Genomic DNA, 55,659 nt, shown 5'->3' with positions numbered 1-55,659 from the left:
CGTTGTGCCGGAGTGTGTTGGAGTGCGACACCTGAGTCGGCGTGCGACACCTGAGTCGGAGTGCGACACGTAAGACGGCTCCTGGGCTCCCTGGGGGGAAGGCCTCCTAGAACCCCTGAGCCCCGTACACCCTCCCGGGCTCGGCCGCCTCCGCCAGCAGTTTCCGCGCCGCCTCCCCCGCCTCCGCCGGAGCCCACCGCTCGCCCTTGTCCACCCCCGGGCCCGGGCGCCAGCCCTCCATCACCGTGATGCGGCCGCCCTCCGCCTCGAAGACCCGTCCGGTCACGCCGGCGCTCGCGGCGGAGCCGAGCCAGACGACCAGAGGGGAGACGTTCTCCGGTGCCATCGTGTCGAAGCCGGAGTCGGGTGCTGTCATGGTGTCGGCGAAGGTGCGTTCCGTCATGCGGGTCCGGGCGGCGGGGGCGATCGCGTTGACCTGGACGCCGTAGCGGCGCAGTTCGGCCGCCGCGACCAGGGTGAGGGCGACGATCCCGGCCTTGGCGGCGCTGTAGTTGCCCTGTCCGACCGAGCCCAGCAGGCCGGCGCCGCTGCTGGTGTTGACGATCCGCGCCTCGGGCCGGCGGCCCGCCTTGGTCTCGGACCGCCAGTGTGCGGCGGCGTGCCGCAGGGGAAGGAAGTGGCCCTTGAGATGGACGCGTACGACGGCGTCGAAGTCGTCCTCGTCGAGGTTGACCAGCATCCGGTCGCGCAGGAAGCCCGCGTTGTTGACGAGCGTGTCGAGCCGGCCGTACGCCTCCAGGGCCGTCCGGACGAGGGAGGCGGCGCCCTCGGCCGTGGCGATGTCGCCGCCGTGCGGCACCGCCTCGCCGCCCGCCGCGCGGATCTCCTCGGCGACGCGGCCGGCCGGGCTGTCGGGACCGGGCGTCCCGTCGGCGGCTTTGGGTGTGCCGTCGAGGCCGACGCCGAGGTCGTTGACGACGAGCCGCGCGCCCTCGGCGGCGAAGGCGAGGGCGTGGGCGCGGCCGAGGCCCCGGCCCGCGCCCGTGACGACGACGACCCGGCCGTCGCAGATTCCGCTCATCTCGGGTCTCCTTCCATGTCAGGTCTCCTTGTCGCCGTCGAGGCGTCAAGGAACGTTCGCCGTCGAGGCGTCAAGGAACGCGGGGCGCTCCCCGCCCCCGTGGACGAGCAGACTCGCCCCGCTGATGTAGGCGGCGGCGTCCGAGGCGAGGAAGACCGCGGCCCGGCCGACGTCGGACGGCTCGGCGAGACGGCCGAGCGGGACGGTGCGGGCGACGGCGGCGACGCCGTCCTGGTCGCCGTAATGGAGGTGGGACAGTTCGGTGCGGACCATGCCGACGACGAGGGTGTTGACCCGGATGTCGGGCGCCCACTCCACGGCCATCGAGCGGGCGAGGTTCTCCAGACCCGCCTTGGCGGCGCCGTAGGCGGCGGTGCCCGGTGAGGGGCGGCCTCCGCTGACGCTGCCGATCATGACGATCGAGCCCCTGGCCCGCCGGAGGTGCTCGTACGCGGCGAGGGACACGGTCAGCGGGGCCAGGAGGTTGAGCTCCACCACGCGCGCGTGCCGGTCGGCGCCGGCGTGGGTGAGCGGGCGGTGGGGGCTGCCGCCCGCGTTGTTGACGAGGACGTCGAGCCGGGGCAGCTCGCCGCACAGGCGCCGGACGGCCTCGGCGTCCCGGACGTCCAGCGGCCTGAACTCCGTCCCGGGCACCGGAACTTCCGGCGGGCGGCGGGCGCAGACCACGACCTCGGCGCCCGCCCGTACGAAGGCACGCGCGATGCCGGCACCGACGCCCCGGGTCCCGCCCGTGACGACCGCGACCTTCCCGTCCAGCTCCATTCGCTGCTACCTTCCACCTAACAAACGTTTGGTGGAAAGGTAGCTGATGCGGCCATGGGTGTCTCCACCTCGTGCGTGGAAAAGGGCATAGCCGTCGTCACGGTCGGCTTCCCGCCGGTGAACGCCCTGCCGGTGGCCGGCTGGTCCGCCCTGGCCGACGCGGTGCGCGCGGCCGGGCGCGACCCGGAGGTCCGGTGCGTGGTGCTGACGGCCGAGGGGCGCGGATTCAACGCGGGCGTGGACATCAAGGAGATACAGAAGGACGGGAACAGTGCGCTGATCGGCGCCAACCACGCCTGCGCGGAGGCCTTCGCCGCGGTGTACGACTGCGCGGTGCCGGTCGTGGCGGCGGTGCACGGCTTCTGCCTGGGCGGCGGTATCGGGCTGGTGGGCAACGCGGACGTGATCGTGGCGAGCGAGGACGCCGTCTTCGGGCTGCCCGAGCTGGACCGGGGCGCCCTGGGCGCGGCCACCCATCTGGCCCGGCTGGTCCCGCAGCATCTGATGCGCGCCCTGTACTACACCTCGCGCACGGCGACCGCGGCCGAGCTGCACGCGCACGGCTCGGTGTGGCGGGTCGTACCGCGCGGCGAACTGCGCGCCGCCGCACTGACTCTGGCCCGCGAGATCGCCGCCAAGGACGGGCGGCTGCTGCGCCTGGCCAAGGCCGCCATCAACGGCATCGATCCGGTCGACGTGCGCCGCAGCTACCGCTTCGAGCAGGGCTTCACCTTCGAGGCGGGCCTGAGCGGGGTGGCCGACCGGGTGCGCGCCGGCTTCGGGAAGGAGGGCGCGTAGGTGAGCGACAAGACGATGACGGCCGACGAGGCCGTGTCCCGCCTGTCCAGCGGCATGACCCTCGGCATCGGCGGCTGGGGCTCGCGCCGCAAGCCGATGGCCCTGGTGCGAGCACTGCTCAGGTCGGACGTCACCGATCTCACCGTCGTCTCGTACGGCGGCCCGGACGTGGGCATGCTGGCCGCCGCCGGGCGGATCCGGAGACTGGTCACGGCGTTCGTCACCCTCGACTCGATCCCCCTGGAGCCGCACTACCGCGCGGCCCGCGAGCGGGGCGCCTTCGCGCTGACGGAGATCGACGAGGCGATGTTCATGTGGGGTCTGCACGCGGCGGCGAACCGGCTGCCGTTCCTGCCGGTGCGGGCCGGGATCGGCTCGGACGTGATGCGGGTCAACCCCGGTCTGCGGACGGTCACTTCACCGTACGAGGACGGGGAGACGTTCGTGGCGGTGCCCGCCCTGCGGCTCGACGCGGCCCTGGTGCACGTGAACCGCGCCGACCGGCTGGGCAACGGGCAGTACCTGGGCCCGGACCCCTACTTCGACGACCTGTTCTGCGAGGCGGCGGACACGGCGTACGTCAGCTGTGAACGGATCGTCGACACGGCCGAGCTGACGAAGGCGGCCGCCCCCCAGACCCTGCTGGTCAAGCGGCACACGGTGACCGGCGTCGTGGAGGCCCCGGGCGGCGCGCACTTCACGTCCTGCGCGCCCGACTACGGCCGGGACGAGGCCTTCCAGAAGACGTACGCGAGGACACCCTGGCCCCAGTTCGCGGCCCGGTTCCTCGCCGGGGACGAGCGGGCGTACCGGTCGGCCGTCGGGGAGGGGACATGACGGGGGCCACCCGCGCCGAGTACTGCGTGATCGCGTGCGCCGAGGCCTGGCGGGGCGACGGCGAGGTGCTCGCGAGCCCCATGGGGCTGATCCCCTCCATCGGCGCCCGGCTCGCCCGGCTCACCTTCGCGCCGGACCTGCTCCTGACCGACGGCGAGGCACTGCTGGTCCGCCCGGACGGGACGACGGAGGGCTGGCTGCCGTACCGGCAGCATCTGGCCCTGGTCACCGGCGGCCGGCGGCACGTGATGATGGGCGCGAGCCAGATCGACCGGTTCGGCAACCAGAACATCTCGTGCATCGGCGACTGGGAGCGGCCGAGGCGGCAGTTGCTCGGAGTGCGCGGCGCGCCGGTCAACACCCTGAACAATCCGACCAGTTACTGGATCCCGAGGCACTCCCGGCGGGTCTTCGTCGAGCGGGTCGACATGGTCTGCGGCGTCGGCTACGACCACGCGGCCGACGCGCGTCACCACCGCATCCCGCGGGTCGTCTCCGACCTGGGTGTCTTCGACTTCGCCACCGCCGACCACTCGATGCGGCCGGCCTCGCTGCACCCGGGTGTCACGAGGGAGCAGGTCAGGGAGGCGACGGGCTTCGAGCTGGCCGTCCCGGACGAGGTGCCGCCGACCCGCGAGCCGACCGCCGAGGAGCTCCGGCTGATCCGTGAGGTCCTCGACCCGGCCGGCACCCGTACCAGGGAGGTCGCCTCGTGATGGAGACGGCGCTGACCCGGCTGACCGGGGTCCGTCATCCGGTCGTGCAGACCGGGATGGGCTGGGTGGCGGGCCCGCGTCTGGTCTCCGCCACGGCGAACGCGGGCGCTCTCGGCATCCTGGCCTCGGCGACGATGACGCTCGGCCAGTTGCGCGCTGCCGTCCGGGAGGTGCGGTCCCGTACCGACGCGCCGTTCGGTGTGAACCTGCGCGCCGACGCGGCGGACGCCGGCGACCGTGTGCGGATCCTGATCGAGGAGGGCGTCCGGGTCGCCTCGTTCGCCCTGGCCCCGTCCCGGGAGCTGATCGGTGAGCTCAAGGAGGCCGGGGTGGTCGTCATGCCGACCGTGGGGGCGCGGCGGCACGCCGAGAAGGTCGCCGGCTGGGGCGCGGACGCGGTGCTCGTGCAGGGCGCGGAGGGCGGCGGGCACACCGGCGAGGTGGCCACGACGGTGCTGTTGCCGCAGGTGGTCGACGCCGTGGACATACCGGTCGTGGCGGCGGGCGGGTTCTTCGACGGGCGTGGGCTGGTCGCGGCGCTGGCCTATGGGGCGGCGGGCGTCGCCATGGGTACGCGGTTCCTGCTCACCTCGGACTCGACCGTGCCGGAGGCGGTGAAGGCGCGGTACCTGGCGGCGACGGTGCGGGACGTGACGGTCACCAGGGCGGTGGACGGGCTTCCGCACCGCATGCTGCGGACGGAACTGGTCGAGGCGCTGGAGCGCTCCGGCCGGGTGAGGGGTGCCCTCCAGGCGGTCCGCAGGGCGGCGGGCTACCGGAGGCTGTCCGGCACGAGTTGGCGCCGGATGCTCCAGGACGGCCTCGCCCTCAGGCACGGCAAGGACCTGACCTGGAGCCAGGTCCTGCTCGCCGCGAACACGCCAATGCTGCTCAAGGCTTCCATGGTGGACGGCCGTACGGATCTGGGGGTGATGGCGTCCGGGCAGGTCGCCGGGGTGATCGACGACCTGCCGTCGTGCGCGGAGCTGGTGGAGCGGATCATGAAGGAGGCCGAGGACACCCGTCGGCGTCTCACAGCCTCTCGATGATCGTCACATTGGCCTGTCCGCCACCCTCGCACATGGTCTGGAGGCCGAACCGGCCTCCGGTGCGCTCCAGTTCGTGCAGCAGGGTCGTCATCAGCTTCACGCCGGTCGCGCCGAGCGGATGGCCCAGGGCGATGGCACCGCCGTTGACGTTGACCTTCTCCGGGTCCGCGCCCGTCTCCTTCAGCCAGGCCAGGACGACCGGGGCGAAGGCCTCGTTGATCTCGACGAGGTCGATGTCGCCGATGGTCATGCCGGTCTTCTTCAGGGCGTGGGCGGTGGCCGGGATGGGTGCGGTGAGCATGCGGATCGGGTCCTCGCCGCGCACCGAGAGATGGTGCACCCGCGCGCGGGGGGTGAGCCCGTGTTCGCGCACGGCCCGCTCGGAGGCCAGCAGCATCGCCGCCGCCCCGTCGGAGACCTGCGAGGAACAGGCGGCGGTGATCGTGCCGCCGTCGATGACCGGCTTGAGTCCGGCCATCTTCTCCAGGGAGGTGTCCCGGCGCGGGCCCTCGTCGGCGGTGACGTCCCCGTACGGCACGGTCTCGCGGTCGAAGCGGCCCTCGTCGATCGCCCGCACCGCCCGCTGATGGGACCGCAGGGCGAAATCCTCCTGGTCCCGCCTGCTGATCCCCCACTTCGCGGCGATCATCTCGGCGCCCGCGAACTGGTTGACGGGCTTGTCCCCGTACCGGGCCCGCCAGCCCGCGCTGCCCGCGAACGGGCCCTGGGTCAGCCCGAGCGGCTCGGCGGCCTGCCGGGTGGCGAAGGCGATGGGGATCATCGACATGTTCTGCACGCCGCCGGCGACCACCAGGTCCTGGGTGCCGGACAGCACGGCCTGCGCGGCGAAGTGCACGGCCTGCTGCGAGGAACCGCACTGCCGGTCGACGGTCACGCCCGGCACCTCCTCGGGCAGCCCGGCCGCCAGCCAGCAGGTCCGCGCGATGTCACCGGCCTGCGGCCCCACGGCGTCCAGACAGCCGAGGACGACGTCCTCCACGGCGGCCGGATCCACGCCTGAGCGGCTCATCAGCTCCTTCAGCACATGGGCGCCGAGGTCGGCCGGATGGACCGCGCTCAGCCCTCCCCCGCGCCGCCCGACGGGCGTGCGGACCGCTTCGACGATGTAGGCCTCGGCCATGGCAACTCCCTCACAGATAAGGGCTATTCGCGTACGGCGATCCCGTCCAGCACCATCGACAGGTACTGCCGGGCGATCTCGTCCGGGCTGTGCTGGCCGCCCGGCCGGTACCAGGACGCGGCCACCCACACCGTGTCGCGTACGAACCGGTAGGTGAGCCGGACGTCGAGGTCGGCCCGGAAGGCCCGCTCGGCGACGCCGCGCTCCAGCGTGGACAGCCACGCCTTCTCGAATCTGCGCTGCGACTCGGCGAGGAACGCGAACCGCTCCTGCGCCACGAGCTGCTTGCTCTCCTTCTGGTAGATCGCGACGGCCGCGCGATGCCGGTCGATCTCCCGGAACGACTCGGTGACCAGGGCCTGAAGCGTCTCGCGCGGGCCCAGTCCGGCACCCAGCACGGCGTCGTAGCCGTCCCAGAGCTCGTCGAGGAAGGTGCGCAGGATCTCCTCCAGCATCGACTCCTTGGAGTCGAAGTGGTAGTAGAGGCTGCCCGCGAGCATCCCCGCGTGGTCCGCGATCTTGCGGACGGTGGTGGCGTTGTAGCCCTGCTCGGCGAAGACCTCGGCGGCGGTGCCGAGGAGTTCGCCGCGGCGGTCGCGAGCGGCGGCGGCCGCGGGGGGCTCTGTGTCGGTCACCTGGGGCGTCTTCTTCGTAGGGGGCACTGGTCCATTGTCGTCCTAGGGGTGCCGGCTGCTGACGGAGACCACTTCCCCGGTCATGTACGAGGAGTAGCCGGAGGCCAGGAACACGATCACGTTGGCCACCTCCCAGGGCTCGGCGTACCGCCCGTAGGCCTCGCGTGAGGTCAGTTCGGCGAGCAGCTCGGGCGTGGTCACCTTCACCAGGTGCGGGTGCAGGGCGAGGCTGGGCGCGACGGCGTTGACCCGCACCCCGTACGCGGCCGCCTCGACCGCCACACACCGGGTCAGTGCCATCACCCCGGCCTTCGCGGCGGCGTAGTGGGCTTGCCCGGCCTGGGCGCGCCAGCCGACGACGGAGGCGTTGTTGACGATCACGCCGCCGCTGCTGCTGCCCCGCATGTGCCGGAGCGCGGCCCGCACGCACCGGAACGTGCCGTTCAGTGTCACGTCCAGGACGCGGGACCACTGTTCGTCGGTCATGTCGACGAGATCCGCGGTGCCGCCGAGACCGGCGTTGTTGACCACGACGTCGAGGCGACCGTGTTCCCTTACGGCCGTGTCGAAGAGGGCGCGCACCTGTGTCTCGTCGGTGACGTCGCAGGGCGCCGCGGCGACCGACGCCGCGCCGAACTCCCCGGCCAGCTCCGCCTCGTGCTCCTTGAGCCGCCGTACGTGCGCGTCGCTGATCAGGACGCGTGCGCCCTCCTCCAGGAAGCGACGCGCGGTGGCCCCGCCGATCCCCGCGCCGGCCGCGGCGGTGATGACGGCGGTCCGCCCCTCCAGCACGCCGTGCCCGGGCACGTACGACGGACTCTCGACGTCTGTCATGGGCTCACGCTAACCTACCAAACACTTGTTAGGGAAGGAGGGCGGTCATGGATCTCGCGTTCTCGCCGGCGGACGAGGAGTTCCGCACCGAGGTGCGTCAGTGGCTGCGCGCGCGTGTGCCGCGCGAGCCCCTGCCCTCCCTGGAGACGGCGGAGGGCTTCGAAGCCCACCGCGCCTGGGAGGCGGAGCTGGCCGCCGGCCGCTGGTCGGTGGTCGACTGGCCGTCGCGGTACGGCGGACGGGACGCGGGGCTCCTGCGGTGGCTGCTCTTCGAGGAGGAGTACTGGGCGGCGGGCGCCCCGGGACGCGTCGGGCAGAACGGCATCCATCTGCTCGCCCCCACCCTCTTCGCTCACGGCACCGAGGAGCAGCGGGCCCGGGTGCTGCCCCCGATGGCCTGCGGGAAGGTGATCTGGGCGCAGGCCTGGTCGGAACCCGAGGCCGGTTCGGACCTGGCGTCCCTGCGGGCGAGGGCCGTGCGCACGGCCGGCGGCTGGCTCCTGAGCGGCCAGAAGACCTGGTCCTCGCGTGCCGCGTTCGCCGACCGCGCGTTCGGCCTGTTCCGCAGCGACCCGGACAGCGCGAAGCCCCACCAGGGCCTGACGTACCTCATGTTCGACCTGCGGGCACCCGGCGTCACGGTCCGCCCGATCGCCCGCCTCGACGGCAAGCCGGCGTTCGCGGAGCTGTTCCTGGACGAGGTCTTCGTACCCGACGAGGACGTGATCGGCGAGCCCGGCCAGGGCTGGCGGATCGCGATGGCGACGGCCGGTGACGAACGCGGGCTGATGCTCCGCTCCCCCGGCCGTTTCCTCGCGGCCGCACGCAGGCTGGAGGAGCTGTGGCGGGAGCGGGGCAGCCCGGTGTCCGAGCGGGACCGGGTGGCCGACGCCCTGATCGGCGCCCGCGCCTACCAGCTCTTCACGTACGCGGCGGCCTCCCGCTTCCTGGACGGCGAAACCGTCGGCCCGGAGTCGAGCCTGAACAAGGTCTTCTGGTCCGAACTGGACATCGCGCTGCACGAGACGGCCCTCGACCTCCTCGGCCCGGAGGGCGAGCCGGCGGACACCGACTGGGCGGAGCGGTACGTCTTCGCGCTCGCCGGCCCGATCTACGCGGGCACGAACGAGATCCAGCGCGACATCATCGCCGAGCGTCTGCTCGGCCTGCCGAGGGGACGCCGCTGATGCGTTTCCTTCTCGACGCCGAGCAGCGCGCCTTCGCCGCCTCGCTGGACGCCCTGCTGACGGCGGCGGACACTCCGGCGGTGGTGCGGGACTGGAGCCGGGGCGACCATGCGAGCGGGCGGGCGCTGTGGTCCCGTGTCGCGGAGACGGGCGTGCTCGCGCTGGCGGTTCCGGAGACGTACGACGGCGGACTGGGGCCGCGTCCGGTGGAACTGGCCGTCGCCTTCGTCGAGCTGGGCCGCCACGCGGTGCCGGGTCCGCTGGTCGAGACGGTGACGGCGGCGGTGCTCCTCAGCGGTGCGGACCCGGGCACCGCCAAGCGGCTGCTGCCGGCGCTGGCGTCGGGCGGGACGATGGCGACGGTGGCGCCCGAGGGGGCGTTCGCCCTGGACGGCGATGTCGCCTCCCTCCGTCTCGCCCTCTCCCCCGACGGCATCCGCCTCTCCCCCGGTCACGGACCCGTCCGCCCCTGCCTCGACCCCGCCCGTCGCCTCACCCCCCTCGCTCCCGGCGGCGAACTCCTCGACGCCCCCACCGGACAGGCCCTCACCTGGGCCCGTCTCGCCACGGCCGCGCAAGCCCTCGGGGTGGGCCTCGCGCTTCTCGACAGAACCGTCGGATACGTCAGGCAGCGCACCCAGTTCGGCGTCCCCGTCGGATCGTTCCAGGCGGTCAAGCACCGGCTGGCCGACGCGAAGATCGCCCTGGAGTTCGCGCGCCCCCTGGTCTTCGGTGCCGCCCTGTCCCTGCGGCCGGCCGAGGTCGCCGCCGCCAAGGCCGCCGCGTGCGAGGCGGCGTACACCACCGCCCGCACCGCGCTGCAACTGCACGGCGCGATCGGCTACACGGCGGAGTACGGCCTGTCGCTGTGGCTGACCAAGGCCCGGGCCCTGCGCACCGCCTGGGGCGATCCCCACGCGTGCCGGGCCCTGGTCGTCAGTGCGGCTGGTGATCGCCGCTGGTGATCTCCCGGTACTCCTCCACGGTCGGCTTCTCGATCCGCGCGTCCGGCCCGAACATCGCCCTCGCGAGCCGCGCACGCAGCCGCTCGGACCGCCTGACCTTGCGGTGCACGCCCCCCGCGTCGACCTCGGGCCCCGTCGCGTACGGCGGGCGCTGCTCGTGCTGGGTGAGGGTGTACAGCTCCGCCCGCGAGAGGGGCTCGTGCACCTCGGTGTACTCGCCGTTCGGGAGCCGCTTGATCGTGCCGGTCTCCCTGCCGTGCAGCACCTTGGCGCGGTCGCGGCGCTGGAGGCCCATGCAGATCTTCTTGGTGACGATGAAGGCGACGACCGGCAGCACGAAGGCGCCGATCCGCACGAACCAGGTGATCACGTTGATGGACAGATGCAGATGGGTCGCCACGATGTCGTTGCCGCCGCCGATCAGCAGCACCGCGTACAGGGTCAGCCAGGCCACGCCCAGGCCGGTGCGCACGGGCGCGTTGCGCGGCCGGTCCAGGATGTGGTGCTCGCGTTTGTCACCGGTGATCCACGCCTCGATGAAGGGATAGACGCCGATGGCGAGCATGACCAGCGGGAAGAGCGCGAACGGGATGAACACGCCGAGCACCAGCGTGTGTCCCCACAGGTTGATCTCCCATCCCGGCATCACCCGGATCAGCCCCTCCGAGAACCCGAGGTACCAGTCGGGCTGGGCGCCCGTGGTGACCAGGTCGGGGCGGTAGGGGCCGAAAGCCCACACGGGGTTGATCTGGGCGATCGCGCCCATGACGGTCAGGACACCGAAGACGAGGAAGAAGAAACCGCCCGCCTTGGCCATGTAGACCGGCAGGAAGGGCATCCCGACGACCGACCGCTCCTTGCGTCCGGGCCCCGGGAACTGGGTGTGCTTGTGGTAGAAGACCAGGATCAGATGGACGGTCACCAGGCCCAGCATGATCCCGGGCAGCAGCAGCACATGGACCGGGTAGAGGCGCGAGATGATGTCGTCGCCCGGGAACTCCCCGCCGAAGAGGAAGAACGCCACGTACGTCCCGACGATCGGGATCGACAGGATCGCGCCGTGCGCGAAGCGCAGGCCGGTGCCGGACAGCAGGTCGTCCGGGAGGGAGTAGCCGGTCAGACCGGTGATGATGCCGAGCATCAGCAGGGTCCAGCCGAACACCCAGTTGAGCTCGCGCGGCTTGCGGAAGGCGCCCGTGAAGAACACCCGCATCATGTGCACCATCATGCCGGTGATGAAGACCAGGGCCGCCCAGTGGTGGATCTGCCGTATCAGCAGCCCGCCGCGCACGTCGAAGCTGATGTCCAGGGTGGACTCGAACGCCCTGCTCATGAGCACGCCGTTGAGCTCGGTGTAGGACCCCTGGTAGACGACCTCCTGCATGCTCGGCTCGAAGAACAGGGTGAGGTAGACGCCGGTGAGGATCAGGACGATGAAGCTGTAGAGGGTGACCTCACCCAGCATGAAGGACCAGTGGTCCGGGAAGACCTTGCGCATGTTGGCCTTGGCCAGCGCGTAGAGGCCGAGACGTCCGTCCGCCCAGTCGGCGAGCTGCTCGCCCTTGCCGGCGGGAGGTCTCCTGCGGGCGGAAGCCGTTCCGTACATCCGTCGTGCGCCGTCGTCGTGCACCTGCCGTCCGCCGTCGCCGTACACCCGTCGTGCGCCGTCGTCGCCCATACGTCGTCGCCTCCCCGTCGGATCCTTCCCAGCGTGGCACGGCAGCGCGGTCGTGCAAATGGGGCGTATGGGCGGATAGGCCAAGAGGCGGTTTCGGTTGGGCCGAGGGGGCGAGCAGACGGCTCAGCGGCTGCCGGGGTCCCGCACGATTCCCTGGGCCCTGGCGGCCACCAGCCACTTCGGGAACTCGCCCACCAGCCGGTCGTACAGCTCGCCGTCCGGCACCTTCCGCGGCTCCTCACCCGCGTGGAAGAACCCGGCGTTGTCGACGACCCGCTTGCCCGGCACGGGCAGCTCGTCGAGCCTGCGCAGGAAGTCGAACTGCTTGCTGTCCGGGTCACCGAAGCCGATGAACTGCCAGAACAACGGCAGCCTCGCCGCCTTGCACAGGTACCGCTCCGCGGCGAGCTTGTTGATGGGACCGCCGTCGGTCTGGAAGACCACGAGGGCCGGCTGGGTCGTCCCGCTGTCGAGGTAGTGGTCGATGACGGCGTCCATGGCCAGGTGGTAGCTCGTCTTCCCCATGTGCCCGAGCCCGGCCACGATCCGGTCGATCCGCCCCTGGTGGCCGGCCAGGGCGATCTCGGTCTCGGCGTCGACATCCGTGGAGAAGAACACCACCGGCACGGTGCCGTCGTCGTCGAGATGCGCCGACAGTCCGAGCACCCGGTCGGCCAGCGCCTGCACGCTGCCGTCCTTGTAGTACGGCCTCATCGAGCCGGAGTAGTCGACCACGAGGTAGACCGCGGCCCGCAGCCCGTCCAGGCCGTGCTTCGTGAGGGAGACCCCGGCGCTCTTGTAGAGGCTCACCAGCGCGGGAGCGGTCTCCTGGACCTTGCTCAGACTGATCGCGACCATGGCCCCACCCTCTCACTCTTCGCCGACCACTCCGTCGCTCAGTTCCAGCACCCTGTCGGCCAGGCCGAGCAGTTGGGGGTCGTGGGTGGCGACGAGGGCCGTGACGCCCTCGCTGCGCACCACGGCCCGCAGCAGCTCCATCACCGCCAGGCCGGTGGCGGCGTCGAGCTGGCCGGTCGGCTCGTCGGCGAGCAGCAGGGCCGGCCGGTTGGCCAGGGCCCGGGCGATCGCGACCCGCTGCTGCTGTCCGCCGGACAGCTCGGCGGGCCGCTGCGTCTCGTGGCCGGCGAGGCCCACCAGGGCCAGGAGCAGCGCCACCCGCTCCTCGCGTTCCCGCGGCTCGGCCCGGCGCAGGCGCAGCGGCACGCCCACGTTCTCGGCGGCGGTGAGGATGGGGATGAGCCCGAAGGACTGGAAGACGAAGCCGATCCGGTCGCGGCGCAGTTCCAGCAGCTCGCTCCCGGTCAGCGCCGACAGGTCCGTGCCGTCCACGACGACACGGCCGCGCTGCGGGGAGTCGAGGCCGCCGATCATGTGGAGCAGCGTCGTCTTGCCGGAGCCGGAACGGCCCTTGAGGGCGACCAGTTCACCGCGCCGGACGGAGAAGGAGGCCCCGCGCAGGGCGTGCACGGTCGCGGCACCGGTGCCGTAGGAGTGGTGCAGGTCCTCCACCCTCAGCATCGGCTCGCCGGCCGCGTCGTCGGCGAGGGCGGCAGCGGACCCCGGGCTGGTGTTCTCGGTCATCACCGCATCCCATACGGAACCGGTCCGGGCGGTCAAGAGCGGAACTCCCCGCTCTCGAACACATGTGTCGCACAGGTAACTCCGTGATATGCATACCGGGTTGGGGGAACAGAGGTTCGGCCATCGGGTGGGGGAAGAGTGACCGGCTTACTGCTGCTGCGCCTGCGCGCGCATCGGCTGCTCCTCACGGCCGCCCTGCTCGCCGTCCTGCTGACCACCTCGGTGCTCGCCGCCCTGGCCGCCTTCTCCGGCTCCGTCGGGGACGCGGCGCTGCGCGGCACCCTGGGCGGCCGGGCCGCGGCCTCCGCCTCCCTCGTCGTCGAGGCGGACGTGCCCCGGGAACGGCGCGACGCGGCGCGGCGGGCCGTGGAACGCGGGGCGCGGGAGGCGTTCGGCGGGCTGCCGGTGACCGTGCGGACGCTGGAGCGCTCCGGGCCGTACGCGCTGCCCCGTTCCCTCCAGGACGCCGACGCCCGCGCCGGAGAGCCCGACCTCACGCACGTCGCCGCCCTCGACCGGTCCCGGATCAGGCTGGTCTCGGGCACACTGCCGGGCCCGGCAGCGGCGACCCGCGCCACCGCCGTACCGGTCGCCCTGCCCGAAGCGGCCGCCGACCGGCTGAAGCTGCCTCCCGGGTCGCGCCTCACGCTCACGGACCGGCTGGGCGGCGAGCCCCTCCGCGTACGGGTGACCGGTGTGTACCGGGCGGCCGACATCTCCGATCCCTACTGGCAGGCGGACGCCCTCGGCGGGCAGGGCGTGCGCACCGTCGCCTTCACCACGTACGGGCCGCTGCTGGCCGACGCGTCGGTGCTCGCCTCCGGCCGCACCTCCGAGGACAGCACCGGCTGGGTGGCGACGGCCGACTACCGGACCTTCACCACCGACGGCATCGGGGCGCTCCGCGCGGCGGCCGTACGCGCGTCCGGGGCGCTGCGCGAGGACTCGGCACTCGGCGGTGACGCGGAGGTGCGCACCGGGCTGCCCGAGGTGCTCGACCGGACCGAGCGGGCCCTGCTGGTGTCCCGGTCCACCCTGCTGGTCGTCTCCGTGCAGCTGGTGCTGCTCGCCGGGTACGCGCTGCTGCTGGTGGCCCGGCTGCTGGACACCGAGCGGGCGGGCGAGAACGAGTTGCTGCGGGCCAGGGGCGGATCGCGCGGCCGGATCGCCGGACTCGCCGCGCTGGAGGCGCTGCTGCTGGCGGTACCGGCCGCGATCTGTGCCGCGCTGCTGTCCGGGCCGCTGGCCCGGCTGCTGGCCCGGTGGTCCTCGCTCGACGGGATCGGGCTGCGGCTCGACGCCCTCCCGGCGGGCGGGGTCTGGCTGGTCGCGGGCGGCGTGGCGGCGGCGTGCGCGGCGGCGGTCGTGGCGCCCGCGCTGGCGGCGACGGCGGGCGCGCCGGTACGGCTGCGGCGCGTCCGGGCCGTCACGGCGGCCGCGCCCGTGCGCGCCGGGGCCGATGTCGGGCTGCTGCTGATCGCGGGCGTGGCGTACTGGCAGCTCGGCCGGCAGACCGAAGCGACCGGCGGCGGGGTGCTCAGCCGGGACCGGGCCGGGGAGCTGGGCATCGATCCGCTGCTGGTCGGAGCGCCCGCGCTGGCGCTGCTGGCGGGCACGGTCCTGACCCTGCGTCTGCTGCCGTTCGCGGCCCGCCTCGCGGAGCGGCGATCCGCGAGCGGGCGCGGGTTGCCGGCGGCGCTGGCGGGATGGCAGTTCAGCCGGCGCCCGCTGCGCGGTGCGGGTCCGGTGCTGCTTCTGGTCATCGCTGTGACGACCGGGATGCTGGCGATCGGGCACGGCGCGTCCTGGGACCGGTCGCAGGACGACCAGGCCGACTTCAGGACGGGCGCCTCCGTGCGGGTCCTCGACCCCAGGCCGGGCGGCCCCGGGCAGACCGGCCTCTACACCGCGCTGCCCGGGGCCCGGGACGCCGCCCCCGCGCACCGCGCCGCCCTGGGCCTCTCCGGCGACCGTGACGCGACGGTCCTCGCGCTGGACACGTCCCGCGCCGGGGACGGGATGCTGATGCGCGGCGATCTCGCCGACGAGCCCCCGGCGAAGCTGCTGCGGGCACTGGCACCGCCCGCGCGGGACGGACACCGGGCGGTGCGGCTTCCCGGCGACACCCGGCGGCTCGCCCTCGACGCGCGGATCACCGACGTGCGGGCCCGGACCGGACGCTCTCCCTCCGACCGCGCGCCCCTGCTCACGGTGGTCGTCGAGGACCGCTACGGCATCACCTACCGGCTGGGCGCCGGGAAGGTCCCGGTGGACGGCCGCGTCCACCGGGTCACCCTCGACCTGGACATGACGGCGACGGGCCGCCGCGCCGCCCCGGCCGGACCGCTGCGGCTGACCGGACTCCAGCTCGACGACGCCTCTCCCGCCGGCGGCGCCGAACAACACCGGTTCACCGTCGAACGGCTGCTCGCCACCGGCCGCGACGGCTCCGCGCGGACGGTCCCGGTGCCCTCCGGAACGCGCTGGCAGGGCGGCCGGACCGTGACGGAGAACGGCGCGGTCGTCGCCCGTACGGCCGCGAAGCCCGCCGTGTCGGGGACTGCGCCGCTGGCCGTGTCGTACGACACCGGCGCCGGCGCCGGCTCCGGCTCCGGCTCCGGCGCCGGCGAGAGCTTCGGCGCCGCGCCGGTCTACACCGTCCGCGTCGACACCGCCGGAGCCGGGGCGCCGCGGAACCTCTTGGCCGTCGCCACCCGGGACTTCCTGCGGGCGGCGGGGGCCGGTCCCGGCGACACCATCGACGTACCGCTGTCCGGGGAGCAGCTGCGGGTGCGGATCGTACGGTCCGTCGAGGAGCTGCCGACCACCGCCACCGGGTTGGACGGAGAGACCATGGCCGGCGGGGCGCTGCTGCTGGACCTGCGGGCGGTCGACGCCGTGCTGGCGCGGCGGGGCAGCGCGCCGCTCACCCCGACCGAGTGGTGGGTGAGCGCCGCCCCCGGCAAGGCCGCCGAGGTCGCCGCCGCGCTGCGGGCACGCCCCGACCTGGAACCGCGGCAGGTGCTGGTGCGGGACGAGACCGCGGCCGAGTTGCTGCGGGATCCGCTCGGCGCCGGGCCGCGCTCGGCGCTGACGGCGGTGGCCGTGGCCGCCGCGGCCCTCGCCGCCGGGGGTTTCGCGGTGAGCGCCGCCGGTGCGCGGCGGGAGCGGTCCGCGGAGTTCGCGGTGCTGCGCGCCCTGGGCACGCCCCGCCGGGATCTCGCCCGGCTCGTCGCGACGGAGCAGAGCCTGCTCATCGGCGCCGGTCTGCTCGCCGGGCTCGGTCTCGGCACCGTCCTGACCCGGGCCGTCGTCCCGCTGATCGTGCTGACCTCCGATGCCGCACGGCCGGTCCCGCCCGTCCTCGTCGAACTCCCGGTGTCCCGAGTGGCCCTGCTCCTGGCGGGGGTGGCCGCCCCGCTCCTGCTGATCACCGCCGCGTCGGCGCTGCGCCGGGCCGAGCCGGTGGCCGCGCTCCGCCATCAGGGGGAGGACTGAGATGCCGCCGAACCCGCAGGGAGCGCCCTGGGTGCGGACCCGGCTGCGGACCGCGCCCGTGTCCGCCGTCGCCTCCGGTGTGCTGGTGCTGGTCACGGCGTTCCTCGCGGCCGTCCTGCCCCGGGCCGTCGAGGCGTACGAGACGGACGGGCTGCGCGAGGCCCTCGCCACCGCCTCCCCCGAGTCCACCGTGCTGGAGCTGAAGGCTCCGCCGCCCGGTCTCGAACAGCCCGACGCGGCCCGGGCGGACGTGGTGCGGCCGGAGTCGCTCGCGGCGGTCGACGGCCGGGCGCGGGCGCTGCTGCCCGCGCCGCTGCGGGCGGACCGGGCCGAGTCGGCCTACGGGGTGCGGACCGGGAAGAGCCTGGAGGCACTGGACGCGTCGCTGCCCCGGCCGGGCGGACTGCCGCCCAGGTTCACGCTGCTCGCGCAGTCGGGAGCGGCCGGCCACGCCACCGTGCGGGAGGGCCGGCTGCCCACCGTCCGCACGCCGGTGACCGTGGGCACCAGGGTGGTGGAGGGCGCGGTGACCACCGAGACCGCCCGCGTGCTGCGTCTGCGGGCCGGCTCCACGCTCACCCTGTCCGGTTTCCTGGACGGACCGCTGACGGTACGGATCACCGGCGTCCTCGAACCCCGGCATCCGCAGCGGAGTTACTGGTCCGCGGAACCGGTCCTGCGCACCCCGGGCCTGGCCTCCACCAGTGCCCGTCCACCGCGGTACTACTGGGAGGCGGGCGTCCTGCTGGCACCCGGGGCCGCACCCGCGCTGCTCGGCGGTCAGGGCGAGCCGGAGCAGTACTGGCGGTTCGCGCCCGCGACCGGGCGGCTCACCGGGGCGGACGCCTCGGCGCTCGTCGACGCGGTCGCCTCCCTGGAAGACGGACCCGCGTTGGTGCGGATGCGCGGGGCCGCCGGTCCGACGGCGCGGCTGTCCACCGGCCTGGAGCAGGTCGTCGGCTCCTACGCCCAGACCCGTGACGTGATCACGCCCGTGGTCGCCGTCGCGGTCTTCGGGATCGCCGCGATCGCCGTCGTCGTGCTGGTCATGAGCGCCGGTGTGGCCGCCGCCCGCCGTGACGCCGAACTCGCCCTGCTGCGGGCCCGGGGCGGCTCCCTGGGCGGCATCGCCGGGCGGCTGCTGGCCGAGACCGCGGTGCCCGCGGTGCCCGCGGCGGTCTGCGGTCTGCTGCTCGCGGTGCTCGTCGTGGACGAGGCGCGGCCGCTGCCCGCCGTGTTCGGGGCGGGCGCCGTGGCGCTGCTGGCCTGTGCCGCGTTGCCGGTGCGCGCGGTCGTGGCGCATAGCAGGCCGCGGGCGCACCAGGAGCGCGACGATCTCGCCGAGGCCAGGCCCGGCGGCCGCCGCACGGTCGCCGAACTGACCCTGCTGGTGCTGGCCGTGGGCTCGGTGGTGACGCTGCGCCGACGGGGTACGGACGGAGCGGGCGATCTGCTGGTGAGCGCCGCCCCGGTGCTCGTCGGGCTGGTCGCCGCGCTGGTCCTCGTGCGGCTGTACCCGCTGCCCCTGCGGTGGGCCGCCGGCCCGGCCGGGCGGCTGCGCGGCGTGGTCGGGTTCCTGTCGCTGGCCCGCGCGGGCCGCTCACCGGCGGCGGTCGCGACGCTGCCACTGCTCGCCCTGCTGACGGCCCTGACGACGGCCGCGTTCGGGGGGTCCGTGCTGGCGGGCGTGGCGGACGCCCGGGACCGGGCCGCGCTGCTGGAGACGGGCGCGGACGCGCGGATCGCCACGACCGACGCGAAACCGCTACCGGCAGGACTGGAGCGGACGGTACGGGAAGTGGCGGGCGTACGGCAGGTCACGGCCGTGGGGTTCGCGTTCCTCTCGGAGCGCGCGTCCGACGAGACGCGGTCGGTGACCGTGGTCGGCGTGGAGCCGGAGACCTACGCGGAGCTGGCCCGGCAGATGGATCTCGGGGGGTTCCCCGCCGACCGGCTGGGGGCCGGGGGCGGGGTGCTGGACGCCGTCGCCCCCCCCGAGGTCGCCGAGCGGCTCGGGCGTGCGCCGCGCCGGATCGTGACGGACGGCGGAGCGGTCACGGTGCGGATCACCGCCGTGCGCCCTCGCACCCCGGCCGTCCCCGAGGGCGAGTTCCTGCTGGTGGACGCGGCGGGTCTGAAGGGCTCCGGCGGCCCCACGACCCTGCTGGCCTCGGGTGCCGGGCTCGACGCGAAGGCGCTGCGGGCGACCGTACGCGGCGCCGGTTCGAACCTCACCGTGACACCGCGCGCCGAGGTACGCGCGGCGCTGTCCGACTCGCCGTTGCAGGCGGGCGCCGAACGGATCTACGTCTGGGCCGTCCTCGCGGGCGCGGGCTACGCCGTGCTCGCCCTGGTGCTCGGCCTGCTGCGGTCGGCGCCGGAACGGGCCGCGCTGCTGGCCCGGCTGCGCACCCTGGGCCTGACGCCCCGCCAGGGGCGCCGGCTGCTCGGCCTGGAGGCGCTGCCCCTGGCGCTGCTCGCGGCCGGCGGTGGCATGGCCGTCGGCTGGGCCGCGGTACGGCTGCTCGCCCCCGGCGTCGACCTGGACCGGCTCGCTCTGGCCGGCGCGTCGGGCGGCACGGCACCGCAGGGTGCCGCGCTGCGGGCCGACCTGTGGTCACTGGCCCTGCCCGCCGCGGGCGCGGTGCTCCTGACCGGGGCGGTGGCCGTCGCGCAGGCCTGGTGGGCGGGGCGCCGGACACCGATCACTCACCTCAGGGCAGGAGACATGCGATGAGCGGTACGACGGAGTCGCTCGCGGAGCTGGAGCGGCGGGCGGCGCGGCACCGCGACCGGCCCGCCTACGGGCACGACGCCCTGATCGCCTGCGACCGGCTGGTGCGGATCTTCGCCAAGCGCGGTGGCCGGGACGCCGTGGAGGTGCAGGCGCTCCAGGGGCTCGATCTGCTGGTGCGGGAAGGCGAGTTGATGGCCCTGGTGGGGGCGTCCGGCAGCGGCAAGTCGACGCTGATGAACATCCTCGCCGGCCTGGACGTCCCGACCGCCGGCACGGCGAAGGTCGCGGGCCGTGATCTGCTGACGATGGACGCGAAGGCGCGGTTGCGGTACCGGCGCGAGGTGGTCGGCTTTGTCTGGCAGCAGACGGCACGCAATCTGCTGCCGTATCTGACGGCGGCGCAGAACGTCGTCCTGCCCATGCAGCTGGCGGGCGGCTCGCGAAGGAAGCAGGCCGGACGGGCGGACGACCTGCTGGCCATGCTCGGCGTCGCCGACTGCCGGGACCGGCGCCCGCAGCAGATGTCCGGGGGCCAGCAGCAGCGCGTCGCGATCGCCGTCGCCCTGGCCAACGCCCCCGCCGTGCTGCTCGCCGACGAGCCGACCGGCGAGCTGGACTCGGCGACCGGGCAGCAGGTCTTCGCGGCGTTCCGCCGGGCCAACGAGGAGCTGGGCACGACGGTCGTCATCGTCACGCACGACCAGGCGGTCGCCGGCGAGGTCCGCCGCACGGTCGCGATCCGCGACGGCCGCACCTCGACGGAGGTGCTGCGCCGCACCGAGGTCGACGAGGCGGGCCAGGAGTCCCTGGTGGCCCGGGAGTACGCCATGCTCGACCGCGCGGGACGCCTCCAGCTGCCGGCCGAGTACACGACGGCCCTGGGCATGCGGGACAGGGTGCTGCTGGAGCTGGAGGAGGACCACGTCCAGGTGTGGCCGGACGGGAGCGGGAGCGGGAACGGCTGAGGACGCCCGGGCAGCCACGAGCCCCTTCGGGAACTCGCCCACCAGCCGGTCGTACAGCTCGGCGTCCGTCGATGCCGATCGTATGCGCCCGGCGACCCGCCGATGGACGCGCGCGGACGCTGGCGTACGCTTACGCGCCCGCACCGGCGCCGCGCGCCGGTGCGGGCGGGGAGCGTGCGCCGGGCCGCTGGTGCTCCAGGCGGCCGGGACGGCGGGGTAAGTCACGGAGCTGACAGGCAGGGTGATCCCAGTGAAGCGTGCTGGTGTGGCGTTCTTCGTCGCCGTTCCCGTGGCCGCCACGGCGTTGGCCTACCTCCTCGCACCCGCGGACTCAGCCGAGCCCACGGCGAAACCCTCCGTGTCCGCCGCCCAGGCGGCCCGGGAAGAGGCCAAGCACCGGGCCGAGGTGGAGCGGGCGGAGGACGACAAGGTGATCGCCGGGCTGCCCGCGGGCCTGGCCGCCCCGGAGAAGAAGGAACTGGCGCAGCGGATCGTGGCGAGCGCCCACCAGTCGACGCTGAACTGGCGCGCCCTCTACGGCTCCATCGAGGACCTGGAGGACGGGCGGGGCTACACCGCTGGGATCGCCGGCTTCTGCACCGGCACCCACGACCTGCTCGCCCTCGTCGAGCGCTACACCGAAACCCACCCGGACAACGGCCTGGCCCGCTACCTGCCGGCCCTGCGCGAGGTCGACGGCACGGACTCCCACGAGGGCCTGGACCCCGGCTTCACCGCGGCCTGGAAGGCGGAGGCGAAGCTCCCCGCCTTCCGCAGGGCCCAGGACGAGCACCGTGACCGTTTCTCCTTCGACCCGGCGGTCCGCCTCGCCAAGCTGGACGGCCTGGGCACGCTCGGCCAGTTCGTCTACTACGACGCTCTGATCTTCCACGGCCCCGACGCCGGCCCCGAGGGCTTCTACGGCCTGCGCGAACGCGCGCTGCGCGTGGCGGACACACCGGCCGAGGGCGGTAGTGAGAAGGCGTACCTGGACGCCTTCCTCGACATCCGGCGCACCGCCATGGCCGCCGAGCGCACGGACACCAGCCGCGTCGACACCGCCCAGCGCCGTTTCCTGAACGAGGGCAACCTGCGTCTCGACACGCCGCTGGAGTGGGCCGTCTACGGGGACACGTACAAGGTGCCGTGACCCTGGCCCGCACAGGGTGTCGTGGCCGGCCGGGGAAGGCGACAGCGCCTGCCCGGTCGTCCGGTCGGGGACTGTTGGGCAGGCGCTGTCGGTGTTCCGCACGCCGTTGTGCGGGACGTCTTGTGCGGTGCGGTCAGACCATCAGCGCGCGGTCCGTGGGGCGGATCGGCGCCGGCAGTTCGCTCGCGCCCGTGAGGGCACGGTCCACGCCGCGCGCCGCCGAGCGGCCCTCCGCGATCGCCCACACGATGAGCGACTGGCCGCGGCCCGCGTCACCGGCGACGAACACACCGGGCACGTTGGTCTGGTAGTCGTCGTCGCGGGCGATGTTGCCGCGCTCGTCGAGCTCCAGGCCGAACTGCTCGACCAGGCCGTTCTCCCGGTCGGTGCCGGTGAAGCCCATGGCGAGGGTGACCAGCTGGGCGGGGATCTTGCGCTCCGTGCCCGGCTTCGGGGTCAGCCGGCCGTCGATGAACTCCACCTCGGTGAGGTGCAGCCACTGGACGTTGCCGTCCTCGTCGCCCTCGAAGTGGGTCGTCGACACCGAGTAGACGCGCTCGCCGCCCTCCTCGTGGGCCGAGGTGACCTTGTAGAGCATCGGGAAGGTCGGCCAGGGCTGGTTGACCGGGTGCCGGTCGTCGTTCGGGCGGGGCATGATCTCCAGCTGCGTGACGGAGGCCGCGCCCTGGCGGTGGGCGGTGCCGACACAGTCCGCGCCGGTGTCGCCGCCGCCGATGACCACGACATGCTTGCCCTCGGCCGAGATGGGGGGCGCCACGTAGTCGCCCTCCTGGACCTTGTTGGCCAGCGGCAGGTACTCCATGGCCTGGTAGATGCCCTTGAGCTCGCGGCCGGGCACCGACAGGTCACGGGCCGTGGTGGCGCCGACGGCCAGGACGACCGCGTCGTAGCGCTTCTTCAGGTCCGTGGCCTTCAGGTCGCGGCCGATCTCGATGCCCGTGCGGAAGCGGGTGCCCTCCGCGCGCATCTGCTCGATGCGGCGGTTGATGTGCCGCTTCTCCATCTTGAACTCGGGGATGCCGTACCGGAGGAGGCCTCCGATGCGGTCCGCGCGCTCGTAGACGGCGACCGTGTGACCGGCCCGGGTCAGCTGCTGGGCGGCGGCCAGACCGGCCGGGCCCGAGCCGACGACCGCGACGGTCTTGCCGGACAGGCGCTCCGGGATCTGCGGGGCGACGTCCCCGGTCTCCCACGCCTTGTCGATGATCGAGACCTCGACGTTCTTGATGGTGACCGGCGGCTGGTTGATGCCGAGCACACACGCCGACTCACACGGAGCGGGGCACAGCCGGCCCGTGAACTCCGGGAAGTTGTTCGTCGCGTGCAGGCGCTCCGAGGCGGCGGCCCAGTCCTCGCGGTAGGCGTAGTCGTTCCACTCGGGGATCAGGTTCCCCAGCGGGCAGCCGTTGTGGCAGAACGGGATGCCGCAGTCCATGCACCGGCTGGCCTGCTTGCTGATGATCGGCAGCAGGGAGCCGGGGACGTAGACCTCGTTCCAGTCCCTGACGCGCTCCTCGACGGGGCGGGACTTGGCGACCTCGCGCCCGTGGTTCAGGAAGCCCTTCGGGTCAGCCATTGATCGCCGCCTCCATCATCTTCTCGTGGGTCTCGGTCTCGGAGAGACCGGCTCGCTCGGCGGCGTCCTTGGCGGCGAGCACTGCCTTGTACGTGCTGGGGATGATCCTGCTGAAGCGCTCGACGGCGGTGTCCCACTCGGCCAGGAGCTTCTCGGCGACGGTCGAGCCCGTCTCCTCCTGGTGGCGGCGGACCACGTCGTGCAGCCACTGCTTGTCGGTGTCGTCCAGCGCCTCGACCGCGTCGAGGTTGCCGACGTTGACGTTGTCGGGGTCCAGGTCGATGACGTACGCGATACCGCCGGACATACCGGCCGCGAAGTTGCGGCCCGTCTCGCCGAGCACCACCGCGTGGCCACCGGTCATGTACTCGCAGCCGTGGTCGCCCACGCCCTCGGAGACGACCGTCGCACCGGAGTTGCGGACGCAGAACCGCTCGCCGACCTTGCCGCGCAGGAACATCTCGCCGCCGGTGGCGCCGTAGCCGATGGTGTTGCCGGCGATGACGCTGTACTCGGCGAGGTGGTCGGCCGCACGGTCCGGGCGGACCACGATCCGGCCGCCGGAGAGGCCCTTGCCGACGTAGTCGTTGGCGTCGCCCTCCAGGCGCAGCGTGACACCGCGCGGCACGAACGCGCCGAAGGACTGGCCCGCGGAGCCGGTGAAGGTGATGTCGATGGTGTCGTCGGGCAGGCCCGCGCCACCGAACTTCTTCGTCACCTCGTGGCCGAGCATGGTGCCGACCGTGCGGTTGATGTTGCGGATCTGCACCTGGGCGCGGACCGGCTGGGCCTCGGTGGCGTCCGAGGCGGACAGGGCGTCGGCGGCCAGCTTGATGAGCTGGTTGTCGAGCGCCTTCTCCAGGCCGTGGTCCTGCGCGATCAGCTGGTGGCGGACCGCGCCCTCGGGCAGCTCGGGCACGTGGAACAGCGGCTCCAGGTCCAGGCCCTGCGCCTTCCAGTGGTCCACCGCGCGGGTGACGTCGAGGGCCTCGGCGTGGCCGACGGCCTCCTCGATGGAGCGGAAGCCCAGCTCGGCGAGGATCTCGCGGACCTCTTCGGCGATGTACGTGAAGAAGTTCACGACGTACTCGGCCTTGCCGTTGTACCGCTCGCGCAGCACCGGGTTCTGCGTGGCGATGCCGACCGGGCAGGTGTCCAGGTGGCAGACGCGCATCATGACGCAGCCCGAGACGACGAGCGGCGCGGTCGCGAAACCGAACTCCTCGGCGCCGAGCAGCGCGGCGATGACCACGTCGCGGCCGGTCTTCAGCTGGCCGTCGGTCTGCACGACGATGCGGTCGCGCAGGCCGTTGAGCAGCAGCGTCTGCTGGGTCTCGGCGAGACCGAGCTCCCAGGGACCGCCGGCGTGCTTGAGCGAGGTGAGCGGCGAGGCGCCCGTACCGCCGTCGTGGCCGGAGATGAGGACGACGTCCGCGTGCGCCTTGGAGACACCCGCGGCGACCGTGCCGACGCCGACCTCGGAGACCAGCTTGACGTGAATCCGCGCCTGCGGGTTCGCGTTCTTCAGGTCGTGGATCAGCTGGGCCAGGTCCTCGATGGAGTAGATGTCGTGGTGCGGGGGCGGCGAGATGAGGCCGACGCCCGGCGTCGAGTGCCGCGTCTTGGCGACCCACGGGTAGACCTTGTGGCCGGGCAGCTGGCCGCCCTCGCCGGGCTTGGCGCCCTGGGCCATCTTGATCTGGATGTCGTCGGAGTTGACCAGGTACTCGGAGGTCACACCGAAGCGGCCGGAGGCGACCTGCTTGATGGACGACCGGCGGGCCGGGTCGTACAGGCGCTCCGGGTCCTCGCCGCCCTCACCGGTGTTGGACTTGCCGCCCAGCTGGTTCATGGCGATGGCGAGGGTCTCGTGCGCCTCCTGCGAGATGGAGCCGTACGACATGGCGCCCGTCGAGAACCGCTTGACGATCTCGGAGACCGGCTCGACCTCGTCGACCGGGATGGGCTTCCGGCCGGACTTGAAGCCGAACAGGCCGCGCAGCGTCATCAGCCGCTCGGACTGCTCGTTCACGCGCTCGGTGTACTTCTTGAAGATGTCGTAGCGGCCGGAGCGCGTGGAGTGCTGGAGGCGGAAGACCGTCTCCGGGTCGAACAGGTGCGGCTCGCCCTCGCGGCGCCACTGGTACTCGCCGCCTATGTCCAGCGCGCGGTGCGCCGGGGCGATGCCGGAGGCCGGGTAGGCCTTGGCGTGGCGGGCGGCGACCTCCTTGGCGACGACGTCGATGCCGACGCCGCCGATCTTGGTGGCCGTGCCGTTGAAGTACTTCCCGACGAAGGTCTCGTCGAGGCCGACGGCCTCGAAGACCTGGGCGCCGCGGTAGGAGGCGACCGTCGAGATGCCCATCTTGGACATGACCTTCAGCACGCCCTTGCCGAGGGCGTAGATGAGGTTGCGGATGGCCTTCTCGGGCTCGATGCCGGGCAGGAAGGTGCCGGCGCGGACCAGGTCCTCGACGGACTCCATCGCCAGGTACGGGTTGACCGCGGCGGCGCCGTAGCCGATGAGCAGGGCGACGTGGTGGACCTCGCGGACGTCACCGGCCTCGACCAGCAGGCCCACCTGGGTGCGCTGCTTGGTGCGGATGAGGTGGTGGTGGACGGCCGCGGTGAGCAGCAGCGACGGGATCGGCGCGTGCTCGGCGTCCGAGTGACGGTCCGACAGGACGATCAGCCGGGCGCCGTTCTCTATCGCGGCGTCGGCCTCGGCGCAGATCTCGTCGATCCGCGCGGCCAGCGCGTCACCGCCGCCGTGCACCCGGTACAGGCCGGACAGCGTCGCGGCCTTGAAGCCGGGCATGTCGCCGTCGGCGTTGATGTGGATGAGCTTGGCCAGCTCGTCGTTGTCGATGACCGGGAAGGGCAGCACGACGCTGCGGCAGGAGGCCGCGCTCGGGTCGAGCAGGTTGCCCTGCGGGCCCAGCGAGGAGCGCAGCGAGGTGACGAGCTCCTCGCGGATGGCGTCCAGCGGCGGGTTGGTGACCTGCGCGAAGAGCTGGGTGAAGTAGTCGAAGAGCAGGCGCGGGCGGTCCGACAGCGCGGCGATCGGCGAGTCGGTGCCCATCGAGCCGATGGGCTCGGCACCGGCCTTGGCCATCGGCGCGAGGATGACGCGCAGCTCCTCCTCGGTGTACCCGAAGGTCTGCTGGCGGCGGGTGACCGAGGCGTGGGTGTGGACGATGTGCTCGCGCTCGGGCAGGTCGGAGAGCTCGATCTCGCCGGCCTCCAGCCACTCCGCGTACGGCTCCTCGGCGGCGAGCTGGGCCTTGATCTCGTCGTCCTCGATGATGCGGTGCTCGGTGGTGTCGACGAGGAACATGCGGCCGGGCTGGAGGCGGCCCTTGCGGACGACCTTGGCCGGGTCGATGTCCAGGACGCCGACCTCGGACCCGAGGACGACGAGGCCGTCGTCGGTGACCCAGTAGCGGCCGGGGCGCAGGCCGTTGCGGTCGAGGACGGCGCCGACCTGCTTGCCGTCGGTGAAGGTGACACAGGCCGGGCCGTCCCAGGGCTCCATCAGGTTGGAGTGGAACTGGTAGAAGGCGCGGCGGCTCGGGTCCATGGAGTCGTGGTTCTCCCACGCCTCCGGGATCATCATCAGCACGGAGTGCGGCAGCGAACGGCCGCCGAGGTGCAGCAGCTCCAGGACCTCGTCGAAGGAGGCGGAGTCGGAGGCGTCCGGCGTGCAGATCGGGAAGATACGGTCGATCTTCTCCTGGTCGCCGAACAGGTCGGAGACGAGCTGGGACTCGCGGGCCGCCATCCAGTTGCGGTTGCCCTTGACCGTGTTGATCTCGCCGTTGTGGGCAACGAAGCGATAGGGGTGGGCCAGCGGCCAGCTCGGGAAGGTGTTGGTGGAGAACCGGGAGTGCACGAGCGCGATCGCGGAGGCGAAGCGGCGGTCGGACAGGTCCGGGAAGAAGGGCTCCAGCTGGCCGGTGGTCAGCATGCCCTTGTAGACGATCGTCCGCGCGGACAGCGACGGGAAGTAGACGCCGGCCTCACGCTCGGCGCGCTTGCGCAGCGCGAACGCCCTGCGGTCCAGGGCGACGCCCTGGGACACACCGTCGCTGACGAAGATCTGGCGGAAGACCGGCATGGTCGACCGGGCGGTGGCACCCAGCAGCTGGGGCGCGACCGGGACCTCGCGCCAGCCGAGGACGGTCAGGCCCTCGTCGGCCGCGATCGTCTCGATCTGCGAGACGGCCTCGGCGGCGGAGTCCTCCGGCAGGAAGGCGGTGCCGACGGCGTAGGCGCCGGCCTCGGGCAGTTCGAATCCGGCCACGTCACGGAAGAAGGCGTCCGGGACCTGCGACAGGATGCCGGCGCCGTCACCGGAGTCGGGCTCGGAGCCGGTGGCACCGCGGTGTTCGAGGTTGCGCAGGACGGTCAGAGCCTGCTCGACCAGGGTGTGGGACGCCTCGCCGGTGAGGGTGGCGACGAAGCCGACGCCGCAGGCGTCGTGCTCGTTGCGGGGGTCGTACATACCCTGCGCAGCAGGGCGAGCATCCATGAAGGACCAGTTCTGGCCATTCGCGGAATGCTGGGACGGCTGGCGCGGCGTACGCATCGGCTCTCCCGTCGTCGTCATGTGGCATATGCAAAGTGCCGAGGGACGACGTTGGCCCTCGCGTGATCGCAAAATTTCGTGCAGGTTACATGATGGAGCGGTTCTCGGGAACCGGGATAATCCGTTCCAACATGCGGACACCGGCGGCTGGCGGCGGGGGTACCGCACCGACGGTGGAAGCTATGAGGGGCCAGCACGGAACGACCGGGTGAGATCGATGCCCGTCGGGCCCGGGGCGGGACGGGCGCCTTCGCCCACCTCGCTGATCGCGCCCACGGGCCTCGTTGCCCGCAGCGCTTACGGCTCATGCCCGGTGATTGCGCATTCGAAACCAGCAAGTAACGGCTACTTATACGGCCCAACGCATAAGTCCGAGCCGAACTATCCTACGGCCGTCCCGAACAAGGTGCCCAGGGCGTACGTCACACCGGCCGCCGCGCCTCCCAGGAACAGCTGCCGCAGGCCGCTGTACCACCAGGTGCGTGCCGTCACCCTGGCCACCACCGCGCCGCACAGGAAGAGCCCGAGCAGCGCCAGCAGCACGGCCGGCAGAAGACTGCTCGCGCCCAGCAGATACGGCAGGACGGGGATCAGCGCACCCAGCGCGAAGGAACCGAAGCTCGACACCGCGGCCACCGTGGGTGAGGGCAGATCGCCGGGATCGATCCCCAGCTCCTCCCGGGCATGGATCTCCAGCGCCTGCTCGGGGTCCTTCGACAACTGCCGGGCGACCTCACTGGCCAGCCGCGGCTCGACCCCTCTCGCCCGGTAGAGCGCGGCGAGCTCGGCCTCCTCGTCCTGCGGGTGCTTGCGCAGCTCGCGCCGCTCCACGTCCAGCTCGGCCTCGACGAGCTCGCGCTGCGAGGCGACGGAGGTGTACTCGCCGGCGGCCATGGAGAAGGCACCGGCGGCCAGGCCCGCGAGTCCGCTCAGCACGACGGTGTGCTGGCTGACCGAGCCGCCCGCGACACCGGTCATCAGGGCCAGGTTGGAGACGAGGCCGTCCATCGCACCGAACACCGCGGGACGCAGCCAGCCGCCGTTCACGTCCCGGTGGGTGTGGTTGTCCCGGTGTGCCTCGTGCAGCGCCGCCTCGGTCTCGATGATGGCCATGAAAGATCCCCGATCCTCTCGCCGAACAAGCCACTTTGGACAAGTTCCAGATTTTTACAGCAACCAAAGTACGCCGTGAATTCCGACGCCGCCAGCAAGGAAAGGCTGGGCTAACCTGCGGTTTTACCCTTCAGCGCTCACTTGATCGTGATCTTGCACAGATGTCGACCGGGTGATGCTGTGGCCCTTGAGGCTCGGGGCGGTCGCCGGAGTGGGACACATCCCGTATGGCATCGATCGCCTGCATCCCCTCAGCCCCGGCGCCCGGTGACGCCACCGGACTCCGCGCACGGGCACGCGGCGCACTGCTGGGCCTGGCCGTCGGTGACGCGCTCGGGGCCCCGGCCGAGAACATGAAGCCATCGGAGATCCGCGCGCGGTGGGGCCGCATCACCGGCTACGTCGCCGAGCACCCCGCCGGTACGGACGACACCGAGTACGCGATCTTCTCCGGCCTCCTCCTGGCCCGGCACGGCTCGGCACTCACTCCCGCGCACGTGGAGGCGGCCTGGCACGAATGGATCGCCGACCGCGACGAGGGCCCGTTCCGGGGCGCCGGCTTCAGCGAACGCGGCACGCTGGAGAACCTCCGCCGGGGTCTGGCGGCCCCCATCTCCGCCCAGCACCGGCACGCCTGGAGCGACGGCCTGGCCATGCGCGCGGCGCCCTTCGGAGTGTTCGCGCCGGGCCGCCCGGCGGAGGCGGCCCGGCTCGTGGCGATCGACGGGTCGGTGAGCCATGACGGCGAGGGCATCTACGGCGGCCAGGCGGTGGCCGCGGGCGTGGCGGCGGCGATGGCGGGCGCCCAGCCGATCGCTGTCGTGGCCGCGGCCCTCGCGGTCGTGCCCGACGATTCCTGGACGGCCCGCTGCCTGCGCCGCGCGGTGGCGGTGGCCCACCGCGGCGAACGCGCGGTCCGCTCCGCGGTCGTCATCGGCGGATACCCCTGGACCGACCTGGCCCCCGAGGCGGTCGCCCTCGCCTTCGGCGCCTACGCGGCAGCCGACGGCGACTTCGAACAGTCCGTCCTGACGGCGGTGAACATGGGCCGCGACGCGGACACGACGGCGGCGGTCGCGGGTGCCCTGGCGGGCGCGACCCGGGGAGTCTCGGCGATTCCGCAGGCCTGGACGACCCCCATCGGCCCGGTCCGCGGCCGGTGCCTGCCGGCGATGGCGGGTTACCACGTCCTGGACGTGGCGGACCTGCTGACGCCGGCGGCAACCACCTGTGCTCTGGCAGCGGACGGGGAGAGGGAGGTACCCGCATGACCCCGCTGGCACCGGCAGCCGCCGGCGGCGAAGGCGCCCCACGGGAGACCAGGACCCCTCGGGTGACAGTTACGAGCGGTGCGCGGGTGGGAGACAAAAAGGCGGGAGAGAAAAAGGCCGAAGGCCTCCTGCTCGGACTCGCCGCGGGCGACGCCGCAGGCTGGCCCGCCGCCCGCCACAGAGCCGCCCGCATGCCCGACTGGACCCGCCGCCTCACCCGCGAACTGGACACCTTCGCCGAACACAACGCCACGACCACCCTCCCCGTCCCCATCGCCCTGAACCAGCCCCCGGAACCCCTCCGCCTGGGCCCATCGGACGACGCCGAGTGGGCCGCCTTCGCCGCGGAGGCCCTCCTCCGCGCGGGCGACGACACCGTCCTGAACGACCTCAGCCGGGAACGCCGCATCCGCGCCGCGATCGACCTCACCTGGAACGCCATCGCCTGCGAGGTGGCCGCCGCAGCGGACCGCGCCCCCGAGATCGAATCCGCCGTCCTCCCCCTGCGCGCCCGCATCTCCGTCCGCGCCGGCCTCGGCAACCTCGCCACCGGCCTGCGCCCGCCCGCCACCGGCCACGACAACCCCCACTACTTCGACGACGCCGCCTGCGTACGGGCGTGCGTCCTGGCCGTGGCCCACCCCGGCGACCCCCGCCGCGCCGCCGATCTCGCCGAGTTCGACGCCCGCTACACCCAGGACGGCGACGGCGTACACGGCGCCCGCGCCATGGCGGCGGCGCTCGCCCTCGCCCTGGCCGGCGCGAACGTCGACGCCTGCGTCACGGCCGCGCTCACCGAACTCCCCGAGGAGACGGAGATCGGCCGCAACGCCCGGCACGCACTGCACCTCGCCGCCACTGCGGACAGCGCCTTCGCCCTGGTCCCGCCCCTGGAACACCAGATCGTCGACCACGTCTACAGCTACGGCATCGCCGCCGCCGAAACGGTCCCGGTCGCCCTCGCCCTGGCCACCGCGGCCCGCGGCCGCATCGCGGAGGCGATCCCCGCCGCGGCCTGCCTGTCCCGCGTCGCGGACTCCGCCCCGGCCCTGGCGGGCGCCCTGACCGGCGCGCTGGGCGGCGGCGCCTCGATCCCCGCCTCCTGGCGGGAGACCTGCCGCACCCTCTCCGGCTGCGTCCTCCCCCGCCTCACCGGCACGGACCTCGTGGAACTCGCCGAACTCCTGGAAGCCGCACAACCGGCACGCACCGGTGGATGATGCGGCCATGAAGCCCAAACCGCAACAAATCGCCACACTGGACGAACGGATCACCGGATCCCTGGTCGGAGCCGCCGTCGGCGACGCCCTCGGCGGCCCCGTCGAGGGCTACTCGCCCGAGCAGATCCTGGAACGCCACGGCGGCCGCGTCCACGGCATCGTCGGCCCCTGGCACGGCGACGACTGGCGCACCGCCCGCCCCCTCGCCCCGTACCACAAGGGCGACGGCCACGTCACCGACGACACCTTGATGACGCACGCCCTGATCCGCGTCTACGCCCGCGTCCGTGACCACCTCGACGCCTACGCGATCGCCGACCACCTCGTCCCCGACCTGATGACCGAGCCACGCTGGATCCCGGAACTGGAGACCGAGGCACTCCCCCTGCACCGCGTCTTCCTGGCGGAGAAATGGCTGGTGACGAGGATCCACTACGGCCACGCCGACCCGCGCGAGGCCGGCACCGGCAACATCGTCAACTGCGGTGCGGCGATGTACATGTCCCCGGTCGGCCTGGTCAACGCCGCCAACCCGCGGGCGGCCTACGCCGAGGCCCTCGACATCGCGGGCGCGCACCAGTCGTCGTACGGCCGTGAGGCGGCGGGCGTCCTGGCGGCGGCGGTCGCGGCGGCGTGCGCCCCGGGAGCCACCCCGGACTCGGTCGTCTCGACCTGCCTGTCCCTGGCGAAGGACGGCACGCGCACCGCCATCGAGCGGGTCTGCGAGGAGGCCTCCCGCCACACGGACTTCGAGTCGGCACTGGGCCCCCTGCGCGAGACGGTCGCCCCCTACGACACGGTCGGCCCCGACTACCGCGCCCCTTCCCTCGGCGCCCGCCGCCCCTCCCGCCTCCACGCGATCGAGGAACTCCCCGTGGCCCTGGGCATGTTGCTCGTGGCTCAGGGCGACTACCGGCACGCGGTCCTGGGCGCCGTGAACTACGGCCGCGACTGCGACTCCATCGCCACGATGGCCGGCGCCCTGGCCGGCGCGCTCGGCTCGCCGATCCCCCAGGACTGGGCCAAGACGGTCGCGGAGGCCAGCCGCCTGGACCTCTGGGAACCCGCCGCGACCCTCACGGCCGTGACCCGCGAAATCTTCTCCCGGGACACCTCCCGCCGCCGCACCCACGAGCAGGCCTTCGCATCCCTCGGAGGCCCGGAATGCTCCGCCTGACCTGGGTCCAGCCGGAGGACCTGCTCGGCCACGAACTCCGCCAGGCAGCTCAGGACGGCCGCGAGCCGAAAGCGATCGCGGCCCGCTGGAGAGCAGCAGGCGGCCCGGACGCCCCTCTCACCACAGGCGCGTCCCCCACCCCCGCCTCCCGCTACCTCCGCCAGCTGGCAGAAGACCTCCTGGACGAACTGGCGGACCTCCCGAGCAGGTTGTCGGACGACGAGCCGACGGACCTGGAGAAGATCAGGTCGGCTTGCCCCGAGTGGCCGCCGTCGGGTTGCGCGACCCACCCGCGTCCAGCCACAAGGCAGTCGCACCTGGAATCCGCATGGCTGGGCCGAGCCGTCGGCTGCCTCCTGGGCAAACCAGTAGAGAAACTCCCCCTGGAAGCCATTCGCCAACTGGCCAACTCCACCGGCAACTGGCCCCTCACCACCTACTTCACAGCCCGAGGCGTCCCCGAAGACCTCCTCCAGAAGCACCCCTGGAACCGCCGCTCGGCGCAAACCTCCCTCGCCGAGAACATCGACGGCATGCCCGAGGACGACGACCTCAACTACCCCCTCCTCAACCTCCTCGTCCTCCAACGCCACGGCAAGTCCTTCACCACCACGGACGTGGCCCGCACCTGGCTCGACGAACTCCCCGCCGGCCGCACCTTCACCGCCGAACGCATCGCCTACCGCAACCTCCTCACCGGCCTGGAACCCCCGCACACCGCCCGCCACCGCAACCCGTTCCGCGAATGGATCGGCGCCCTGATCCGCGCCGACGTCCACGGCTGGACCAACCCCGGCGACCCGGCCGCCGCCGCGGAACAGGCCCACCGCGACGCCACCCTCACCCACACCGCCAACGGCGTCTACGCGGCGATGTTCACGGCGGCCACCATCGCGCAAGCCGCGACAGGCGAACACGACGTCCACACCTGCCTGCGCACCGGCCTCACCGTCGTCCCGCCACGCTCCCGCCTCGCCCGAGCCGTCCACCACGCCATCGGACTGGCCCGGGAACACGCCGACTTCGACACGGTCGTCGACGAACTGCACGCCACCCACGCCCCTACCCACCACTGGGTGCACGCCGTCCCCAACACCGCCCTGATCGCCGCCGCCCTCACCCACGCCGACGGCGACTTCTCCGGCTCGATCTGCCGGGCCGTGAGCGGCGGCTGGGACACCGACTCCAACGGCGCGACCGCCGGCAGCATCGCCGGCCTGCTGCTCGGAGACCCCGCGGCCCTCCCCGACCGCTGGACGGCCCCCCTGAAGAACCGCCTGTCCACCTCCATCGGCGACCTCAACGGCATCGGCTTCGACACCCTCGCCCACCTCACACACCGGGAGACCCACCGCTCATGACCGCGCCCCTCACCGGCCTCCGCGTCCTGGACCTCGCCACCCTCTTCGCCGGCCCGCTCGCCGCCACCCTGCTCGGCGACTTCGGCGCGGAGGTCGTCAAGGTCGAGCACCCGACGAAACCGGACCCGTCCCGCGGCCACGGCCCGTCGAAGGACGGCGTGGGCCTGTGGTGGAAGATGCTCGGCCGCAACAAGCGCACCATCACCCTCGACCTGTCGAAGCCCGGCGGCCGCAGCACCCTCCTGCGCCTCGCCGCCGGCGCCGACGTGATCATCGAGAACTTCCGCCCCGGCACCCTGGAGAAGTGGGACCTGGGCTGGCCGGAGCTGTCGGCCGCCAACCCCCGCCTGGTCCTGGCCCGCGTCACCGGCTTCGGCCAGTTCGGCCCCTACGCCCACCGCCCCGGCTTCGGCACCCTCGCCGAGGCGATGAGCGGCTTCGCCGCGATCACCGGCGAGCCGGACGCGCCCCCGACGCTCCCGCCGTTCGGCCTGGCCGACTCCATCGCGGGCCTGACGACGGCGTACGCGGTGATGACGGCGCTCGCCGCCCGTGACCGCACCGGCGAGGGCCAGGTCGTCGACACGGCCCTGATCGAACCGATCCTGGCCGCCCTCGGCCCCCAGCCCCTCTGGTACGACCAGCTCGGCCACGTCCAGCCCCGCACCGGCAACCGCTCCCCCAACAACGCCCCGCGCGGCGTCTACCGCACCGCGGACGGCACCTGGGTCGCCGTCTCGACGTCGGCCCAGTCGGTCGCGGAACGCGTGATGCACCTGGTGGGCCGGCCGGAACTGATCGACGAGCCGTGGTTCGCCACGGGCGCCGACCGCGCCCGCCACGCCGACGTCCTGGACGAGGCGGTCGGCTCCTGGATCGCCGCACGCACCCGCACGGACGTCCTGGCGGCCTTCGAGAAGGCCGAGGCGGCGGTGGCCCCGGTCCAGGACGTCCGCGACGTGATGGCGGACCCGCAGTACCAGGCCCTGAACACCATCACCACCGTCGACGACCCGGAGCTGGGCCCCCTGCGCATGCAGAACGTCCTCTTCCGGCTCTCCGCCACGCCCGGCGCGATCCGCTGGGCCGGCCGCCCGCACGGCGCGGACACCGACGAGGTCCTCACCGAACTGGGCCTCACCCCGGCCGACCTCACGGCGCTGCGCGCGGAGGGCGCCTTGTGACGGCGTTCCCGCTCACCTGGCTCTACGCCCCGGGCGACCGCCCGCCCGTGGTGGCCAAGGCCCTCACCTCCGGCGCCGACATCGTCGTCGTCGACCTGGAGGACGCGGTCGCCCCCGACCGGAAGGCGTACGCCCGGGCCGCCACCGCCGAGCTGCTCGCCGAGCTGCCGCCGGTCCCGGTGCACGTCCGCGTCAACGCCCTGGACAGCCCCTGGGCCGGGCAGGACCTCGCCGCCGTGGCCCCGGCTCACGGCCTCTGCGCCCTGCGGCTCCCCAAGATCACCTCGCCCGCCGAGGTCGTCCGGATCGCACAGCACGCCGTCCCCACCGGGCTGCCCCTGTACGCCCTGCTGGAGACGGCCCTCGGCGTGGAGCAGGCGTACGCCGTCGCCACGGCCCATCCGTCCCTGCGGGGCATCGCGCTCGGGGAGACGGATCTACGGGCCGACCTGGGCGTACCGGACGACGCGGGGCTCGACTGGTCCCGCTCCCGGGTGATCCTGGCCGCCCGGGCCGCGGGCCTGCCCCCGCCGGCGCAGTCGGTCCACCCGGACGTCCGCGACCTGGAAGGGCTGGCCGCCTCCTGTGCCCATGGCCGCGCCCTGGGCTTCCTGGGCCGGGCCGCGATCCACCCCCGCCAGCTCCCCGTCATCGAGCGGGCCTTCCTCCCCACGAAGGAGGAGATCGAACAAGCGGAGACGATCGTCAAGGCGGCGGCCGCGGAACCGGGCGCCCAGGCCCTCCCGGACGGCCGCTTCATCGACACGGCGGTGGTGACGGCGGCCCAGCGCACCCTGTCCCTGGCACGCCGCCGTTAGACGCATCGAGGGGCGCCCGGACAGCTCCGGGCACCCCTCGATGCAGTGCGGCTGATCGTCAGGCTTTCTTCGCCGACCCGGCCTCGTTCTCGACCCCGTCGTCGGCGTCCCCGTCCTGGCCCTCGCTGTCGGTTTGGCTCTCGCTGTCGGTCTTGCCCTCGTCGTCCGCGGCGGCTTCACCGCCGGAGGCACCAGGCTCCACCACGGCTTCCCGGCCCGGCCGCTTCTTCGACGACACCACGAGGTAGGTGACCGCGAGCACGAACACGAGCATCGCGGTCCACACGTTGAGCCGGAGACCCAGGATGTGGTGGGCGTCGTCGACACGCATGTACTCGATCCACGCCCGGCCCGCGCAGTACGCGGCGACGTACAGCGCGAACGCCCGGCCGTGTCCCAGCCGGAAGCGGCGGTCCGCCCAGATGACCAGGACCGCGACGCCGATGCACCACAGCGACTCGTACAGGAACGTCGGGTGGTACGTACCCGGCACCCGCCCGTCCGCGGAGGAGGTGATCTCCAGGGCCCAGGGCAGGTCGGTGGGCTTGCCGTACAGCTCCTGGTTGAACCAGTTGCCCCAGCGGCCGATCGCCTGGGCGAGGGCGATGCCCGGCGCGACGGCGTCGGCGTACGCCGGCATCGGGATGCCCCGGCGCCGGCAGCCGATCCAGGCGCCCAGCGCGCCCAGCGCGATCGCGCCCCAGATGCCGAGGCCGCCCTCCCAGATCTTGAAGGCGTTCACCCAGTCACGGCCCTCGCTGAAGTACAGCTCGTAATCCGTGATCACGTGGTAGAGCCGGCCGCCGACCAGGCCGAACGGCACGGCCCAGACAGCGATGTCGGCCACCGTGCCGGTCCGCCCGCCCCGGGCGATCCAGCGCTTGTTGCCGAGCCAGACGGCAACGAAGACGCCGATGATGATGCAGAACGCGTAGCCGCGCAGCGGAATGGGGCCGAGGTACAGCACCCCGCGTGACGGGCTGGGAATGAAGGCAAGTTCCATGGCAAGGTCGACGCTACCGTGCCCGACCGGGGCCGCGGCAGGCAGCCCGGCTACGGGTCCATAACGGGAGCGTGAGAAAAGCCTTTACCCCTTGTTCTGCTCCTGCACCATCTGCTTCAGCTTCGCCGGGGTCATCGTCCGGTCCTGGTAGATGTTCTCGCCGTCGAACAGCACGGTCGGCGTGCCGGAGAAGCCGCCCTTGTTGAAGGCCTGGTGGGACTTGGCGACCCAGCCGTTGTGCTTGCCGTCCTCGACGCACTTGCGGAAGGCGGGGGTGTCCAGGCCGTCGACCTTGCCGGCCAGCTCGATCAGCTTGTCGTTCCCGGCGTAGGCGTCGTCGACCTCTTGGGGCTGGTTGTCGAAGAGCACGTCGTGGTACGCGGTGAACTTCCCGGCGTCCTGGGCGCAGGCCGCGGCGTTGGCCGCGTTGCGGGAGCCGCTGCCGCCCATGTTTCCGTCGATGAGGGTGACCAGGTGGTACTCGGCCTTCAACTGGCCGGCGTTCGTCAGCTCGTGGATCACCGGCCGGTACGCCGTCTCGAAGGACTTGCAGGCCGGGCAGCGGAAGTCCTCCCAGACCGTGAGCGTGGACTTGGCGCTCTCCTTGCCGACCGGGATCGCCAGGCCGTCCTTGCCCTGTGCTCCCGAGGGGGCCACGACCGGACCCGAGGCCTCGCTGTCGTCGTCCTTGCCGGCGTTGGCCGCGACGACGCCGATCACCGCCGCGAGTCCCAGGACGGCGACGACGGCCCCGCCCACGATCAATGCGCGCCGGCGCTTCTCAGCGGACTTCTGCTTCTCACGCTCGACCGCCATCTTCTCCCGGGCGGTGCGCTTTCCCTCACGGTTCTTCTCGCTCACACCCCGGAAACGAACCGGGGAGGCGCACCGCGCCTCCCCGGCCCCAGGTCCACCCGTACGAGGGACCTGTATGACTTCCGGCTTTCCTACGCCTGTCGGCGCACGCCCTTCGCGAGGTCACCCGCGAGCGAGCGCACGGCCTCGACACCGGCCGCGTCGTCCGGGGCGTCCAGCATGGCCTTGACGAAGGCGGAGCCGACGATCACGCCGTCGGCGAAGCCGGCGACCTCGGCGGCCTGGGCGGCGTTGGAGACGCCGAGCCCGACGCAGACCGGCAGGTCCGTGCCGGTGGCCCGGGTGCGTGCCACCAGGTCCTCGGCCTGCGAGCTGACCGACGCGCGGGTGCCGGTGACGCCCATGAGGGAGGCGGCGTAGACGAAGCCGCTGCCCGCCGCGGTGATCTGCGCGAGCCGCTGGTCCTTGCTGCTGGGGGCGACGACGAAGACGGTGGCGAGGCCGTGCTTCTCGGCGTGCTCCCTCCACAGCGCCGACTCCTGCACGGGCAGGTCGGGCAGGATGCACCCGGCGCCGCCCGCCTCGGCGAGCTCGGCCGTGAACCGCTCGACGCCGTAGCGGTCGATGGGGTTCCAGTACGTCATGACGAGCACCGGCTTGCCGGTGGCCGCGTGGGCCTCGCGGACCGTGCGCATCACGTCGGCGATCTTCACACCGCCGCGCAGGGCGATGTCGTCGGCGGTCTGGATGACGGGCCCGTCGAGGACGGGGTCGCTGTGCGGCAGACCGACCTCGACGACGTCGGCGCCGCCGTCCAGGACGGCCTTGATCGCCTCGATGCCGCCGTCCACGGTCGGGAACCCGGCCGGGAGGTAGGCGATGAGGGCGGCCCGGCCCTCTGACTTCGCCGCGGCGAGGGTGTCGCTCAGCAGCTGAATGTTCCCGCTCACTTGGCGTCCCCCTCGATCTCGGCGGTGTCGGTGTCGGCGTCGGCGGCGACCTCGGCGTCGGTGTCGTAGAGGCCGAAGTAGCGGGCGGCGGTGTCCATGTCCTTGTCGCCGCGGCCGGACAGGTTGACCACGATCAGCCCGTCCTTGCCGAGCTCCCTGCCGACCTCCAGGGCGCCGGCCAGCGCGTGGGCGCTCTCGATGGCCGGGATGATGCCCTCGGTGCGGGACAGCAGGCGCAGGGCCTGCATGGCCGCGTCGTCCGTGACCGCGCGGTACTCACCGCGGCCGGAGTCCTTGAGGTAGGAGTGCTCGGGGCCGATGCCGGGGTAGTCCAGACCGGCCGAGATCGAGTACGGCTCGGTGATCTGGCCCTCGTCGTCCTGGAGGACGTAACTGCGGGAGCCGTGCAGGATGCCGGGCTCTCCGGCGGTCAGGGTCGCCGCGTGCTCGCCGGTGTCGACGCCGTGGCCTGCCGGCTCGCAGCCGATGAGGCGCACCTCCGGGTCCGGGATGAAGGCGTGGAAGAGGCCGATGGCGTTGGAGCCGCCGCCGACGCAGGCGACGGCCGCGTCGGGGAGCCGGCCCGCGCGCTCCAGGAGCTGGCGGCGGGTCTCCACGCCGATGACCCGGTGGAAGTCGCGGACCATGGCCGGGAAGGGGTGGGGACCGGCGACCGTGCCGAAGAGGTAGTGCGTGTGCTCGACGTTGGCGACCCAGTCGCGGAACGCCTCGTTGATCGCGTCCTTCAGCGTGCGGCTGCCGGACTTCACGGCGATGACCTCGGCGCCGAGCATGCGCATCCGCGCGACGTTGAGGGCCTGCCGCTGGGTGTCGATCTCGCCCATGTAGATCGTGCACTCGAGACCGAAGAGCGCGCAGGCCGTGGCCGTGGCGACGCCGTGCTGGCCTGCGCCCGTCTCGGCGATGACGCGGGTCTTGCCCATGCGCTTGGTGAGCAGGGCCTGGCCGAGGACGTTGTTGATCTTGTGGGAGCCGGTGTGGTTGAGGTCTTCCCGCTTGAGGAAGATCCGGGCGCCACCCGCTTCCGCGGCGAAACGAGGGACTTCGGTGAGGGCCGACGGGCGGCCGGTGTAGTTGACCAGGAGGTCGTCGAGTTCCTTGGCGAACTCCGGGTCGTGCTTGGCCTTGTCGTACTCGACGGCCACCTCGTCGACTGCGGCGACGAGGGCCTCCGGGATGAACTTGCCGCCGAATGTCCCGAAGTAGCCTTCGGGGTTGGGCGTTTGACCCTCGGGGTCGGGGATGAAGAACTGACTGGGCATGCGGAAACCTTCACGGTGAGTGTGTGTGGAGTGCACTAATCGCCGTGGGGGCGGAGATCGTCTCTTGGCTGCGGGCTCTATGTGGTTGCTCGCGCAGTTCCCCGCGCCCCTAAAAGACCCGCTGCCATCGCATGCCGTTGACCTGCCCCGGCTCGTCACCGATGACGTACCGGACGCGGCGGCCGTGTACGCGGCGCGCGGGCGCACGGCAGCCGCGGGGGCGGCAGCCGCGCGCGAGGCGGGCGTACCGGTCCACGGTCGTCATGGTGAGATTCATCGAGCCAAGCTTAGCGGGAGATCAGCCCCGGCCGTGCCGGAGTGCGGGATGTTCGCCTGCCGCCACCAGGTCGGAGACCGCCGTCTTGGGGTCCTTGCCGGTGACGAGGGACTCGCCCACCAGGACCGCGTCGGCGCCGGCGTTGGCGTAGGCGATGAGGTCGTGCGGGCCGCGGACGCCGGACTCGGCGATCTTGATGATGTGGTCGGGGATCTCGGGTGCCACGCGCTCGAAGGTGCCGCGGTCGACCTCGAGGGTCTTGAGGTTGCGCGCGTTGACGCCGATCACGCGTGCGCCGGCGTCGACCGCGCGCTCGACCTCGTCCTCGTCGTGCACCTCGACGAGCGGCGTGAGCCCGATGGACTCGGCGCGCTCGATCAGGGACTCCAGGGCGGGCTGGTCGAGAGCGGCGACGATCAGCAGGACGACGTCGGCGCCGTAGGCCCGGGCCTCCCACAGCTGGTACGACGTGACGATGAAGTCCTTGCGCAGGACCGGGATGTCCACGCGGGCGCGGACCGCTTCGAGGTCGGCGAGCGAGCCGCCGAACCGCCGCTGTTCGGTGAGGACGGAGATGACGGCCGCGCCGCCCGCCTCGTAGTCCGCTGCGAGTCCGGCCGGGTCGGCGATCGCGGCCAGCGCGCCCTTGGACGGGCTGGAGCGCTTCACCTCGCAGATGACCTTGACGCCGTCGCCGCGCAGTGCGGCCGCGCCGTCCTTGGCGGCGGGAGCCTTCGCCGCGCGCTCCTTGAGCTCGTCGAGGCTGACGCGCGCCTGCCGCTCCGCGAGGTCGGCACGGACTCCGTCGATGATCTCGTCGAGCACACTCACGCGAGCGGCCCCCTTCCAGACTCTTGACAGTTCCAGCGACCGATCGAAAACCGATGGTCACTGCGATGGTATCCGCAGCGGGGCGTAGGCCTCGCATCCGGTTGACGCCGGTCCCACTACCTGGACATCCGCCAGTTGATCAAGGATGGAGCCAGTCACCGAAGGGCAGGTTCCGGACAACCGTGAAGACCAGCAGCAACGCCCCGAGGCTCCACACCAGCCCCGGGCGGGGGTCGATCCGCAGCGGGCGCCCGCGCACCGCGTGGACCACCCATACGGTCCACAGCACGGCGAAGGCCAGGTAGCCGAGGACGGCGAGCGCGTTGGCGTGCAGTGCCGCCGGGAGGTCGCCGTGGACGAAGGCGTGCGCACTGCGCAGTCCGCCGCAGCCGGGGCAGTACAGGCCCGTGTAGTGCAGCAGCGGGCAGACGGGGTAGTGGCCGGGTTCGTTGGGGTCGACCGCGCCCACGTAGGCGAAGGCCCCGGCGACGGCCGCGAGCACCCCGGCGGGGACGGCCAGGCGGCCCGGGACGCTGGGCGCCGCCCTTCGGCTGTCGGCGTTCACGGCAGCCATTGTGCCCCGCACGCGCGTGAGGGGCGGTCCCGGCACTCGAGTGCCGGCCGCCCCTCACGCGACAACGCGGTGTTCCGCGGGGATCAGCCCTCGGCGCGTGCCGGCTCGCGGTCGCCCGTGGTCCGGTGCGGCTGGTGCAGTTCCTTCGGCTGCCCGAGACCCATCGCGCGCATGATGGCGCCGACGACGCCGCCGAGCAGCACGACCACCATGCCGGCCCAGAAGCCCGCCGGCTGGTCCATCACCATGAACGCGCCCGCGACGCAGAAACCGATGAAGGCGATCGTGACACCGGTCCAGGCGGCCGGGGTGTGACCGTGGCTGCTGCCCGCCATTGCTTGCTCCTCGTTGCTGTGTGCGTGTCTGAGCAGGACGCTCGGGCCCATTGTCCCGCACGCGCGCGGGGGCGGTGAGCGGGGGTGCTCCTGCGATACGCCCCGCTCCCCCGTGTGGCTCAGGCTCCGGTGGGGTCCTCGCCCCGGTCGAGCGCCTTCCACAGGTCTTCGGGCCGGTCGGGGTCGACGGCGGGGGCCTTGCGGCGCGGCTGCGGTGTGCCGCCCCGCTCGTAGCGGCCGGACATCGCGGGCCACAGCCGGCCGTAGCGCAGGGCGAGCAGTCCGGCCAGGAGGAGCAGCACGCCGCCCACGGCCCCGACGTACGGCCAGGCGGTGTGGCTGATGGTGTCCACGGCGGCCGAGGTGTCACCGGAGGCCTGGGCGGCCTGCTCGTCGAGCGCGGAGCCGTCGGAGGCGCCGAGCAGGGCGGCGACGACGATGCCCGCGCCGGAGAGCGCGAGCAGCGCGGCCACGACGAGGCGGCCGGCCCGGCGGACGGCGAAGACGGCGACGAGCGCGGCGAGGCCCACCACGGCGAGCGCCGCCGGGACGCCCGTGACGTCGCTGCCCTTGGCGGTCAGGGGGAAGGCGCCGCCGGCTACCGTCGCGGTGCCCTCCGCCCAGCGCTGCCGGGTGGCGAGCAGCGCCACGGCCGCGCCGAGCGCGCCGCACAGCAGCGCGACGGCGAGGCTCCGGCGGCCGGCCCGGGCGGACCCGGCGGCTTGGGAACGGGGGTGAGGTGCAGCAGTCACGTACCCCACTATCGCTTGAACCCGGGGCGAACCGTCACCCGGGGGTCATCTCAGGCCTTTCCCAGCCGGTTCGCCGTGTGGACGGCCCTGAGGACCGCCGCCGCCTTGTTGCGGCACTCCGTGTCCTCGGCGACCGGGTCGGAGTCGGCGACGATGCCCGCGCCCGCCTGGACGTAGGCGGTGCCCTCGCGGAGGAGGGCCGTGCGGATGGCGATCGCGGTGTCGGAGTCGCCCGCGAAGTCGAGGTAGCCGACGCAGCCGCCGTACAGCCCGCGCCGGGACGGTTCGAGTTCGTCGATGATCTGCATGGCGCGGGGCTTCGGGGCGCCGGAGAGGGTGCCGGCCGGGAAGCACGCGGTGAGCACGTCGAAGGCGGTGCGGCCTCGGGCGACGCGGCCCGTCACCGTCGAGACGATGTGCATGACGTGCGAGTACCGCTCGACGGACATGAAGTCGACGACCTCGACCGAGCCGGGCTCGCAGACCCGCCCCAGGTCGTTGCGCCCCAGGTCGACGAGCATGAGGTGCTCGGCGCGCTCCTTGGGGTCGGCGAGCAGTTCGTCGGCGAGGGCCTGGTCCTCCTGCGGGGTGGCGCCGCGCCAGCGGGTGCCGGCGATGGGATGGACCATGGCGCGACCGTCCTCGACCTTGACCAGGGCTTCGGGGGACGAGCCGACGACGTCGAACCCGTCGAAGCGGAACAGGTACATGTACGGGGACGGGTTGGTGGCCCTCAGGACCCGGTAGACGTCCAGCGCGCTCGCCGTGCACGGCGTCTCGAAGCGCTGGGAGGGGACGACCTGGAAGGCCTCGCCGGCCCGGATGCGCTCCTTGATGTCCTCGACGGCCTCCTGGAAGTCGGGGCCGCCCCACAGCGCGGAGTACTCGGGGAGCTCGGAGGGCGGCAGCACGGCGGGCGGCTGGGCGACCGCGCGGGAGAGGTCGGCCTGCATGGCGTCGAGCCGGGCCACGGCGTCCGCGTAGGCCTCGTCGACGCCGGTCTCCAGGTCGTTGTGGTTGATCGCGTTGGCGATCAGCAGGACCGAGCCCTCCCAGTGGTCCATGACGGCCAGGTCGCTGGTGAGGAGCATGGTCAGCTCGGGGAGCTTGAGGTCGTCGCGCTCGCCGGGGCCGATCTTCTCCAGGCGGCGGACGATGTCGTAGCCGAGGTAGCCGACCATGCCGCCGGTGAAGGGCGGCATGCCCTCCTGGTGCGGCGTGTGCAGGGCCTCGATGGTGGCGCGCAGCGCGGCGAGGGGGTCGCCGTCCGTGGGGACGCCGACGGGCGGGGCGCCGAGCCAGTGGGCCTGCCCGTCGCGCTCGGTCAGCGTGGCGGCGCTGCGGACGCCCACGAACGAGTAGCGGGACCACGAGCGGCCGTTCTCCGCGGACTCCAGCAGGAAGGTGCCCGGGCGCTCGGCGGCGAGCTTGCGGTAGAGCGCGACCGGGGTGTCGCCGTCGGCGAGGAGTTTGCGGGTGACCGGGATGACCCGCCGGTCGGTGGCGAGCTTGCGGAACGTCTCGAGGTCCATGGCGGCTGACCTTACTGATCCGGGGCGGAGACGTCGGAGCCGCCGTCCTTGAGGAGCACGTCCTCGTCGAAGCAGGTGCGCGCGCCGGTGTGGCAGGCGGCGCCGACCTGGTCGACCTTCACCAGGACGGTGTCGGCGTCACAGTCGAGGGCGACGGACTTCACCCACTGGAAGTGGCCGGAGGTGTCGCCCTTGACCCAGTACTCCTGGCGGCTGCGCGACCAGTACGTGCACCGGCCGGTGGTCAGGGTGCGGTGCAGCGCCTCGTCGTCCATCCAGCCGAGCATGAGCACCTCTCCGGTGTCGTACTGCTGGGCGATGGCGGGCAGGAGGCCGTCGGCGCTGCGCTTGAGGCGGGCGGCGATCTCCGGGTCGAGGCGGCTGGGCCGGGAGGACGTGCTGGTCATGCCGACCATTGTGCCGCGCGACACTGACGGGCGAGGTGGAGTGTCCACTGTGCGGACCTGCGGCCCGGTCGTAGGCTGGGCCGCATGTCGACCCATGCCAAGCGTGAACGACTTCTCCTCGCCGATCTGTTGGAGACCGCGGGCCCGGACGCGCCCACCCTGTGCGAGGGCTGGACGACCCGGGACCTCGCCGCCCACGTGGTGGTGCGCGAGCGCCGCCCGGACGCCGCCGGCGGGATACTGATCAAGCAGCTCGCGCCACGCCTGGACCGGGTGATGGCGGAGTACACCGACAAGCCGTACGAGGAGCTGATCCAGCTGATCCGTACGGGGCCGCCGCGCTTCTCGCCCTTCTCGCTGAAGCCGGTCGACGAGATGTCCAACCTCATCGAGTTCTACGTCCACACGGAGGACGTCCGGCGCGCCCAGCCCGACTGGTCGCCCCGCGATCTCGACCCGGTCTTCCAGGACGCCCTGTGGTCCCGGCTGGAGCGCACCGCCCGGCTGATGGGGCGCAGCGTCCCGACGGGCCTGGTGCTGCGCCGCCCGGACGGCCAGACAGCGGTCGCCCAGCGCGGCACCCCGGTGGTCACGGTGACCGGCGAACCCTCCGAACTGGTTCTGTTCTCCTACGGCCGCCAGAGCGCGGCCAAGGTCGACCTGGACGGCGACGAGAACGCGATCGCGAAACTGCACGAGAGCAAGCAGCTCGGGATCTGAGAGGACCGTCCGAGGGCGTACGGGGACCTGAGGGCGCATGGAGAACCCCGGCCGCAGCACGCGACCGGGGCTCCCGACAGGCGGGTCACCGCACCGGGTGACCCGCCTCCCGCAGCGTCTCCTTGACCTCGCCGATGCGCAGGTCACCGAAGTGGAACACGGACGCGGCCAGGACCGCGTCCGCGCCCGCCGCGATGGCCGGCGGGAAGTCCGCCAGTTTGCCCGCGCCGCCCGAGGCGATGACCGGGACGGTCACGTGCTTGCGCACGGCCGCGATCATCTCCAGGTCGTAGCCGTCCTTGGTGCCGTCCGCGTCCATGGAGTTGAGCAGGATCTCGCCGGCGCCCAGCTCCGCGGCCCGGTGCGCCCACTCGACGGCGTCGATGCCGGTGCCGCGACGGCCGCCGTGGGTGGTCACCTCGAAGGAGCCGGACTCGGTGCGGCGCGCGTCCACCGACAGGACCAGGACCTGGCGGCCGAAGCGTTCCGCGATCTCCCGGATGAGCTCCGGGCGGGCGATCGCGGCCGTGTTGACGCCGACCTTGTCCGCGCCGGCCCGCAGCAGCTTGTCCACGTCCTCGGCCGTACGCACCCCGCCGCCGACCGTGAGCGGGATGAACACCTGCTCGGCCGTGCGGCGCACCACGTCGTACGTCGTCTCGCGGTTGCCCGACGAGGCGGTGATGTCCAGAAACGTCAGCTCGTCCGCGCCCTCGGCGTCGTACACCTTGGCCATCTCGACGGGGTCGCCCGCGTCGCGCAGGTTCTGGAAGTTGACGCCCTTGACGACCCGGCCGTTGTCCACGTCCAGGCAGGGGATGACTCGGACCGCCAGGGTCATGAATCCACCGTTCCTCTGAATGCCTCTAGTTCCACCGACACCAGGACGCGCGGGTCGACGAAGCCGTCCACCACGAGGAAGGTCGCGACCGGGCGCACGGTGTCGAACAGTTCCTTGTGAGCCCGGCCCACGTCGTCGAGGTCGCGCGTGTGTGCCAGATACATCCGCGTACGGACCACGGACCCGATGCCGAGCCCGAATTCACCGATCGCTTCGAGGGCGCTGGTGAAGGCCGCCTTGGCCTGCTCGTACGGATCGCCTTCCCCGTACAGCACATCGCCCTTGAAGGGGGTCGTGCCCGCCACCAGCACCCGATCGCCCGCCGCCACGGCGCGTGCGAAACCGAAACTCTCTTCCCAGGGACTTCCGCTCTGCACGCGCCGTACGGCATCACTCATGAACCTGCATCCCTTTCAAGCTGTGGCCTCCAGGGCCTCTTCCAGGGTGAACGCCTTCGCGTACAGCGCCTTCCCTACGATCGCGCCCTCTACGCCGAGCGGCACGAGCTCGGCGATCGCCCGGAGGTCGTCCAGCGAGGACACGCCGCCGGAGGCCACGACGGGGCGGTCGGTGGCGGCGCACACGTTGCGCAGCAGCTCCAGGTTGGGGCCCTGGAGCGTGCCGTCCTTGGCGATGTCCGTGACGACGTACCGCGCGCAGCCCTCCTTGTTGAGGCGCTCCAGCGTCTCGTAGAGGTCGCCGCCGTCGCGGGTCCAGCCGCGGCCGCGCAGGGTCATGCCGCGGACGTCGAGACCGACCGCGATCTTGTCACCGTGCTCGGCGATGACCTTGGCGACCCACTCGGGGGCCTCCAGCGCGGCCGTGCCCAGGTTCACGCGGGTGCAGCCGGTGGCCAGGGCGGCGGCGAGGGTGTCGTCGTCGCGGATGCCGCCGGACAGCTCCACCTTGATGTCCATCGCCTTGGTGACCTCGGCGATCAGCGCGCGGTTGTCGCCGGTGCCGAACGCGGCGTCCAGGTCGACCAGGTGCAGCCACTCGGCGCCGGACCGCTGCCAGGCGAGCGCGGCCTCCAGGGGCGAGCCGTAGGAGGTCTCCGTACCGGACTCGCCGTGCACCAGGCGGACCGCCTGGCCGTCACGGACGTCGACGGCGGGGAGGAGTTCGAGCTTCGAAGCCATCACAGGGTTCCGATCCAGTTGTTCAGCAGCTGCGCTCCGGCGTCGCCGGACTTCTCGGGGTGGAACTGCGTGGCCCACAGGGCGCCGTTCTCGACGGCCGCGACGAACGGCTTGCCGTGCGTGGACCAGGTGACCTTGGGGGCCTCCATCGCCGGGTTGTGGGTCTCCAGCGACCAGTCGTGGACGGCGTAGGAGTGCACGAAGTAGAAGCGCGCGTCCGCGTCCAGGCCCGCGAACAGCTGCGAGCCGGCGGCTGCTTCGACGGTGTTCCAGCCCATGTGGGGCACGATCTCGGCCTGGAGCGGCTCGACCGAGCCGGGCCACTCGTCGAGGCCCTCGCTCTCCACGCCGTGCTCGATGCCACGGGCGAAGAGGATCTGCATGCCGACGCAGATGCCCATGACCGGGCGGCCGCCGGACAGCCTGCGGTCGACGATCCAGTCGCCGCGCGCCTCGCGCAGGCCCGTCATGCAGGAGGCGAAGGCGCCGACGCCCGGCACGAGCAGCCCGTCGGCGTTCATGGCCTTGTCGTAGTCACGCGTTATCTCGACGTCGGCTCCCGCGCGCGCGAGGGCGCGCTCGGCGGAGCGGACGTTGCCGAAGCCGTAGTCGAAGACGACGACCTTCTTCTGCGGGGCGCTCAATTCCACACCTCCAGCCTCACCACACCGGCAGCCAGGCACATCGCGGCGCCGATCGAGAGCAGCACGATCAGTCCCTTGGGCATCTTCTGCTTGACGAAGGAGTAGATCCCGCCGACGAGGAACAGGCCGACGACGATCAGCAGGGTCGAGATGCCGTTCACAGGGCGCCCTTCGTGGAGGGGAGGATGCCGGCCGCACGCGGGTCGCGCTCGGACGCGTAGCGCAGGGCCCGGGCCAGCGCCTTGAACTGGCACTCCACGATGTGGTGCGCGTTGCGCCCGTAGGGCACGTGCACGTGCAGCGCGATCTGCGCCTGGGCCACGAAGGACTCCAGGATGTGCCGCGTCATCGTGGTGTCGTACTCGCCGATCATCGGCGCCATCTTCTCGGGCTCGGTGTGCACGAGGTAGGGGCGGCCGGACAGGTCGACGGTGACCTGGGCGAGGGACTCGTCCAGCGGGACCGTGCAGTTGCCGAAGCGGTAGATGCCGACCTTGTCGCCGAGGGCCTGCTTGAAGGCGGCGCCCAGGGCGAGGGCGGTGTCCTCGATGGTGTGGTGCGAGTCGATGTGCAGGTCGCCCTCGGTCTTCACGGTCAGGTCGAACAGACCGTGCCGGCCGAGCTGGTCGAGCATGTGGTCGTAGAAGCCGACGCCGGTGGAGATCTCCGTCTTGCCGGTGCCGTCGAGGTCGATCTCGACGAGGACCGAGGTCTCCTTGGTCGTCCGCTCCACGCGTCCGATGCGGCTCATTGACTCTGCTCCTTCTTCAGTGCACGGACCGCGTCGAGGAACGCGTCGTTCTCTTCGGGGGTTCCGGCGGTGACCCGGAGCCAGCCGGGCACGCCGTTGTCCCGGACCAGGACGCCCCGGTCGAGGATCTTCCGCCACGCTTCGTGGGAGTCCGCGAACCGGCCGAACTGTACGAAGTTCGCGTCGGATGCGGTCACCTCGTAGCCGATCTCGCGCAGCTCGGTGACCAGGCGGTCCCGCTCGGCCTTGAGCTGCTCGACGTAGCCCAGCAGCGTGCCGGTGTGCTCCAGGGCCGCCAGGGCGGTCGCCTGGGTGACGGCGGACAGGTGGTACGGCAGCCGGACGAGCTGGACGGCGTCCACGACGGCGGGGTGCGCGGCGAGGTAACCGAGGCGCAGGCCCGCCGCGCCGAACGCCTTCGACATCGTGCGGGAGATGACGAGGTTGGGGCGCCCGTCGAGCAGCGGCAGCAGCGAGTCGCCGTGGCTGAACTCGATGTACGCCTCGTCCACGACCACCATCGACGGCTTCGCCGCCTGTGCGGCCTCGTACAGCGCGAGGACCGTCTCGGGCGGGACCGCGTTGCCCGTGGGGTTGTTGGGGGTGGTGACGAAGACGACGTCCGGCCGGTGCTCGGCGATCGCCTGCTCGGCGGCCGGGAGGTCGATCGTGAAGTCCTCGTTGCGGGGACCGGAGATCCAGCCCGTGCCCGTGCCGCGCGAGATGAGCGCGTGCATCGAGTACGACGGCTCGAAGCCGATCGCGGTGCGGCCGGGCCCGCCGAAGGTCTGGAGCAGCTGCTGGATGACCTCGTTGGAGCCGTTGGCGGCCCAGACGTCGGCCAGGCCCACCTGGTAGCCGGACGTGTCCGTCAGGTACTCGGCGAGCCTCGTGCGCAGCTCGACCGCGTCCCGGTCCGGGTAGCGGTTGAGGGTGCGGGCCGCCTCGCGGACCCGCTCGGTGATGCGCTCGACCAGCGGCTCGGGCAGCGGGTAGGGGTTCTCGTTGGTGTTCAGCCGTACGGGGACGTCCAGCTGGGGCGCGCCGTAGGGGGACTTGCCGCGCAGTTCGTCCCGTACGGGCAGATCGTCGATGCGTACGTCGCTCACTTGCTCTCCGGCACCTTCCACCCGAACCTCGCCTTGATCGCCGCGCCGTGGGCGGGCAGGTCCTCCGCCTCCGCCAGCGTGACCACGTGGTGCGCGACCTCGGCCAGCGCGTCCTTGGTGTAGTCGACGATGTGGATGCCGCGCAGGAACGACTGGACGGACAGGCCCGAGGAGTGGCAGGCGCAGCCGCCGGTGGGCAGGACGTGGTTGGAGCCGGCCGCGTAGTCGCCGAGGGAGACCGGGGCCCAGGGGCCGATGAAGATCGCGCCGGCGTTCCTGACGCGGTCGGCCACGGCGGTGGCGTCGGCCGTCTGGATCTCCAGGTGCTCGGCGCCGTACGCGTCGACCACCCTGAGGCCCTCGTCGATGCCGTCGACCAGGACGATCGCGGACTGCCTGCCGGACAGCGCCGGGACGATCCGGTCGTCGACGTGCCTGGTGGCCGCGATCTGCGGCTCCAGCTCCTTCTCCACGGCGTCCGCGAGCTCGACGGAGTCCGTGACGAGCACGGCGGCGGCCAGCGGGTCGTGCTCGGCCTGGCTGATCAGGTCGGAGGCGACGTGCACCGGGTCGGCCGTGTCGTCGGCCAGGACCGCGATCTCGGTCGGGCCGGCCTCGGCGTCGATGCCGATCCTGCCGGTGAAGTAGCGCTTGGCGGCGGCGACCCAGATGTTGCCGGGGCCGGTGACCATGTTGGCGGGCGCGCAGGACTCGGTGCCGTACGCGAACATGGCGACGGCCGTGGCGCCGCCGGCGGCGTAGACCTCGTCGACGCCGAGCAGCGCGCAGGCGGCCAGGATCGTCGGGTGCGGCAGCCCGTTGAACTCGGCCTGGGCCGGGGAGGCGAGCGCGATGGACTCGACGCCGGCCTCCTGGGCGGGCACCACGTTCATGACCACGGAGGACGGATACACGGACCGGCCGCCGGGCGCGTACAGCCCGACGCGCTCGACCGGAACCCACTTCTCGGTCACGGAGCCGCCGGGCACCACCTGGGTGGTGTGCGTGCTGCGGCGCTGCTCGCGGTGGACGGTCCGGGCGCGCCGGATGGACTCCTCCAGGGCCGCGCGCACGGCCGGGTCGAGCTCCTCCAGCGCGCGCGTGAGCGCGGCGGCCGGCACCCGCACCTGGTCGAGCCTGACCCCGTCGAACCGCTCGGCGTACTCGATCAGCGCCGCGTCGCCCCGATGATGCACGTCCTCGCAGATCGGACGCACCTTCTCCAGGGCGGCCTGTACGTCGAACTCGGCTCGGGGCAGCAGGTCACGCAGGGCGGGGCCCTCGGGGAGGGCGTCGCCGCGCAGATCGATTCGGGAGATCACGTGCTCAATTCTCTCAGACCCCGATGAGGCGCCGTTCGCTCGTATCAATGGCTGATACAGAATGCCGCCGGCACCCGGAAGATCCCCTTCACGTTTCGCGTTCGTGGCGTCACCCAGCGGGCATGAACAGCTGTACGAAGCACCTGACCCGCGAGTATCCGGGGAGGAAGGAAGAGACGTGACCGAGGGGGCCGGCGTGCGTGCCGGGGAGCTGCCCGACGACCTGACCGCGGCGGAGGCCGGAATGTGGCAGGCGTTCCGCAACGGCAGCGTGTACGACCTGAGCAGCGGCGACCCGCTGGTGGACGACCCGCACGGCGGCCACCCGTGGGGCGAGGAGCGGACCGTGCGGGCCCGGATCGTCTGCTGGCTGCTCCTGGACGGCCCGCCCGCCCTGGCCGGCCGGGTGTCGTCGCTGAAGCTGACCGGCGTGCTGATCAGCGGCTCGCTGGACCTCGCCGGCGGCACGGTGGTGCCGTACGTCGAGATGCGCCAGTGCCGGTTCGAGCAGGACGTCCTGCTGCCGGAGGCGCGCTTCACGACCGTGCGGATGGTGGACTGCTCGGTGCCCCGGCTGGAGGCGGCCCGGGTGCAGACGGAGGGCGATCTGCATCTGCCGCGCTGCCGCTTCCACCGCGGCATCCGGCTCACGGACGCGCAGATCGGCACGGACCTGATGCTCAACCAGGCGATCGTGCACCGGGACCGCAGCGGCCGGTCGATCGCCGCCGACGGCCTGACCGTCGGCCAGGACTTACAGGCCGAGCTGCTGGAGTCGCACGGCGAGCTGAGCCTGCGCGCCGCCACCATCGGCGTGTCCCTGAGCCTGCGCGGCGCCCGCCTGGCCAACCCGTACGAGCGGCTCGCCTTCAACGCCCCGCAGCTGACCGTCGAGCGCAGCCTGTACCTGACGCCGGCGGGCATCGGCGCCCAGGCGATGAGCGGGATGACCCCGGCGCGCGGGACGCGGATCCAGCGGTTCGCGTGCGAGGGCGGGATCCGGCTGGACGACGGGCGGTTCGGCGACGCGGTCGACTTCGAGCAGGCCCGGTTCACCCTCACCGACGACCAGGAGCTGTCGCTGCGCCGGGTGCAGACGCCGGAGCTGCGGTTCCTCGGCGAGCGTCCCGCGCGCGGGCGTGTCGTGCTGTCGGGGGCGAAGATCGTCAACCTGATGGACCGGGCGGACGCCTGGCCCGGCCCCGGGCGGCTGCACATGGGCGGCTTCGCCTACGAGAACCTCGTGCCGCGCGGGCCGTTCCCGCTGGTCGAGCGGCTGGACTGGGTGGCGGCGGCGACCGCCGAGTACAACCCGGAGCCGTACGAGCGGCTCGCGGCCGTGCTGCGGGCCGGCGGGGAGGACGAGGACGCCCGCGAGGTGCTGCTCGCCAAGCAGCGCCGGCACCGGGAGAGCCTGCCGCCGGCCGCCAAGCTGTGGGGCTACGCGCAGGACTGGACGGTCGCCTACGGGTACCGGCCGGCCCGGGCCGCGGTGTGGATGGCGGTGCTGTGGGCGGCGGGTTCGCTCGCCTTCGCCCAGGCCGGGCACCCGCCGCTGAAGCGCGGTGAGCATCCGGAGTGGAACCCCACGCTGTTCACGCTCGATCTGCTGCTGCCGGTCATCGACCTCGGCCAGGTGGGCTTCTGGCAGCTGCGCGGGGGCTGGCAGTGGCTGGCGACGGCCATGATCCTGCTGGGCTGGATCCTGGCGACGACGGTGGCGGCGGGGGCGACGCGGCTGTTGCGGCGGAACTAGTGTTGCCCATGTGATGGCAGTTGTTGAACTGTCACACCTTTACCATCTCTTGACTCTTCGGCGTACAACTTTCCGCGACTTCCCCGAACGATCTGGCGCCGCTGTGACCAGCGGACTTTCAATGGTCGGCACCATGGCAATACAGCTGCCGTTCATCCGCGCGAGCCGGATGACAAGGACCGCCTCCCACCTCGCCGGCGGACCGCGCACCGACGACGAGGTGCTGCTCGACGCGCCCGACGCGCGGCTCAGTCCGGCGCTGGTCGCGGCCGCTCGCGACGACCACGGACCTGCGGCCGGACTGCTCCGCGCCACCCGGACGGCGGCCGAGTGGGAGCGGCGCGACCGGTACGTCACCCGGCTGGCCGCCTTCGCCCGCTCGCGCCCCGACTGGCTGGACGCCTGGCTCGCCACCGCCCCGCAGGACCCGGACGCGCTGCTGCTCAGGGCCCAGCTGGCGGTGGACCGCGCCTGGCAGTCACCGGCCCGGGCCGAGGCGCTGCGCGAGGTGAGCCCGCTGATCACGGTCGCCGCGCGGGCCGACCACGGCGATCCCGTGCCCTGGCGGCTCGCGCTGGACCACGCGCGCGGCGCCCAGGCCGGACACAGCTACTTCGAGGAACTGTGGGCGGCGGCCGTCCGCCGCGCCCCGCACCACTACGGCTGTCACGAATCGGCCCTGCGCTATCTGGCCGCGTCCTGGCACGGTTCGCACCAGGAGTGCTTCGACTTCGCCGACCGGGCCGCGCAGGACGCGCCCGCCGACGCGCTCGTCCAGGCACTCCCGCTGCGGGCCGCCTTCGGCTATCTCACCGACGACTGCGGGCCCGAGCTGCCGCGCGAACGGCTGGACGCGGCCGCCGACCGGGCCATCGCACTGTCCCTGCGGCTGCCGACGGCCGACCCCTGGCCGGCCCGCATGCGGAACCTGCTCGTCTTCGTCCTGGTGCGCCTGGAACGATGGCCTGACGCCCAGGAACAGCTGCACCTGAACGGCCCGTACGCCACCTCGTTCCCCTGGGACCAGGTGTCGGACGACCCCCTCGGCCACTTCCTTCGGGTACGCGACGACATCCTGGCCGGAGCAGCCGGCCGGCCGCCCGGGCATCCACGGAGTGAACGGGGCGGACGAGCCCGCTCCCGCGACCATTAGGCTTTTGCGTCGTGACCACCGTCCGGCTCCCCCTCTTCCCCCTGAACTCGGTGCTGTTCCCGGGGCTCGTGCTCCCGCTCAACGTCTTCGAGGAGCGGTATCGCGCCATGATGCGCGAGCTGCTGAAGACGCCGGAGGACGAGCCGCGCCGGTTCGCCGTCGTGGCGATCCGCGACGGCCACGAGGTGGCCCCGAGCGCGCCCGGCATGCCCGACCCCACGTCCCTGCCCGAGCGGGGGCCCGCCGCCGGCTTCGGCACGGACCCGACCAAGGCGTTCCACAAGGTGGGCTGTATCGCGGACGCCGCGACGATCCGCGAGCGGACCGACGGCTCCTTCGAGGTGCTGGCGACCGGCACGAACCGGGTGCGGCTGCTGTCGGTGGAGGCGTCGGGCCCGTTCCTGACGGCCGAGCTGGAGACGCTGCCGGAGGAACCCGGCGACGAGGCGGCGCCCTTGGCCGAGGGGGTGCTGCGGTCCTTCCGCCAGTACCAGAAGCGGCTGGCGGGCGCGCGGGAACGGTCCTTGACGACCGGCGCCGACCTGCCCGACGAGCCCGGTGTGGTGTCGTACCTGGTGGCCGCGGCGATGATGCTGGACACCCCCACGAAGCAACGCCTGCTCCAGGCTCCCGACACGGCCTCCCGCCTGCGCGACGAGCTGAAACTCCTTCGCTCCGAGACGGCCATCATCCGTAATCTGCCGTCGTTGCCGTCGTCGGACCTGACGCGCGGCCCGACGAGTCTCAACTGACGACGAGTCTCAACTGAAGACGCGTCGCAACCGAAGACGCGTCGCAACCGAAGACGCGTCTCAACCAAAGCGGACGGAATGGCGAAGAAGTCGAAGAAGCAGCAGCCGGGCGGCACCCCCGCGACGGTCGCCCTCACGGCGGCGGGCGTGGAGTTCACGGTCCACTCCTACGACCACGACCCCTCCCACCCCTCCTACGGCGAGGAGGCGGCCGAGGCGATGGGCGTCTCCCCGGACCGCGTCTTCAAGACCCTGGTGGCGGACGTCGACGGCACCCTGACGGTCGCCGTGGTCCCGGTGGCGGGCCAGCTGGACCTGAAGGCCCTGGCAGCGGCGGTGGGCGGCAAACGCGCGACGATGGCCGACCCGACACTGGCGGAACGCACGACGGGGTACGTCCGGGGCGGCATCTCCCCGCTGGGCCAGCGCAAGAAACTCCCGACGGTGCTCGATGCCTCGGCTTCAGCGCACTCGACGATCTGCGTCTCGGCGGGCAGGAGGGGCCTGGAGGTGGAACTGTCCCCGGAGGACTTGCAGAAGCTGACGGGGGCGGTGGTCGCTCCCGTCGGACGGCCTGCCTAGCTGCGGGCAAGCGAGGAGCTCGGCCTGCTGCGAGCGTGCCGGGCATGCTGCCCGCCAAGGGCGGCACGGGTGGGCGCAGCACCAACGCCGAGCACTACCCAGCCGGCGGTGCCTGATACGGACCGTCCGAGAACTCCGGCTCCGGATCCCGAGGCCCGAACAACGCCGTCAACCCGAGATGCAG

53 protein-coding genes and 1 pseudogene (2 of these 54 cut by a window edge) are annotated in these 55,659 nt (G+C 72.6%); 22 read left to right on the top strand and 32 right to left on the bottom strand.

Going from position 1 to position 55,659, the window contains the following annotated elements; all coding sequences use genetic code 11:
• A protein-coding gene (locus ABFX81_RS27055; RefSeq protein WP_086848185.1) for a hypothetical protein crosses the window boundary here: on the top strand, window positions 1–35 show its 3' portion. The gene continues 853 nt to the left of window position 1, outside the view; 35 of the gene's 888 nt are visible here — the last part of the coding sequence; its start codon lies off the left edge, out of view; its stop codon occupies window positions 33–35.
• A 71-nt stretch (window positions 36–106) separates the two neighbouring features.
• Here the strand turns inward: ABFX81_RS27055 and ABFX81_RS27050 are convergent, their stop codons facing one another.
• Window positions 107–1,042 carry an SDR family oxidoreductase gene (locus tag ABFX81_RS27050; protein WP_086848183.1) on the bottom strand — a complete coding sequence of 312 codons (936 nt, stop codon included), beginning with the start codon at window positions 1,040–1,042 and terminating at the stop codon, window positions 107–109.
• Window positions 1,043–1,087: 45 nt separating this feature from the next.
• Window positions 1,088–1,825, bottom strand: coding sequence for an SDR family oxidoreductase (locus ABFX81_RS27045; protein WP_086848181.1), 738 nt, complete (start codon window positions 1,823–1,825; stop codon window positions 1,088–1,090).
• Window positions 1,826–1,879: 54 nt separating this feature from the next.
• Here ABFX81_RS27045 and ABFX81_RS27040 point away from each other — a divergent pair, with 54 nt between their 5' ends.
• From ABFX81_RS27040 to ABFX81_RS27025, 4 genes are read left to right on the top strand one after another with little or no spacing between them, the layout of a single operon-like run.
• Window positions 1,880–2,623 carry an enoyl-CoA hydratase family protein gene (locus ABFX81_RS27040; RefSeq protein WP_086848179.1) on the top strand — a complete coding sequence of 248 codons (744 nt, stop codon included), beginning with the start codon at window positions 1,880–1,882 and terminating at the stop codon, window positions 2,621–2,623.
• Window positions 2,624–3,460, top strand: coding sequence for a CoA-transferase (locus tag ABFX81_RS27035; protein WP_086848177.1), 837 nt, complete (start codon window positions 2,624–2,626; stop codon window positions 3,458–3,460). It abuts the gene before it with no gap.
• Window positions 3,457–4,176, top strand: coding sequence for a CoA-transferase (locus ABFX81_RS27030; protein WP_086848175.1), 720 nt, complete (start codon window positions 3,457–3,459; stop codon window positions 4,174–4,176). The genes ABFX81_RS27035 and ABFX81_RS27030 overlap by 4 nt, the downstream gene beginning before the upstream one ends.
• Window positions 4,176–5,225: a nitronate monooxygenase gene (locus tag ABFX81_RS27025; protein WP_086848173.1), complete on the top strand. Its 1,050-nt coding sequence runs from the start codon at window positions 4,176–4,178 to the stop codon at window positions 5,223–5,225. Before ABFX81_RS27030 ends, ABFX81_RS27025 begins: the two co-directional genes overlap by 1 nt.
• On the opposite strand, the gene ABFX81_RS27020 is transcribed toward ABFX81_RS27025, so the two are convergent.
• The 3 genes from ABFX81_RS27020 to ABFX81_RS27010 are packed head-to-tail and all read right to left on the bottom strand — an operon-like array spanning window position 5,209 to window position 7,835.
• On the bottom strand, window positions 5,209–6,366 hold the full coding sequence (locus ABFX81_RS27020) for an acetyl-CoA C-acetyltransferase (protein ID WP_086848171.1): 1,158 nt from the start codon (window positions 6,364–6,366) through the stop codon (window positions 5,209–5,211). The genes ABFX81_RS27025 and ABFX81_RS27020 overlap by 17 nt on opposite strands.
• A gap of 23 nt (window positions 6,367–6,389) precedes the next feature.
• A complete protein-coding gene (locus tag ABFX81_RS27015) occupies window positions 6,390–7,028 on the bottom strand; it encodes a TetR/AcrR family transcriptional regulator (protein ID WP_428837217.1) in 639 nt (212 codons plus the stop codon).
• 15 nt (window positions 7,029–7,043) lie between these two features.
• Window positions 7,044–7,835 carry an SDR family oxidoreductase gene (locus ABFX81_RS27010; protein WP_086848167.1) on the bottom strand — a complete coding sequence of 264 codons (792 nt, stop codon included), beginning with the start codon at window positions 7,833–7,835 and terminating at the stop codon, window positions 7,044–7,046.
• Between the two features lie 47 nt (window positions 7,836–7,882).
• Between ABFX81_RS27010 and ABFX81_RS27005 the strand changes: the two genes are divergently transcribed.
• Window positions 7,883–9,022 (top strand): acyl-CoA dehydrogenase family protein, encoded by a 1,140-nt coding sequence (locus ABFX81_RS27005; protein ID WP_346138794.1) that lies wholly within the window; start codon window positions 7,883–7,885, stop codon window positions 9,020–9,022.
• Complete coding sequence (locus ABFX81_RS27000; protein ID WP_346138793.1) at window positions 9,022–9,987, top strand: acyl-CoA dehydrogenase family protein; 966 nt, start codon at window positions 9,022–9,024, stop codon at window positions 9,985–9,987. The genes ABFX81_RS27005 and ABFX81_RS27000 overlap by 1 nt, the downstream gene beginning before the upstream one ends.
• On the opposite strand, the gene qcrB is transcribed toward ABFX81_RS27000, so the two are convergent.
• The 3 genes from qcrB to ABFX81_RS26985 form a co-directional block, all read right to left on the bottom strand.
• Window positions 9,959–11,593 carry a cytochrome bc1 complex cytochrome b subunit gene (gene qcrB / locus ABFX81_RS26995; protein WP_346138858.1) on the bottom strand — a complete coding sequence of 545 codons (1,635 nt, stop codon included), beginning with the start codon at window positions 11,591–11,593 and terminating at the stop codon, window positions 9,959–9,961. The two genes, ABFX81_RS27000 and qcrB, sit on opposite strands and share 29 nt — an antisense overlap.
• Before the next feature lie 195 nt (window positions 11,594–11,788).
• Window positions 11,789–12,523 (bottom strand): vWA domain-containing protein, encoded by a 735-nt coding sequence (locus ABFX81_RS26990; RefSeq protein WP_346138792.1) that lies wholly within the window; start codon window positions 12,521–12,523, stop codon window positions 11,789–11,791.
• 12 nt (window positions 12,524–12,535) lie between these two features.
• Entirely contained in the window at window positions 12,536–13,267 is a 732-nt protein-coding gene (locus ABFX81_RS26985) for an ABC transporter ATP-binding protein (protein WP_346138791.1), read from the bottom strand.
• A 138-nt stretch (window positions 13,268–13,405) separates the two neighbouring features.
• On the opposite strand from ABFX81_RS26985, the gene ABFX81_RS26980 reads away from it, so the two are divergent.
• The 3 genes from ABFX81_RS26980 to ABFX81_RS26970 are packed head-to-tail and all read left to right on the top strand — an operon-like array spanning window position 13,406 to window position 20,467.
• Window positions 13,406–16,765, top strand: a complete 3,360-nt coding sequence (locus tag ABFX81_RS26980; protein WP_086849416.1) for an FtsX-like permease family protein — start codon at window positions 13,406–13,408, stop codon at window positions 16,763–16,765.
• A 1-nt stretch (window position 16,766) separates the two neighbouring features.
• Entirely contained in the window at window positions 16,767–19,502 is a 2,736-nt protein-coding gene (locus ABFX81_RS26975) for an ABC transporter permease (protein ID WP_086849414.1), read from the top strand.
• Entirely contained in the window at window positions 19,499–20,467 is a 969-nt protein-coding gene (locus tag ABFX81_RS26970) for an ATP-binding cassette domain-containing protein (RefSeq protein ID WP_086849412.1), read from the top strand. The genes ABFX81_RS26975 and ABFX81_RS26970 overlap by 4 nt, the downstream gene beginning before the upstream one ends.
• On the opposite strand, the pseudogene ABFX81_RS42245 reads toward ABFX81_RS26970, so the two are convergent.
• Window positions 20,459–20,536: pseudogene (locus ABFX81_RS42245) on the bottom strand (toxic cation resistance protein); the annotation flags it as partial. The gene ABFX81_RS26970 and the pseudogene ABFX81_RS42245 overlap by 9 nt on opposite strands.
• A gap of 181 nt (window positions 20,537–20,717) precedes the next feature.
• Between ABFX81_RS42245 and ABFX81_RS26965 the strand changes: the two are divergent.
• A complete protein-coding gene (locus ABFX81_RS26965) occupies window positions 20,718–21,617 on the top strand; it encodes a chitosanase (RefSeq protein WP_086849410.1) in 900 nt (299 codons plus the stop codon).
• A 133-nt stretch (window positions 21,618–21,750) separates the two neighbouring features.
• On the opposite strand, the gene ABFX81_RS26960 is transcribed toward ABFX81_RS26965, so the two are convergent.
• The 3 genes from ABFX81_RS26960 to ABFX81_RS26950 all read right to left on the bottom strand — a co-directional run bounded on the left by ABFX81_RS26960 (window position 21,751) and on the right by ABFX81_RS26950 (window position 28,915).
• Complete coding sequence (locus tag ABFX81_RS26960) at window positions 21,751–23,214, bottom strand: glutamate synthase small subunit (protein ID WP_086849408.1); 1,464 nt, start codon at window positions 23,212–23,214, stop codon at window positions 21,751–21,753.
• Entirely contained in the window at window positions 23,207–27,802 is a 4,596-nt protein-coding gene (gene gltB / locus ABFX81_RS26955) for a glutamate synthase large subunit (protein WP_086849406.1), read from the bottom strand. The genes ABFX81_RS26960 and gltB overlap by 8 nt, the downstream gene beginning before the upstream one ends.
• A gap of 381 nt (window positions 27,803–28,183) precedes the next feature.
• Window positions 28,184–28,915, bottom strand: a complete 732-nt coding sequence (locus tag ABFX81_RS26950; protein WP_086849404.1) for a VIT1/CCC1 transporter family protein — start codon at window positions 28,913–28,915, stop codon at window positions 28,184–28,186.
• 227 nt (window positions 28,916–29,142) lie between these two features.
• On the opposite strand from ABFX81_RS26950, the gene ABFX81_RS26945 reads away from it, so the two are divergent.
• From ABFX81_RS26945 to ABFX81_RS26920, 6 genes are read left to right on the top strand one after another with little or no spacing between them, the layout of a single operon-like run.
• Window positions 29,143–30,186, top strand: coding sequence for an ADP-ribosylglycohydrolase family protein (locus ABFX81_RS26945; protein ID WP_086849402.1), 1,044 nt, complete (start codon window positions 29,143–29,145; stop codon window positions 30,184–30,186).
• On the top strand, window positions 30,183–31,406 hold the full coding sequence (locus ABFX81_RS26940) for an ADP-ribosylglycohydrolase family protein (RefSeq protein ID WP_346138790.1): 1,224 nt from the start codon (window positions 30,183–30,185) through the stop codon (window positions 31,404–31,406). The genes ABFX81_RS26945 and ABFX81_RS26940 overlap by 4 nt, the downstream gene beginning before the upstream one ends.
• A 7-nt stretch (window positions 31,407–31,413) precedes the next feature.
• Complete coding sequence (locus tag ABFX81_RS26935; RefSeq protein WP_086849397.1) at window positions 31,414–32,583, top strand: ADP-ribosylglycohydrolase family protein; 1,170 nt, start codon at window positions 31,414–31,416, stop codon at window positions 32,581–32,583.
• On the top strand, window positions 32,571–33,944 hold the full coding sequence (locus ABFX81_RS26930) for an ADP-ribosylglycohydrolase family protein (RefSeq protein WP_086849395.1): 1,374 nt from the start codon (window positions 32,571–32,573) through the stop codon (window positions 33,942–33,944). Before ABFX81_RS26935 ends, ABFX81_RS26930 begins: the two co-directional genes overlap by 13 nt.
• Window positions 33,941–35,128: a CoA transferase gene (locus ABFX81_RS26925; protein ID WP_086849393.1), complete on the top strand. Its 1,188-nt coding sequence runs from the start codon at window positions 33,941–33,943 to the stop codon at window positions 35,126–35,128. The genes ABFX81_RS26930 and ABFX81_RS26925 overlap by 4 nt, the downstream gene beginning before the upstream one ends.
• The gene (locus ABFX81_RS26920) at window positions 35,125–35,946 is read left to right on the top strand and encodes an aldolase/citrate lyase family protein (protein WP_086849391.1); all 822 of its coding nucleotides are present in this window, start codon (window positions 35,125–35,127) and stop codon (window positions 35,944–35,946) included. The genes ABFX81_RS26925 and ABFX81_RS26920 overlap by 4 nt, the downstream gene beginning before the upstream one ends.
• A 58-nt stretch (window positions 35,947–36,004) precedes the next feature.
• Here ABFX81_RS26920 and lgt read toward each other — a convergent pair whose 3' ends face one another.
• From lgt to hisI, 11 genes are all read right to left on the bottom strand, one after another.
• Window positions 36,005–36,949 (bottom strand): prolipoprotein diacylglyceryl transferase, encoded by a 945-nt coding sequence (lgt, locus tag ABFX81_RS26915; protein WP_086849389.1) that lies wholly within the window; start codon window positions 36,947–36,949, stop codon window positions 36,005–36,007.
• Window positions 36,950–37,033: 84 nt separating this feature from the next.
• Entirely contained in the window at window positions 37,034–37,810 is a 777-nt protein-coding gene (locus ABFX81_RS26910) for a thioredoxin domain-containing protein (protein ID WP_086849387.1), read from the bottom strand.
• A gap of 86 nt (window positions 37,811–37,896) precedes the next feature.
• Complete coding sequence (gene trpA / locus ABFX81_RS26905) at window positions 37,897–38,715, bottom strand: tryptophan synthase subunit alpha (RefSeq protein WP_086849385.1); 819 nt, start codon at window positions 38,713–38,715, stop codon at window positions 37,897–37,899.
• Window positions 38,712–39,998, bottom strand: a complete 1,287-nt coding sequence (gene trpB, locus ABFX81_RS26900) for a tryptophan synthase subunit beta (RefSeq protein WP_086849383.1) — start codon at window positions 39,996–39,998, stop codon at window positions 38,712–38,714. The genes trpA and trpB overlap by 4 nt, the downstream gene beginning before the upstream one ends.
• Window positions 39,999–40,107: 109 nt before the next feature.
• Window positions 40,108–40,275: a tryptophan biosynthesis modulator TrpM gene (trpM, locus tag ABFX81_RS26895; RefSeq protein ID WP_346138789.1), complete on the bottom strand. Its 168-nt coding sequence runs from the start codon at window positions 40,273–40,275 to the stop codon at window positions 40,108–40,110.
• 21 nt (window positions 40,276–40,296) lie between these two features.
• Window positions 40,297–41,106: an indole-3-glycerol phosphate synthase TrpC gene (trpC, locus tag ABFX81_RS26890; RefSeq protein ID WP_037668094.1), complete on the bottom strand. Its 810-nt coding sequence runs from the start codon at window positions 41,104–41,106 to the stop codon at window positions 40,297–40,299.
• A 139-nt stretch (window positions 41,107–41,245) separates the two neighbouring features.
• On the bottom strand, window positions 41,246–41,680 hold the full coding sequence (locus ABFX81_RS26885; protein ID WP_086849381.1) for a DUF2752 domain-containing protein: 435 nt from the start codon (window positions 41,678–41,680) through the stop codon (window positions 41,246–41,248).
• Between the two features lie 83 nt (window positions 41,681–41,763).
• Window positions 41,764–42,015, bottom strand: a complete 252-nt coding sequence (locus ABFX81_RS26880) for an HGxxPAAW family protein (protein ID WP_086849379.1) — start codon at window positions 42,013–42,015, stop codon at window positions 41,764–41,766.
• A 119-nt stretch (window positions 42,016–42,134) separates the two neighbouring features.
• Window positions 42,135–42,776 (bottom strand): TIGR02234 family membrane protein, encoded by a 642-nt coding sequence (locus ABFX81_RS26875; RefSeq protein WP_086849377.1) that lies wholly within the window; start codon window positions 42,774–42,776, stop codon window positions 42,135–42,137.
• A 41-nt stretch (window positions 42,777–42,817) separates the two neighbouring features.
• Window positions 42,818–44,299 (bottom strand): anthranilate synthase component I, encoded by a 1,482-nt coding sequence (locus tag ABFX81_RS26870; protein WP_086849375.1) that lies wholly within the window; start codon window positions 44,297–44,299, stop codon window positions 42,818–42,820.
• 11 nt (window positions 44,300–44,310) lie between these two features.
• Window positions 44,311–44,706, bottom strand: a complete 396-nt coding sequence (gene hisI, locus ABFX81_RS26865) for a phosphoribosyl-AMP cyclohydrolase (protein WP_086849418.1) — start codon at window positions 44,704–44,706, stop codon at window positions 44,311–44,313.
• Window positions 44,707–44,790: 84 nt separating this feature from the next.
• Between hisI and ABFX81_RS26860 the strand changes: the two genes are divergently transcribed.
• Entirely contained in the window at window positions 44,791–45,426 is a 636-nt protein-coding gene (locus ABFX81_RS26860; RefSeq protein WP_086849373.1) for a TIGR03085 family metal-binding protein, read from the top strand.
• An 85-nt stretch (window positions 45,427–45,511) separates the two neighbouring features.
• Here the strand turns inward: ABFX81_RS26860 and hisF are convergent, their stop codons facing one another.
• Genes hisF through hisD form a run of 8 tightly spaced genes read right to left on the bottom strand, consistent with a single transcriptional unit; the run spans window position 45,512 to window position 51,232 of the window.
• Window positions 45,512–46,267 (bottom strand): imidazole glycerol phosphate synthase subunit HisF, encoded by a 756-nt coding sequence (gene hisF / locus ABFX81_RS26855; protein ID WP_086601776.1) that lies wholly within the window; start codon window positions 46,265–46,267, stop codon window positions 45,512–45,514.
• Window positions 46,264–46,665 (bottom strand): Rid family hydrolase, encoded by a 402-nt coding sequence (locus ABFX81_RS26850; protein ID WP_086849371.1) that lies wholly within the window; start codon window positions 46,663–46,665, stop codon window positions 46,264–46,266. The genes hisF and ABFX81_RS26850 overlap by 4 nt, the downstream gene beginning before the upstream one ends.
• 15 nt (window positions 46,666–46,680) lie before the next feature.
• On the bottom strand, window positions 46,681–47,406 hold the full coding sequence (gene priA / locus ABFX81_RS26845; RefSeq protein WP_086849369.1) for a bifunctional 1-(5-phosphoribosyl)-5-((5-phosphoribosylamino)methylideneamino)imidazole-4-carboxamide isomerase/phosphoribosylanthranilate isomerase PriA: 726 nt from the start codon (window positions 47,404–47,406) through the stop codon (window positions 46,681–46,683).
• The gene (gene hisH, locus ABFX81_RS26840) at window positions 47,406–48,050 is read right to left on the bottom strand and encodes an imidazole glycerol phosphate synthase subunit HisH (protein ID WP_381033103.1); all 645 of its coding nucleotides are present in this window, start codon (window positions 48,048–48,050) and stop codon (window positions 47,406–47,408) included. Before hisH ends, priA begins: the two co-directional genes overlap by 1 nt.
• Window positions 48,047–48,211: a hypothetical protein gene (locus tag ABFX81_RS26835; protein ID WP_010039417.1), complete on the bottom strand. Its 165-nt coding sequence runs from the start codon at window positions 48,209–48,211 to the stop codon at window positions 48,047–48,049. The genes hisH and ABFX81_RS26835 overlap by 4 nt, the downstream gene beginning before the upstream one ends.
• Window positions 48,208–48,801, bottom strand: coding sequence for an imidazoleglycerol-phosphate dehydratase HisB (hisB, locus tag ABFX81_RS26830; RefSeq protein WP_086849365.1), 594 nt, complete (start codon window positions 48,799–48,801; stop codon window positions 48,208–48,210). Before hisB ends, ABFX81_RS26835 begins: the two co-directional genes overlap by 4 nt.
• Window positions 48,798–49,910, bottom strand: coding sequence for a histidinol-phosphate transaminase (locus tag ABFX81_RS26825; RefSeq protein ID WP_086849363.1), 1,113 nt, complete (start codon window positions 49,908–49,910; stop codon window positions 48,798–48,800). Before ABFX81_RS26825 ends, hisB begins: the two co-directional genes overlap by 4 nt.
• Window positions 49,907–51,232: a histidinol dehydrogenase gene (gene hisD, locus ABFX81_RS26820; protein ID WP_086849362.1), complete on the bottom strand. Its 1,326-nt coding sequence runs from the start codon at window positions 51,230–51,232 to the stop codon at window positions 49,907–49,909. Before hisD ends, ABFX81_RS26825 begins: the two co-directional genes overlap by 4 nt.
• Before the next feature lie 178 nt (window positions 51,233–51,410).
• Between hisD and ABFX81_RS26815 the strand changes: the two genes are divergently transcribed.
• From ABFX81_RS26815 to ybaK, 4 genes are all read left to right on the top strand, one after another.
• Entirely contained in the window at window positions 51,411–52,988 is a 1,578-nt protein-coding gene (locus ABFX81_RS26815) for an oxidoreductase (RefSeq protein WP_086849360.1), read from the top strand.
• A gap of 121 nt (window positions 52,989–53,109) precedes the next feature.
• Window positions 53,110–54,141, top strand: coding sequence for a hypothetical protein (locus ABFX81_RS26810; protein ID WP_346138788.1), 1,032 nt, complete (start codon window positions 53,110–53,112; stop codon window positions 54,139–54,141).
• A gap of 11 nt (window positions 54,142–54,152) precedes the next feature.
• Window positions 54,153–54,893 carry an LON peptidase substrate-binding domain-containing protein gene (locus ABFX81_RS26805; RefSeq protein ID WP_346138787.1) on the top strand — a complete coding sequence of 247 codons (741 nt, stop codon included), beginning with the start codon at window positions 54,153–54,155 and terminating at the stop codon, window positions 54,891–54,893.
• Window positions 54,894–54,971: 78 nt separating this feature from the next.
• Window positions 54,972–55,475: a Cys-tRNA(Pro) deacylase gene (ybaK, locus tag ABFX81_RS26800; RefSeq protein ID WP_346138786.1), complete on the top strand. Its 504-nt coding sequence runs from the start codon at window positions 54,972–54,974 to the stop codon at window positions 55,473–55,475.
• Window positions 55,476–55,569: 94 nt separating this feature from the next.
• Here ybaK and ABFX81_RS26795 read toward each other — a convergent pair whose 3' ends face one another.
• On the bottom strand, window positions 55,570–55,659 hold the final stretch of the coding sequence (locus ABFX81_RS26795) for an AAA family ATPase (RefSeq protein ID WP_346138785.1). The gene runs 648 nt beyond the window's last position; only the last 90 of its 738 coding nucleotides appear in the window; the start codon falls outside the window, past its right edge — the gene reads right to left on this strand; the stop codon is at window positions 55,570–55,572.

The sequence above is a fragment of the Streptomyces coeruleofuscus genome (assembly GCF_039532725.1).
Lineage (GTDB): Bacteria > Actinomycetota > Actinomycetes > Streptomycetales > Streptomycetaceae > Streptomyces > Streptomyces coeruleofuscus.
This window is presented reverse-complemented; position numbering and strand designations above follow the sequence as displayed.

What these genes read in the sequence shown, in the direction of transcription:
- ybaK (WP_346138786.1), top strand. Translation starts at nt 54,972, where the DNA reads ATGGCGAAGAAGTCGAAGAAGCAGCAGCCGGGCGGCACCCCCGCGACG.
- ABFX81_RS27000 (WP_346138793.1), top strand. Translation starts at nt 9,022, where the DNA reads ATGCGTTTCCTTCTCGACGCCGAGCAGCGCGCCTTCGCCGCCTCGCTG.
- lgt (WP_086849389.1), bottom strand. Translation starts at nt 36,949, where the DNA reads ATGGAACTTGCCTTCATTCCCAGCCCGTCACGCGGGGTGCTGTACCTC.
- trpM (WP_346138789.1), bottom strand. Translation starts at nt 40,275, where the DNA reads ATGAATCTCACCATGACGACCGTGGACCGGTACGCCCGCCTCGCGCGC.
- ABFX81_RS26990 (WP_346138792.1), bottom strand. Translation starts at nt 12,523, where the DNA reads ATGGTCGCGATCAGTCTGAGCAAGGTCCAGGAGACCGCTCCCGCGCTG.
- ABFX81_RS26945 (WP_086849402.1), top strand. Translation starts at nt 29,143, where the DNA reads ATGGCATCGATCGCCTGCATCCCCTCAGCCCCGGCGCCCGGTGACGCC.
- hisB (WP_086849365.1), bottom strand. Translation starts at nt 48,801, where the DNA reads ATGAGCCGCATCGGACGCGTGGAGCGGACGACCAAGGAGACCTCGGTC.
- ABFX81_RS26880 (WP_086849379.1), bottom strand. Translation starts at nt 42,015, where the DNA reads ATGGCGGGCAGCAGCCACGGTCACACCCCGGCCGCCTGGACCGGTGTC.
- ABFX81_RS26950 (WP_086849404.1), bottom strand. Translation starts at nt 28,915, where the DNA reads ATGGCCATCATCGAGACCGAGGCGGCGCTGCACGAGGCACACCGGGAC.
- ABFX81_RS27030 (WP_086848175.1), top strand. Translation starts at nt 3,457, where the DNA reads ATGACGGGGGCCACCCGCGCCGAGTACTGCGTGATCGCGTGCGCCGAG.
- ABFX81_RS27045 (WP_086848181.1), bottom strand. Translation starts at nt 1,825, where the DNA reads ATGGAGCTGGACGGGAAGGTCGCGGTCGTCACGGGCGGGACCCGGGGC.
- hisF (WP_086601776.1), bottom strand. Translation starts at nt 46,267, where the DNA reads ATGACCCTGGCGGTCCGAGTCATCCCCTGCCTGGACGTGGACAACGGC.
- ABFX81_RS26970 (WP_086849412.1), top strand. Translation starts at nt 19,499, where the DNA reads ATGAGCGGTACGACGGAGTCGCTCGCGGAGCTGGAGCGGCGGGCGGCG.
- trpB (WP_086849383.1), bottom strand. Translation starts at nt 39,998, where the DNA reads ATGCCCAGTCAGTTCTTCATCCCCGACCCCGAGGGTCAAACGCCCAAC.
- ABFX81_RS27010 (WP_086848167.1), bottom strand. Translation starts at nt 7,835, where the DNA reads ATGACAGACGTCGAGAGTCCGTCGTACGTGCCCGGGCACGGCGTGCTG.
- ABFX81_RS26850 (WP_086849371.1), bottom strand. Translation starts at nt 46,665, where the DNA reads ATGAGTGATGCCGTACGGCGCGTGCAGAGCGGAAGTCCCTGGGAAGAG.
- ABFX81_RS26860 (WP_086849373.1), top strand. Translation starts at nt 44,791, where the DNA reads ATGTCGACCCATGCCAAGCGTGAACGACTTCTCCTCGCCGATCTGTTG.
- ABFX81_RS26985 (WP_346138791.1), bottom strand. Translation starts at nt 13,267, where the DNA reads ATGACCGAGAACACCAGCCCGGGGTCCGCTGCCGCCCTCGCCGACGAC.
- hisI (WP_086849418.1), bottom strand. Translation starts at nt 44,706, where the DNA reads ATGACCAGCACGTCCTCCCGGCCCAGCCGCCTCGACCCGGAGATCGCC.
- ABFX81_RS26935 (WP_086849397.1), top strand. Translation starts at nt 31,414, where the DNA reads ATGAAGCCCAAACCGCAACAAATCGCCACACTGGACGAACGGATCACC.
- ABFX81_RS27005 (WP_346138794.1), top strand. Translation starts at nt 7,883, where the DNA reads ATGGATCTCGCGTTCTCGCCGGCGGACGAGGAGTTCCGCACCGAGGTG.
- ABFX81_RS26870 (WP_086849375.1), bottom strand. Translation starts at nt 44,299, where the DNA reads ATGGACCTCGAGACGTTCCGCAAGCTCGCCACCGACCGGCGGGTCATC.
- priA (WP_086849369.1), bottom strand. Translation starts at nt 47,406, where the DNA reads ATGGCTTCGAAGCTCGAACTCCTCCCCGCCGTCGACGTCCGTGACGGC.
- qcrB (WP_346138858.1), bottom strand. Translation starts at nt 11,593, where the DNA reads ATGTACGGAACGGCTTCCGCCCGCAGGAGACCTCCCGCCGGCAAGGGC.
- ABFX81_RS27025 (WP_086848173.1), top strand. Translation starts at nt 4,176, where the DNA reads ATGGAGACGGCGCTGACCCGGCTGACCGGGGTCCGTCATCCGGTCGTG.
- ABFX81_RS27020 (WP_086848171.1), bottom strand. Translation starts at nt 6,366, where the DNA reads ATGGCCGAGGCCTACATCGTCGAAGCGGTCCGCACGCCCGTCGGGCGG.
- ABFX81_RS26810 (WP_346138788.1), top strand. Translation starts at nt 53,110, where the DNA reads ATGGTCGGCACCATGGCAATACAGCTGCCGTTCATCCGCGCGAGCCGG.
- ABFX81_RS27040 (WP_086848179.1), top strand. Translation starts at nt 1,880, where the DNA reads ATGGGTGTCTCCACCTCGTGCGTGGAAAAGGGCATAGCCGTCGTCACG.
- ABFX81_RS26885 (WP_086849381.1), bottom strand. Translation starts at nt 41,680, where the DNA reads ATGGCTGCCGTGAACGCCGACAGCCGAAGGGCGGCGCCCAGCGTCCCG.
- ABFX81_RS26925 (WP_086849393.1), top strand. Translation starts at nt 33,941, where the DNA reads ATGACCGCGCCCCTCACCGGCCTCCGCGTCCTGGACCTCGCCACCCTC.
- gltB (WP_086849406.1), bottom strand. Translation starts at nt 27,802, where the DNA reads ATGCGTACGCCGCGCCAGCCGTCCCAGCATTCCGCGAATGGCCAGAAC.
- ABFX81_RS26940 (WP_346138790.1), top strand. Translation starts at nt 30,183, where the DNA reads ATGACCCCGCTGGCACCGGCAGCCGCCGGCGGCGAAGGCGCCCCACGG.
- ABFX81_RS27050 (WP_086848183.1), bottom strand. Translation starts at nt 1,042, where the DNA reads ATGAGCGGAATCTGCGACGGCCGGGTCGTCGTCGTCACGGGCGCGGGC.
- ABFX81_RS26975 (WP_086849414.1), top strand. Translation starts at nt 16,767, where the DNA reads ATGCCGCCGAACCCGCAGGGAGCGCCCTGGGTGCGGACCCGGCTGCGG.
- ABFX81_RS26930 (WP_086849395.1), top strand. Translation starts at nt 32,571, where the DNA reads ATGCTCCGCCTGACCTGGGTCCAGCCGGAGGACCTGCTCGGCCACGAA.
- ABFX81_RS26960 (WP_086849408.1), bottom strand. Translation starts at nt 23,214, where the DNA reads ATGGCTGACCCGAAGGGCTTCCTGAACCACGGGCGCGAGGTCGCCAAG.